Annotated in this window: 49 protein-coding genes, 8 tRNA genes and 1 pseudogene (2 of these 58 running past the window's edge); 18 read left to right on the forward strand and 40 right to left on the reverse strand. The window is 73.2% G+C overall.

Annotated features, from left to right (window positions below; translation table 11 throughout):
* From thrS to QWJ13_RS02830, 3 genes are all read right to left on the reverse strand, one after another.
* Positions 1-1,799 carry the 5' portion of a threonine--tRNA ligase gene (gene thrS, locus QWJ13_RS02820; protein WP_316520249.1) on the reverse strand. The gene continues 181 nt to the left of window position 1, outside the view, so the window shows 1,799 of its 1,980 coding nt (coding positions 1-1,799); its start codon is at positions 1,797-1,799; its stop codon lies off the left edge, out of view.
* Between the two features lie 88 nt (positions 1,800-1,887).
* Positions 1,888-3,051, reverse strand: coding sequence for a hypothetical protein (locus tag QWJ13_RS02825; RefSeq protein ID WP_316520250.1), 1,164 nt, complete (start codon positions 3,049-3,051; stop codon positions 1,888-1,890).
* A 32-nt stretch (positions 3,052-3,083) separates the two neighbouring features.
* On the reverse strand, positions 3,084-3,638 hold the full coding sequence (locus QWJ13_RS02830) for a DUF4365 domain-containing protein (RefSeq protein WP_316520251.1): 555 nt from the start codon (positions 3,636-3,638) through the stop codon (positions 3,084-3,086).
* A gap of 167 nt (positions 3,639-3,805) precedes the next feature.
* Between QWJ13_RS02830 and QWJ13_RS02835 the strand changes: the two genes are divergently transcribed.
* Positions 3,806-4,573 carry an exonuclease domain-containing protein gene (locus QWJ13_RS02835; RefSeq protein WP_316520252.1) on the forward strand — a complete coding sequence of 256 codons (768 nt, stop codon included), beginning with the start codon at positions 3,806-3,808 and terminating at the stop codon, positions 4,571-4,573.
* A gap of 80 nt (positions 4,574-4,653) precedes the next feature.
* Here QWJ13_RS02835 and QWJ13_RS02840 read toward each other — a convergent pair.
* Together QWJ13_RS02840 and QWJ13_RS02845 are read right to left on the reverse strand one after the other, a co-directional pair.
* Positions 4,654-4,725: transfer RNA gene (locus QWJ13_RS02840), tRNA-Val, on the reverse strand.
* Between the two features lie 209 nt (positions 4,726-4,934).
* Positions 4,935-5,006 (reverse strand) — tRNA-Val (locus tag QWJ13_RS02845).
* 574 nt (positions 5,007-5,580) lie between these two features.
* On the opposite strand from QWJ13_RS02845, the gene QWJ13_RS02850 reads away from it, so the two are divergent.
* Both QWJ13_RS02850 and QWJ13_RS02855 read left to right on the forward strand, forming a co-directional pair.
* Complete coding sequence (locus QWJ13_RS02850) at positions 5,581-5,994, forward strand: SsgA family sporulation/cell division regulator (protein ID WP_030056266.1); 414 nt, start codon at positions 5,581-5,583, stop codon at positions 5,992-5,994.
* 364 nt (positions 5,995-6,358) lie between these two features.
* Entirely contained in the window at positions 6,359-6,928 is a 570-nt protein-coding gene (locus QWJ13_RS02855; protein WP_316520253.1) for a CGNR zinc finger domain-containing protein, read from the forward strand.
* Positions 6,929-6,952: 24 nt separating this feature from the next.
* On the opposite strand, the gene QWJ13_RS02860 is transcribed toward QWJ13_RS02855, so the two are convergent.
* Entirely contained in the window at positions 6,953-7,414 is a 462-nt protein-coding gene (locus tag QWJ13_RS02860; RefSeq protein ID WP_316520254.1) for a hypothetical protein, read from the reverse strand.
* A 109-nt stretch (positions 7,415-7,523) separates the two neighbouring features.
* On the opposite strand from QWJ13_RS02860, the gene QWJ13_RS02865 reads away from it, so the two are divergent.
* Positions 7,524-8,024 (forward strand): DsbA family protein, encoded by a 501-nt coding sequence (locus QWJ13_RS02865; RefSeq protein WP_316520255.1) that lies wholly within the window; start codon positions 7,524-7,526, stop codon positions 8,022-8,024.
* Positions 8,025-8,036: 12 nt separating this feature from the next.
* Here QWJ13_RS02865 and QWJ13_RS02870 read toward each other — a convergent pair whose 3' ends face one another.
* Genes QWJ13_RS02870 through QWJ13_RS02880 form a run of 3 tightly spaced genes read right to left on the reverse strand, consistent with a single transcriptional unit; the run spans position 8,037 to position 10,883 of the window.
* Positions 8,037-8,885 (reverse strand): GNAT family N-acetyltransferase, encoded by an 849-nt coding sequence (locus tag QWJ13_RS02870; RefSeq protein ID WP_316520256.1) that lies wholly within the window; start codon positions 8,883-8,885, stop codon positions 8,037-8,039.
* Positions 8,886-8,934: 49 nt separating this feature from the next.
* Complete coding sequence (locus QWJ13_RS02875) at positions 8,935-9,765, reverse strand: aminotransferase class IV (RefSeq protein ID WP_316520257.1); 831 nt, start codon at positions 9,763-9,765, stop codon at positions 8,935-8,937.
* A gap of 44 nt (positions 9,766-9,809) precedes the next feature.
* Positions 9,810-10,883: a chorismate-binding protein gene (locus QWJ13_RS02880; RefSeq protein WP_316520258.1), complete on the reverse strand. Its 1,074-nt coding sequence runs from the start codon at positions 10,881-10,883 to the stop codon at positions 9,810-9,812.
* A 321-nt stretch (positions 10,884-11,204) separates the two neighbouring features.
* On the opposite strand from QWJ13_RS02880, the gene QWJ13_RS02885 reads away from it, so the two are divergent.
* From QWJ13_RS02885 to QWJ13_RS02910, 6 genes are all read left to right on the forward strand, one after another.
* Positions 11,205-11,277, forward strand: a tRNA-Gly gene (locus QWJ13_RS02885).
* 40 nt (positions 11,278-11,317) lie between these two features.
* Positions 11,318-11,391 (forward strand) — tRNA-Cys (locus QWJ13_RS02890).
* Positions 11,392-11,425: 34 nt separating this feature from the next.
* Positions 11,426-11,497 (forward strand) — tRNA-Val (locus QWJ13_RS02895).
* 41 nt (positions 11,498-11,538) lie between these two features.
* Positions 11,539-11,610: transfer RNA gene (locus QWJ13_RS02900), tRNA-Val, on the forward strand.
* 44 nt (positions 11,611-11,654) lie between these two features.
* A tRNA-Val gene (locus QWJ13_RS02905) sits at positions 11,655-11,726 on the forward strand.
* A 41-nt stretch (positions 11,727-11,767) separates the two neighbouring features.
* A tRNA-Val gene (locus QWJ13_RS02910) sits at positions 11,768-11,839 on the forward strand.
* A gap of 328 nt (positions 11,840-12,167) precedes the next feature.
* On the opposite strand, the gene QWJ13_RS02915 is transcribed toward QWJ13_RS02910, so the two are convergent.
* Positions 12,168-12,368 carry a hypothetical protein gene (locus QWJ13_RS02915; RefSeq protein WP_316520259.1) on the reverse strand — a complete coding sequence of 67 codons (201 nt, stop codon included), beginning with the start codon at positions 12,366-12,368 and terminating at the stop codon, positions 12,168-12,170.
* Between the two features lie 405 nt (positions 12,369-12,773).
* On the opposite strand from QWJ13_RS02915, the pseudogene QWJ13_RS02920 reads away from it, so the two are divergent.
* Positions 12,774-14,030 (forward strand): annotated as a pseudogene (locus QWJ13_RS02920) (serine/threonine-protein kinase); the annotation flags it as partial.
* Positions 14,031-14,955: 925 nt separating this feature from the next.
* Here QWJ13_RS02920 and QWJ13_RS02925 read toward each other — a convergent pair.
* A complete protein-coding gene (locus QWJ13_RS02925) occupies positions 14,956-15,762 on the reverse strand; it encodes a TrmH family RNA methyltransferase (RefSeq protein ID WP_316520260.1) in 807 nt (268 codons plus the stop codon).
* Between the two features lie 89 nt (positions 15,763-15,851).
* On the opposite strand from QWJ13_RS02925, the gene QWJ13_RS02930 reads away from it, so the two are divergent.
* Positions 15,852-18,593, forward strand: coding sequence for a SpoIIE family protein phosphatase (locus QWJ13_RS02930; RefSeq protein WP_316520261.1), 2,742 nt, complete (start codon positions 15,852-15,854; stop codon positions 18,591-18,593).
* A 50-nt stretch (positions 18,594-18,643) separates the two neighbouring features.
* Here QWJ13_RS02930 and cobA read toward each other — a convergent pair whose 3' ends face one another.
* The 16 genes from cobA to QWJ13_RS03010 form a co-directional block, all read right to left on the reverse strand.
* Positions 18,644-19,891 carry a uroporphyrinogen-III C-methyltransferase gene (gene cobA, locus QWJ13_RS02935; protein ID WP_316520262.1) on the reverse strand — a complete coding sequence of 416 codons (1,248 nt, stop codon included), beginning with the start codon at positions 19,889-19,891 and terminating at the stop codon, positions 18,644-18,646.
* Between the two features lie 108 nt (positions 19,892-19,999).
* Positions 20,000-23,983, reverse strand: coding sequence for a nicotinate-nucleotide--dimethylbenzimidazole phosphoribosyltransferase (gene cobT, locus QWJ13_RS02940; protein ID WP_316520263.1), 3,984 nt, complete (start codon positions 23,981-23,983; stop codon positions 20,000-20,002).
* Positions 23,984-24,465: 482 nt separating this feature from the next.
* Positions 24,466-25,719 (reverse strand): precorrin-6y C5,15-methyltransferase (decarboxylating) subunit CbiE, encoded by a 1,254-nt coding sequence (gene cbiE / locus QWJ13_RS02945; RefSeq protein WP_316520264.1) that lies wholly within the window; start codon positions 25,717-25,719, stop codon positions 24,466-24,468.
* 151 nt (positions 25,720-25,870) lie between these two features.
* Positions 25,871-26,506 (reverse strand): GNAT family N-acetyltransferase, encoded by a 636-nt coding sequence (locus QWJ13_RS02950; RefSeq protein WP_316520265.1) that lies wholly within the window; start codon positions 26,504-26,506, stop codon positions 25,871-25,873.
* 201 nt (positions 26,507-26,707) lie between these two features.
* Complete coding sequence (locus QWJ13_RS02955) at positions 26,708-27,532, reverse strand: MetQ/NlpA family ABC transporter substrate-binding protein (RefSeq protein ID WP_316520266.1); 825 nt, start codon at positions 27,530-27,532, stop codon at positions 26,708-26,710.
* A gap of 57 nt (positions 27,533-27,589) precedes the next feature.
* Positions 27,590-28,327, reverse strand: a complete 738-nt coding sequence (locus tag QWJ13_RS02960; RefSeq protein WP_316520267.1) for a methionine ABC transporter permease — start codon at positions 28,325-28,327, stop codon at positions 27,590-27,592.
* On the reverse strand, positions 28,324-29,364 hold the full coding sequence (locus tag QWJ13_RS02965) for a methionine ABC transporter ATP-binding protein (RefSeq protein WP_316520268.1): 1,041 nt from the start codon (positions 29,362-29,364) through the stop codon (positions 28,324-28,326). The genes QWJ13_RS02960 and QWJ13_RS02965 overlap by 4 nt, the downstream gene beginning before the upstream one ends.
* A 548-nt stretch (positions 29,365-29,912) precedes the next feature.
* Positions 29,913-30,413 carry a GNAT family N-acetyltransferase gene (locus tag QWJ13_RS02970; protein WP_316520269.1) on the reverse strand — a complete coding sequence of 167 codons (501 nt, stop codon included), beginning with the start codon at positions 30,411-30,413 and terminating at the stop codon, positions 29,913-29,915.
* A 195-nt stretch (positions 30,414-30,608) separates the two neighbouring features.
* Positions 30,609-30,866 (reverse strand): winged helix-turn-helix domain-containing protein, encoded by a 258-nt coding sequence (locus tag QWJ13_RS02975; protein ID WP_316520270.1) that lies wholly within the window; start codon positions 30,864-30,866, stop codon positions 30,609-30,611.
* A gap of 108 nt (positions 30,867-30,974) precedes the next feature.
* A complete protein-coding gene (gene argH / locus QWJ13_RS02980) occupies positions 30,975-32,402 on the reverse strand; it encodes an argininosuccinate lyase (protein ID WP_316520271.1) in 1,428 nt (475 codons plus the stop codon).
* 127 nt (positions 32,403-32,529) lie between these two features.
* Entirely contained in the window at positions 32,530-33,078 is a 549-nt protein-coding gene (locus QWJ13_RS02985; RefSeq protein ID WP_316520272.1) for an arginine repressor, read from the reverse strand.
* 23 nt (positions 33,079-33,101) lie between these two features.
* Entirely contained in the window at positions 33,102-34,307 is a 1,206-nt protein-coding gene (locus QWJ13_RS02990; RefSeq protein ID WP_316520273.1) for an acetylornithine transaminase, read from the reverse strand.
* Entirely contained in the window at positions 34,304-35,236 is a 933-nt protein-coding gene (argB, locus tag QWJ13_RS02995; RefSeq protein WP_316520274.1) for an acetylglutamate kinase, read from the reverse strand. Before argB ends, QWJ13_RS02990 begins: the two co-directional genes overlap by 4 nt.
* A gap of 30 nt (positions 35,237-35,266) precedes the next feature.
* Positions 35,267-36,439, reverse strand: coding sequence for a bifunctional glutamate N-acetyltransferase/amino-acid acetyltransferase ArgJ (gene argJ, locus QWJ13_RS03000; RefSeq protein ID WP_316520275.1), 1,173 nt, complete (start codon positions 36,437-36,439; stop codon positions 35,267-35,269).
* Positions 36,436-37,464: an N-acetyl-gamma-glutamyl-phosphate reductase gene (argC, locus tag QWJ13_RS03005; RefSeq protein WP_316520276.1), complete on the reverse strand. Its 1,029-nt coding sequence runs from the start codon at positions 37,462-37,464 to the stop codon at positions 36,436-36,438. The genes argJ and argC overlap by 4 nt, the downstream gene beginning before the upstream one ends.
* A 140-nt stretch (positions 37,465-37,604) precedes the next feature.
* On the reverse strand, positions 37,605-38,804 hold the full coding sequence (locus QWJ13_RS03010) for a methyltransferase (RefSeq protein ID WP_316520277.1): 1,200 nt from the start codon (positions 38,802-38,804) through the stop codon (positions 37,605-37,607).
* An 81-nt stretch (positions 38,805-38,885) separates the two neighbouring features.
* Here QWJ13_RS03010 and QWJ13_RS03015 point away from each other — a divergent pair, with 81 nt between their 5' ends.
* On the forward strand, positions 38,886-39,311 hold the full coding sequence (locus tag QWJ13_RS03015; RefSeq protein WP_316520278.1) for a VOC family protein: 426 nt from the start codon (positions 38,886-38,888) through the stop codon (positions 39,309-39,311).
* Positions 39,304-39,678, forward strand: a complete 375-nt coding sequence (locus QWJ13_RS03020) for an RNA-binding S4 domain-containing protein (protein WP_316520279.1) — start codon at positions 39,304-39,306, stop codon at positions 39,676-39,678. The genes QWJ13_RS03015 and QWJ13_RS03020 overlap by 8 nt, the downstream gene beginning before the upstream one ends.
* A 14-nt stretch (positions 39,679-39,692) precedes the next feature.
* Here QWJ13_RS03020 and QWJ13_RS03025 read toward each other — a convergent pair whose 3' ends face one another.
* The 3 genes from QWJ13_RS03025 to QWJ13_RS03035 are packed head-to-tail and all read right to left on the reverse strand — an operon-like array spanning position 39,693 to position 41,741.
* Complete coding sequence (locus QWJ13_RS03025; RefSeq protein ID WP_316520280.1) at positions 39,693-40,199, reverse strand: FBP domain-containing protein; 507 nt, start codon at positions 40,197-40,199, stop codon at positions 39,693-39,695.
* A gap of 54 nt (positions 40,200-40,253) precedes the next feature.
* Positions 40,254-40,805, reverse strand: a complete 552-nt coding sequence (locus QWJ13_RS03030) for an HDIG domain-containing metalloprotein (protein ID WP_316520281.1) — start codon at positions 40,803-40,805, stop codon at positions 40,254-40,256.
* A 54-nt stretch (positions 40,806-40,859) separates the two neighbouring features.
* Positions 40,860-41,741 (reverse strand): SAM-dependent methyltransferase, encoded by an 882-nt coding sequence (locus tag QWJ13_RS03035; RefSeq protein WP_316520282.1) that lies wholly within the window; start codon positions 41,739-41,741, stop codon positions 40,860-40,862.
* Positions 41,742-41,952: 211 nt separating this feature from the next.
* Here QWJ13_RS03035 and QWJ13_RS03040 point away from each other — a divergent pair, with 211 nt between their 5' ends.
* Positions 41,953-42,849, forward strand: a complete 897-nt coding sequence (locus QWJ13_RS03040; RefSeq protein WP_316520283.1) for a polysaccharide deacetylase family protein — start codon at positions 41,953-41,955, stop codon at positions 42,847-42,849.
* A gap of 18 nt (positions 42,850-42,867) precedes the next feature.
* Here the strand turns inward: QWJ13_RS03040 and QWJ13_RS03045 are convergent, their stop codons facing one another.
* A complete protein-coding gene (locus tag QWJ13_RS03045; RefSeq protein ID WP_316520284.1) occupies positions 42,868-43,686 on the reverse strand; it encodes an SDR family NAD(P)-dependent oxidoreductase in 819 nt (272 codons plus the stop codon).
* Positions 43,687-43,979: 293 nt separating this feature from the next.
* Between QWJ13_RS03045 and QWJ13_RS03050 the strand changes: the two genes are divergently transcribed.
* Positions 43,980-44,849: a 3-hydroxybutyryl-CoA dehydrogenase gene (locus QWJ13_RS03050; RefSeq protein ID WP_316520285.1), complete on the forward strand. Its 870-nt coding sequence runs from the start codon at positions 43,980-43,982 to the stop codon at positions 44,847-44,849.
* 61 nt (positions 44,850-44,910) lie between these two features.
* Here QWJ13_RS03050 and QWJ13_RS03055 read toward each other — a convergent pair whose 3' ends face one another.
* The 8 genes from QWJ13_RS03055 to infC form a co-directional block, all read right to left on the reverse strand.
* On the reverse strand, positions 44,911-45,750 hold the full coding sequence (locus tag QWJ13_RS03055; RefSeq protein WP_316520286.1) for a chitosanase: 840 nt from the start codon (positions 45,748-45,750) through the stop codon (positions 44,911-44,913).
* A 265-nt stretch (positions 45,751-46,015) separates the two neighbouring features.
* The gene (gene pheT / locus QWJ13_RS03060; protein WP_316520287.1) at positions 46,016-48,517 is read right to left on the reverse strand and encodes a phenylalanine--tRNA ligase subunit beta; all 2,502 of its coding nucleotides are present in this window, start codon (positions 48,515-48,517) and stop codon (positions 46,016-46,018) included.
* Complete coding sequence (gene pheS / locus QWJ13_RS03065; protein ID WP_316520288.1) at positions 48,517-49,638, reverse strand: phenylalanine--tRNA ligase subunit alpha; 1,122 nt, start codon at positions 49,636-49,638, stop codon at positions 48,517-48,519. Before pheS ends, pheT begins: the two co-directional genes overlap by 1 nt.
* 183 nt (positions 49,639-49,821) lie before the next feature.
* Positions 49,822-50,925 carry a sensor histidine kinase gene (locus tag QWJ13_RS03070; protein ID WP_316520289.1) on the reverse strand — a complete coding sequence of 368 codons (1,104 nt, stop codon included), beginning with the start codon at positions 50,923-50,925 and terminating at the stop codon, positions 49,822-49,824.
* A 115-nt stretch (positions 50,926-51,040) separates the two neighbouring features.
* The gene (locus QWJ13_RS03075; RefSeq protein ID WP_316520290.1) at positions 51,041-51,907 is read right to left on the reverse strand and encodes a TrmH family RNA methyltransferase; all 867 of its coding nucleotides are present in this window, start codon (positions 51,905-51,907) and stop codon (positions 51,041-51,043) included.
* Positions 51,908-52,005: 98 nt separating this feature from the next.
* Complete coding sequence (gene rplT, locus QWJ13_RS03080; RefSeq protein WP_030055649.1) at positions 52,006-52,401, reverse strand: 50S ribosomal protein L20; 396 nt, start codon at positions 52,399-52,401, stop codon at positions 52,006-52,008.
* Positions 52,402-52,510: 109 nt separating this feature from the next.
* Positions 52,511-52,705 carry a 50S ribosomal protein L35 gene (gene rpmI / locus QWJ13_RS03085; RefSeq protein WP_045701618.1) on the reverse strand — a complete coding sequence of 65 codons (195 nt, stop codon included), beginning with the start codon at positions 52,703-52,705 and terminating at the stop codon, positions 52,511-52,513.
* Positions 52,706-52,847: 142 nt separating this feature from the next.
* Entirely contained in the window at positions 52,848-53,606 is a 759-nt protein-coding gene (infC, locus tag QWJ13_RS03090) for a translation initiation factor IF-3 (RefSeq protein ID WP_316521616.1), read from the reverse strand.
* Between the two features lie 445 nt (positions 53,607-54,051).
* Between infC and QWJ13_RS03095 the strand changes: the two genes are divergently transcribed.
* Entirely contained in the window at positions 54,052-54,429 is a 378-nt protein-coding gene (locus QWJ13_RS03095; RefSeq protein ID WP_316520291.1) for a DUF1844 domain-containing protein, read from the forward strand.
* Positions 54,430-54,494: 65 nt separating this feature from the next.
* Here the strand turns inward: QWJ13_RS03095 and QWJ13_RS03100 are convergent, their stop codons facing one another.
* Positions 54,495-55,268, reverse strand: a complete 774-nt coding sequence (locus QWJ13_RS03100) for an SseB family protein (RefSeq protein WP_316520292.1) — start codon at positions 55,266-55,268, stop codon at positions 54,495-54,497.
* 91 nt (positions 55,269-55,359) lie between these two features.
* Here QWJ13_RS03100 and QWJ13_RS03105 point away from each other — a divergent pair, with 91 nt between their 5' ends.
* Positions 55,360-55,975: the 5' portion of an amino acid deaminase/aldolase gene (locus QWJ13_RS03105; RefSeq protein WP_316520293.1), read on the forward strand. The gene runs 608 nt beyond the window's last position; 616 of the gene's 1,224 nt are visible here — the first part of the coding sequence; it begins with the start codon at positions 55,360-55,362; its stop codon lies off the right edge, out of view.

The raw sequence follows: 55,975 nt of genomic DNA on the forward strand, positions 1-55,975 counted from the left end.
TGCATCCGGTCGTCCGAGGTGTCCACCTCGACCCGGATCCCGTGCTTCTTCAGCTTGGCCGCGACCTCCAGCAGGTACGGCACGTGCTCGTCGGTGATCGGGATGCCGGTGACGGTGACCGGGGCCAGCCACGGCGGCATGGCACCGGCGTAGTGCTCCAGCAGCACCGCGAAGAACCGCTCGATGCTGCCGAAGAGCGCACGGTGGATCATGACCGGCCGCTGACGCGAGCCGTCCGCCGCGGTGTACTCCAGGTCGAAGCGCTCGGGCAGGTTGAAGTCGAGCTGAATGGTGCTCATCTGCCAGGTCCGGCCGATGGCGTCCTTCGCCTGCACCGAGATCTTCGGGCCGTAGAAGGCCGCGCCGCCCGGGTCCGGCACCAGCGGCAGGCCCTGCTTCTCGGCCACGCCCGCCAGGACGCGGGTGGCCTCCTCCCAGGTCTCGTCGCTTCCGACGAACTTCTCCGGGTCCTTGGTCGACAGCTCCAGGTAGAAGTCGGTCAGACCGTAGTCACGAAGGAGGTTGAGCACGAAGGTCAGCGTGGAGTCGAGCTCCTCCGCCATCTGCTCGCGGGTGCAGTAGATGTGCGCGTCGTCCTGCGTGAAGCCGCGGGCGCGGGTCAGGCCGTGCACCACGCCGGACTTCTCGTAGCGGTACACCGTCCCGAACTCGAAGAGGCGCAGCGGCAGTTCACGGTACGAGCGGCCGCGCGCGTCGAAGATCAGGTTGTGCATCGGGCAGTTCATCGGCTTGAGGTAGTAGTCCACGCCCTCGTCGAGCTGCATGGGCGGGTACATACCGTCCGCGTACCAGTCGAGGTGACCGCTCTTCTCGAAGAGCTTCCCCTTGGTGGCGTGCGGGGTGTAGACGAACTCGTAGCCCTCTTCCTCGTGCCGCTTGCGCGAGTAGTCCTCCATCGCGCGGCGGATGATGCCGCCCTTGGGGTGGAAGACCGCGAGGCCGGAGCCGATCTCCTCGGGGATGGAGAAGAGGTCGAGCTCGTTGCCGAGCTTGCGGTGGTCGCGCTTCTCGGCCTCGACCAGGAAGTCGAGGTGGGCCTTGAGCTCGTCCTTGGTCGGCCAGGCGGTGCCGTAGATGCGCTGGAGCATGGGGTTGCGCTCGCTGCCGCGCCAGTAGGCGGCCGCGTTGCGCATCAGCTTGAACGCCGGGATGTGCCGGGTGCTGGGCAGGTGCGGGCCGCGGCAGAGGTCGCCCCAGCACTGGTCGCCGGTCTTGGCGTCCAGGTTGTCGTAGATGGTGAGCTCGCCGGCGCCGACCTCGACGTCGGCGCCCTCGCCGGCGGTGGCGGCGGAGCCCTTGAGGCCGATCAGTTCGAGCTTGTACGGCTCGGCGGCCAGCTCCTCGCGGGCGGACTCGTCGGTGACCACACGGCGGGAGAACTTCTGCCCGCGCTTGATGATCTCCTGCATCTTCTTCTCGATGGCCTTGAGGTCATCGGGGTGGAAGGGCTTCTCGACGTCGAAGTCGTAGTAGAAGCCGTCCTTGACCGGCGGGCCGATGCCGAGCTTGGCCTCGGGGTAGAGCTGCTGCACGGCCTGGGCCATGACGTGCGCGGTGGAGTGGCGCAGGATGTCGAGGCCGTCCTTGCTGTCGATCGCGACCGGCTCGACCTCCTCGCCGTCCTGGAGGACGTAGGCGAGGTCCTTGAGCTGGCCGCCGACGCGGGCGGCGATGATCGAGCGGTCGTCGGCGAAGAGCTCGGCGGCCGTGGTGCCCGTCGTCACCACGCGCTCTTCCCGATCGGGTTCGCGGCTGATGATTACCCGGACGTCCGTCACCGGTCTCTCCTGACGTGCTGGATTTCAGAGGACGCAACACTGCGCTGCGCGTGACGATGGTACCGAGAGCGCCGCCCCTACCGTCCACCTACGCCCCTTCTCCCCCTCCCTCCGTCTTCCCGCCGAGCGCTTTCAGCAGGCGTTCGCGGTCTCCTTCCTCCCAGCCGCAGAGTTCCAGACCGTGCGGGCGGGTCAGCCGGCGGAAGCCGCCCTGGCGGTCCAGGCGGCCGGAGACCCGCACCGGCAGGCCCGCGAGGTGGGCCTCGGCGGCGAGCCGGTAGTCGGGCTCGGGCAGGCGCAGTTTGAGCTCGCGGACCTCGGCGCCGGCCAGTACCCGCAGCCGTACCGAGCCCGGTCCGGCCGGGTCGGCGCGCTTGAGCCGGGTGACCACGCCGATCACGGTGACGGCGACGGCGGGCTCGGCGCGTTCCAGCAGGTCGGCGGCCTCCGCCAGGGCGGGCAGGTCGCCGGGTGAGAAGTCGAGGTCGATCCGGCGATCCCCGAAGCCGCCCGGTGTCCCGGCGGCGGGCGACCAGGCGACGCTGAGCCGGGCGGCCGTCGCGTCGCGCACCAGCTCCTGGACGGACTGGACCAGCTCCCGGCTGACCCCGGCCTGGACGGCGCTCCCGAAGGCCTCGGGCCCGTCGCTGATCCGGCGGTAGTCGACCGCGTCGCGCAGTGCCTCCAGCGCGCGGACCAGGGTGGTGACGGCGGCCCGCCCCTCGGGGGCGGGGGTGTAGGCGGTGAGCGCGGCGCCCTGTTCGACCAGCAGGACGCGGTCCAGCAGGTCCCCGGCGAGGCCGTCCAGCCGGGCGCCGAAGTAGCCGGCCCTGGTCCGGGCGGCCTTGGCTCCGGCGGCGAGCATCCCGCGCGCCGCCTGCCGGAGCCGCTCGGCCTCGTCCCAGGGGGTGGCCCCGGCCGGGCCGGGCGGTTCGCGGTGCCAGCTCAGCTCGTCGCCGGGGACGGCGAGGGCCAGGAGAATCGAGCGGGCGGAGGGGGTGCGGGAGCGGGAGAGCGCGGTGACGGCGTCGGTGAGGAGTTCGACGGCGTCGTCGAAGCCGTCCCCGGCCGGGACGAGCAGGCTGGTGCCGGGCTCGTCGTCGGGCGGGGTCCAGCGTCCGTAGCGGGCGGCCGGGCCGCCGCGGCGGATCCAGCCGTGCCGGGCGAGCAGGGTGGCCAGCACCGCCGGGTCGACGGCGGCCGGGTCGGGCAGGGGGCGGGCCGGCTCGTCCGGTCCGTGCGGCGGTGTCATGGGTCCGGTTCCTCCCTGCCGGGGCCGGGCCGTCACGGGCTGCCGCCCGCACCGATCCGGGCCATGATGTCGCAGAGCGCGCGGTCGTCGAAGACCTTGTCGGTGGGCACCCGGACGTTGGTGCGCCGCTGCCCGGTGACGGGGTGGCCGGCCAGGTTGACCCAGTAGCAGCAGTGCCGCAGCTCCAGAGCGTCCGGGCGGGCCCGCAGCCAGTGGTCGACCCGGCGCGGCAGCAGCATCACGACCAGCAGCCTCGGCACGGCGACCCGCGGCCGGGCGAGCTTGCGCAGGTGGTCGTTGTCCAGGGTGAAGCTGAAGAACGGCCCGGCCGGGTCGGGGGCGACCTGCTGGGTGGCCTTGAGCTGGATCTTGACGGTGACCTCGTCGTCCACCCGGTGCGTCCGGGAGCCGTGACTGACGTGCCAGTCGATGCCGTTGTCCGGGAACGGCTGGGAGAGCGAGCAGCCGGCCGCCGCGGCGACCGCGTGCAGATAACCGACCTGCAGGGTCTCCATGCAGGCGGTGACCGCGAGGTTCCCCCGCAGGACGGCCGCCGCTTCCTCGGGCTGCGGCTGGGTCAGTGCCATCGCCCCGTGCCCTCCCCCGGTTCCGGGCCCGTTCCGGTGCGGGACGGGCCAGTCGATTCGAACGGGACGGTCATGGGCAGGATCCCCGGTCGGGCTTGGGCCAAACGGGTTGAAGGGGCGTCAGAACCGGGTATCACCCGGGCGCAACGCTCGTCTGAGGGGCAGTCATGCAGCAGCACTGGTACACCGGCCCGCTCGCCTCCTTCGACACCGAGACGACCGGCGTGGACGTCGAGAACGACCGGATCGTCTCGGCCGCCCTGGTCGTCCAGCTCGCGCCGGACGCACCCGCCCTGACGACCACGTGGCTCGCCGATCCGGGCGTGCCGATCCCGGACGGCGCCCGCGCGGTGCACGGCATCACCGACGAGCGGGTGCGCGCCCACGGCCGCCCGGCCGGCACGGTGGTGGCGGAGGTCGCCCACGCGCTGGCGGCCGAGGCGCTGGCCGGGCACCCGGTGGTGGTGATGAACGCGCCGTACGACCTGACGCTGCTGGACCGGGAGCTGCGCCGCCATCACGGGCTGACGCTGGCCGGCGGGCTGGCCGCGAGCGGGCTGGTGGTGCTGGATCCGCGGGTGCTGGACAAGCACGTGGACCGCTACCGCAAGGGCCGCCGGACGCTGACCGATCTGTGCGCCCATTACGGCGTGGAGTTGGCCGGGGCGCACGAGGCGGCGGCGGACGCGACGGCGGCGCTGGCGCTGACCCGGCGGATCGGTGCCCGCTACCCGGCGGCGCTCGGCGGGCTGACGGCGGCCGAGCTGCACCTGCGGCAGGCGGTCTGGCACGCGGCGCAGGCGCGGGGGCTCCAGAGCTGGTTCGACCGCTCGGGGACGCGGGAGCGGGTGGACCTGTCCTGGCCGCTGCGGCCGGCCCGGTGCGGCTGCGGGCGCCGGTTGGAGCCCGAGCACGGCTGCGAGGCGGCGGCGTAGCGAGCGACTTCGGCGTACCGGCCCTGAACATGCCGCAGGCCCTGACCGGTTTCCTGGTCAGGGCCTGCGTGCTGTCCGGGTGGGCGATACTGGGATCGAACCAGTGACCCCTTCGGTGTGAACGAAGTGCTCTCCCGCTGAGCTAATCGCCCGGGCAACGAGATGAACTCTAGCACCATTCCGGCCCGGTCGTACAACTCGGCTGTTCGGGAGTCGCCCGACGCCTTCACAGAACTCGCGCTCCGCATGGAAGGTGACTGTGCCTCAGCCGATTACCAACGGCCCTTCAGGGCGATTCCGGAAATACACGTGAGGCCCAGCCGATAATCGGCTGGGCCTCACGTATCACAATGCATTCCGGTGGGCGATACTGGGATCGAACCAGTGACCCCTTCGGTGTGAACGAAGTGCTCTCCCGCTGAGCTAATCGCCCGGGTGCAGAGAAAACATTACCGCATCCCGAGGGGTGCTCCGACCACCCTCCCGGCCGAGGCCCCCGTCACCCGGCCGGCTCAGCCGCCGTCCGGCCGCCTGCCGACCGGCCGCCCGTCGACCGAGCGGACGGCTCCGCGCCGGGCCCGGACGGACCTGGCGGTCCGGGCCCCGAGGGCCAGGGAAGATCGCCGGCCGTCCGCGCCTGACCGCGGCGAGGCCGGTCGGGAGGATCGCCACCCCCTGGGCCCGGCGCGACCGCGGACGAGGGCCGGGGCCCGTGAGCCGATCACCCGACCACCGTCAACGGGCGTGTCAACCGCCACGCCGGATTCACCCGTTCCCGTGTTCCCGGCCGCCTTGTCGTTTCGCACAGTCCCGCCGGGAAACTAACCAAGAAGCGCCCGGGTATTGCCCGGCCCGGCCGCCGCGAAGCGATTCCGCAATGCGCCGTAAGGGGTACGACTCGCGCCCGAATCGGGACAGAGGGGTTTACATCGGTCTTGGGGGTGGGATGGTCCGTTCGCCGACGTGCGATTCCCCGAGCGCACACTGAGCGAAAGGCCATGGCGCTTATGAACACCACGGTCAGCTGCGAGCTGCACCTGCGCCTCATCGTGTCCAGCGAGTCCTCACTGCCCGTCCCCGCGGGCCTGCGCTACGACACTGCCGACCCCTACGCCGTGCACGCCACGTTCCACACGGGCGCCGACGAGACCGTGGAGTGGGTGTTCGCCCGAGATCTCCTCGCGGAGGGGCTGCACCGACCCACCGGTACCGGCGACGTCCGGGTGTGGCCGTCGCGCAGCCACGGGCAAGGGGTGGTCTGCATCGCGCTGAGCTCTCCGGAAGGAGAAGCCCTGCTGGAGGCCCCGGCCCGGGCGCTTGAGTCGTTCCTCAAGCGGACGGACGCCGCGGTGCCCCCCGGCACCGAACACCGCCACTTCGACCTCGACCGGGAGCTGTCCCACATCCTCGCCGAAAGCTGACCCCGACCGCAGGCGGTCATGCCCCGCTGTCGGCGGGGCCCTGGCTCCTGCTGTCATCGCAGCCGTCCTACTCGGGGGCACGGCAGCGGACTCAGCCGCGTACGACGCGGCCTCGGGGCCGGTGGGCGGTCCGTTCCCACCGGAGCGGGTCCACAGCACCGCAGGCGCCCGGCAGCGGGGCCGGCCATCCGATCGGGTGGCCGGCCCCGTTGCCGGGCGCTGACGTCTGCCCCTCCGGAACACCCTTTCGAAGTACGCACTCATCTTCGAAAGAAGGCACCGCCCCACCGGCACGAGGCCCGGTATGGTCTGGGGTAACCGTGGACGCGGGGTATCGGAGTCCCCTGCGCGAGGAGCCCCCAACGTGCTGATCACCCATGACACCGAGTGCGCGCTGAGCCTCCTCGTGGAGCTGCTCAACACCGCACCCGAGGTGTGCGGTGCCGAACGGCTGCCGGACGTCGCCGCGCTGGACGCCTTCGTGGTCCGCCAGGAGATCAGTGAGATCGACTCGCTGACCGAGGACGACCTGCGCCGGGTGCACGAACTGCGCACCCGGCTGCGCGAGGTGTTCGGGACGGAGTCCACCGCGGAGGCCGCCGAGCTGGTCAACTCGATGGTCGCGGCCGCCGGGACGACGCCCCGGCTGACCAACCACGACGGCCACGACTGGCACATCCACTACTTCGCGCCGCACGCCGCGCTCGGCGACCACCTTGCGGCCGAGCTGGGCATGGCGCTGGCCCTCATCCTGATGGCGGGCGAGCGGGAGCGGCTGCGCCGCTGCGAGGCGCCGGACTGCGCGCGGGTGTTCGTGGACCTCTCCCGGAACCGCTCGCGGCGCTACTGCGACAGCCGTACCTGCGGCAACCGGCTGCACGTCGCCGCCTACCGGGCGCGGCAGCGGTCGGCGGAGGCCGTCCCCTCCGCCTGAGCCGCCCGGCCCGGGCGGGGACGCTCAGATGCCCCGCTTGCGGAGGATCTCCTCGATGTCGGCGAAGTCGCCGAGGCCGTCGTCCCGCTTGCCCCCGGCCGGCTTCTTCGGGGCCTTGGGCGCCGACGCCACCGCCGGGCGTTCGGGGGCCGGCCCTGCCGCGGCCGGGCGGTCCGGGGCGCCCTCCATCGGTGCGGCGCCGCGTCGGCCCACCCAGCGGGTAGTGGCCAGCAGGGCCGCGGAGACCCCGAGCAGCGCGATGCCCGTCCAGACCCGGGGGTCGAAGACCAGCTTGGTCGCCCAGTCGGCGAACTCCCGGCCGATCGTGCTCGCCAGCGGGAACAGGCCGGTCAGGTAGAGCCCGGCGGGCAGCAGGGCCACCGCGAACCAGCGGGTGGCCGACAGGAAGCGCCGCCGGTAGGCCCGCAGCCCGGCGAAGGCCACCCCGCCGGCCGTAAGGATGAAGCTGATCACCGCGCTCAGCACAGGACCACCCCTTCGTTTCCGGTCGTCCTGGTCATCGCTGCCTTCCTCTCGGTCCGCCCGGGGCGCACCTCCGGCCGGAGCGGGCGCCCACTAGTGGAACACTGAGGGAATGATCGATGGTTCCCTCCCCCGCCTTGAGTTCTGGTGCGACCTCCAGTGCCCGGACTGCCACACCGCGCTGGACGACGTACGGGCGCTGCGCGCGCAGTACGGCGACGCGCTGTCCGTGGAGCTGCGGCACTTCCCGCTGGAGAAGCACAAGCACGCCTACGCCGCCGCGGAGGCGGCCGAGGAGGCCTTCGCGCAGGGGCTGGGCTGGCCGTTCGTGGAGGCGCTGCTGGCCCGCACCGCGGCGCTGGCCTCGGGCGGGCAGCAGGTGCTGCTGGACGTGGCCCGGGAGGTCGGGGTCGACGTCGAGGAGCTGGACACCGCGCTGATCGACGGGCGGCACATGCTGACCGTCGACGCCGACCAGGCCGAGGGCAAGGCGATCGGCGTCCAGGGCACGCCGACGTACGTGATCGGCGGCGAGCGCCTCGACGGCGGCCAGAGCCAGGACGGGCTGCGGGCCCGGATCGTGGCCGTCATCGAGGCGGCGAAGGCTTCCTGACGGAGCGTCAGATCACAGGTGCTTGCCGTAGAGGCGCTCGGTGACCTGGTACCCCAGCGATTCGTAGAGCCGGACGGCGGCCTCGTTGTGGGTGAAGACGTTGAGGCCGAGGTGACGCACTCCGGCGGCCAGGCACTCGCGTTCGGCGAGCAGCATCAGCGCGCGTCCGTGTCCCCGGCCCCGGTGGGCCGGGGACACCTCGACGCTCATCACCCAGGCGAGCGGCTCGCCGTCCGGCAGGTCGCGCAGGCGCAGCTGGACCCAGATCGAGCCGTACGGGCCCTCCGCGCCGTCGGCGCCGTACAGCCTGCGCAGGACGACGCCGGGGGTCTCGACGCCCTGGGGGAACGGGTTCGGGGGGTCGTCGCCGCCGGCCCTGGCGTGGGCCTGCTCCTCGGTGAGGCCGGACGCGACGATGTCCTGCCGGTAGCCCTCCGCGGAGCGGGCGAGCCAGCCGTCGAGGTCGGCCGGGTCGAACGGGCGCGCGCTCACCCCGGCGGGCAGGGCGGGGGAGGTGGCGAGCTGCTTGGCCATGGTCAGCGCCCGCTCGGTGTAGCCGAGGGTGCCGGCGAGCCCGCGGGCCGTCGTGGCCGTCGCGGGGATCGCGACGTCGACCCGGGTGCAGCCCCAGGCGCGCAGCACCTCCTCGGCGGCCAGCCCGCCGAATGTGCCGCGGCCCCGGCCGCGACTCTCGGTGATCTCCAACTCCGATATCTTGCCCCAGAGTTGACTGCCCATCGGGTCGGCGGTGGTGCGCAGCGCACCGACCGGTCGGCCGTTCGCGAGGATCAGCCAGCGCCTGGTGCGGCCGCCGGCCGCGGTGGGTGTCTCCGGGCCCTCGGGGCGCAGCGTGGTGGTCATGTGGAGCTCCCTTCCCCCTGTCCGGAAGCTTAGACACCCGCCCCGGGGCTCACGGGTCGAGGTCGTCGCCGCTGCGCTCGGTGAAGACGGCCATGGCCTTGGCGGTGACGGGGCCGATGCCGGGCAGTTCGCGGTCGTCGACGCGGGTGACGGCCTGGACGTCGCGGGTGGTGGAGGTCAGGAAGACCTCCTCGGCGTCCCGGAGGGCGCTGAGCGGGAGGTCGGTCTCCTCGGCGCCGCACCAGTCGATGACGAGCTGCCGGGTGATGCCGGCCAGGCAGCCGGAGGCGAGGGCGGGGGTGAGCAGGCGGCCGTCGAGGACCACGAAGACGTTGGAGCCGGTGCCCTCGCAGAGCAGGCCGGCGGTGTTGGCGAACAGGGCCTCGGAGGCGCCGGCGCGGTGGGCGGCGGCCAGGGCGACGACGTTCTCGGCGTACGAGGTGGTCTTGAGGCCGGCGACGGCGCTGTGCTCGTTGCGGCGCCAGGGGACGACGGCGACGGCGGTCTCGTCGGGGCGGCGGCCGATCTCGTTGAGGGCGACGACCAGGGTGGGCCCGGTGGTGCCGCGTTCGGAGCTGAGCGGCCCGTTGCCGCCGGTGTAGGTGACGCGCAGGCGGCCGAGCGGCGCGGGGTTGGCGGCGAGGACCTGGGCACAGGCCTCGCGGACCAGGTCGTGGTCGGGGTCTGGCAGGCCGAGGCCGCGGGCGGAGCGGGTGAGCCGGTCGAGGTGGCGGGTGACCGCGAAGGCCCGGCCGTCGACCGTCTTCATGGTCTCGAAGACGCCGTCGCCGGTGGTGAGGCCGTGATCGAGGACGGAGACGGCCGCGTCGGTGGAGTCGACGAGTGCGCCGTTGACCCAGCTCGTGGTGCGGTTGTGCATCGGGTGCTGCTCCTCAGGCCTGTCTGACGATGGGAGGTGGCGGCTCAGACCCCGGTCGGGTCGGGTTCGCTGCCGGATTCGCTGCCCGACGCTATCGCGACCAGACGGGCGGCCTTCAGCTCGGTTTCGGCCCATTCGCGCTCGGGGTCGGAGCCCCAGGTGATGCCGGCTCCGGTGCCGAAGCGCAGGATCGGCGCGCCCGGGTCCTGCCGGTCGATCCAGAACGTGCGGATGCCGACGGCGAGTTCGGCCTCGCCGCGGTCGGCGTCGACCCAGCCGATGGCGCCGCAGTACGGGCCTCGCGGGGCGGTCTCCAGAGCTTCGATGATCCGCAGGGCGCTGGTCTTGGGGGCGCCGGTGACGGAGCCGGGCGGGAAGGTGGCGTCGAGGAGTTCGGGCCAGCCGGCGCCCTCGCGCAGGGTGCCCTCGACGGTGGAGACCAGGTGGACCAGGCCGGGGTGCTTCTCGACGGCGCAGAGGTCGGGGACGGTGACGCTGCCGGTCTCGCAGACCCGGCCGAGGTCGTTGCGGACCAGGTCGACGATCATCACGTTCTCGGCGTGGTCCTTGTCGAGCAGGTCGTGCTCGGTGCGGCCGGTGCCCTTGATCGGGCCGGAGGAGACGGTCCGGCCGGTGCGGCGCAGGTAGAGCTCGGGTGAGGCGGTGGCGATCTCGACGCCGTGCTCGGGCAGGCGGATGGTGCCGGCGTAGGGGGCGGGGTTGCCGTGGGCGAGGAGGCCGGTGAGGGCGTCGACGTCGCTGTGGTCCGGGTCGGGCAGCGGCGCGGACAGGACGCGGCAGAGGTTGGCCTGGTAGACCTCGCCGGCGGCTATGTGCTCGCGGATGCGGCGGACGCCCGCGATGTAGGCGGCGCGGTCGAGGGAGCTGTGCCAGCTGCCGGCCTCCGGTCCGCGCCAGCCGGCGCCGGAGGGCGGGGCGGGGGCGGGGCGGACGTCGTCGAAGCGGGCACAGGTGAGGCGGCCCTCGAAGTCGTAGGCGACGGCCCAGTGGCCGGTGGAGTCGAGGGCGGCCGGGTCCGAGGTGACGTCGCGCAGTCCGGTGGCCAGGCGGCCGGCGAAGCGGGCGAGCGGGGTGCGGGGGTCGGGGTGGCCGGACACGGTTCTCCTGCGCGGGGGGTGCTGAGGGCGGTGCCTGAAGTGTAGGTCGGGGGGCGTGGGCCGGTCGGGCTCACGCCCCCCGCGTACGAGCACCCACGCGCGTCGCCCGGGTGTGCGCTGGGTGACCTGCGGATGATCGTCCGGGAGCGCCGCAGGTGGCGGCCGGTGACCGGCCGGGAGGGCTGACGGGACGGCACTCCACGGCCACCCCCTCGGCACGCTGCGGGAACGGATTTTTAGCTGGCCCGGGAATCCGCTAGAGTTCAACACGTCGCCAGGGAGCGCAGCCGAAGAAAAGCGGTGAAGGTCCCCGGGAGACAGGCGGACGTGGCTCAGTTGGTAGAGCATCACCTTGCCAAGGTGAGGGTCGCGAGTTCGAATCTCGTCGTCCGCTCGATGGAGAACGGTGTAAGGTCGTTCTTCATGTGTTGCCTGGTGGAGTGGCCGAGAGGCGAGGCAACGGCCTGCAAAGCCGTGTACACGGGTTCAAATCCCGTCTCCACCTCCAAGAGGTCCTCCCGGTTCGTCCGGGGGGCCTCCCCGCGCGATTAGCTCAGCGGGAGAGCACTACCTTGACACGGTAGGGGTCACTGGTTCAATCCCAGTATCGCGCACGTCGGATCCTCCGGGATCTGCTGCAGGACCGCCACATCAGGCGCGATTAGCTCAGCGGGAGAGCACTACCTTGACACGGTAGGGGTCACTGGTTCAATCCCAGTATCGCGCACAGTAACGGGCCCTTCGGGGCCTGCTGCAACACCGCCTCATCAGGCGCGATTAGCTCAGCGGGAGAGCACTACCTTGACACGGTAGGGGTCACTGGTTCAATCCCAGTATCGCGCACGTCGGATCCTCCGGGATCTGCTGCAGGACCGCCACATCAGGCGCGATTAGCTCAGCGGGAGAGCACTACCTTGACACGGTAGGGGTCACTGGTTCAATCCCAGTATCGCGCACAGTAACGGCCGGGGGCCGCGATCCGTGAGGGTCGCGGCCCCCGGTCGTTTTGTCGTCCCTGAGGACCTTCGGGCCTTCGGCCGTCTTCGGCCGTCTTCAGGCGTCTTCGGGTGTCTTCGCGGGTGTCGGGAAAGGGAAGAGCCGCGTACGGACGCCCTCACCGACGTCCGTACGCGGCATCTCCGCCTGCCAGGGCGCTCTGCGCACCGCTCTCGCCCGTCCGCGTGTCATCGCGGCCGCGGCCTCCCCGGCGGCACCGCTCCCCGTCCCCAGGGGATCGGTGCCCGTCTTCGGCCGGCCCCTGAGGGCCGGTGTCCTTCCCTCCGCTCAGCGGGTGATCAGATCGGCGACGGCCTGGGCCTGGTCCGCCATCTGATCCCACCCGCCGAAGAGCAGCATCAGGAGCACGGCACACGGCAGGGCCATGGCCAGTGCCACGGCAGGGTGCCGTGTGGGCTGCTCGGTTGACCGGGACTGGACGAAGGCCTGCCGGCGGCGGCGGGGGGTGCCCGTGAGCTGCGGTGGCATTCCTTGCTCCTGATCCGGTCGAGTCGGCGCGGTGGACGGCTTACCTCGGGGGACGAGCTCCCCGTCCACCGCTGAGCACAACGCTATTGGCCGAGGGGTCCTCCGGGCGTCATGCCGTCGTACTGTTCCTCGGACGTCCCGGAGGATGACGCTCGGCCTCAGGGCCTACTACCGCAGGGGGACGGAAGTCTCATCCGACCCCCGGGGGAACCCTGAGGGGCAACCCCGAGAGACCCGCTGACGGGCCTGTGACCTGCACGTCAGTGCAAGATCGGACAATCGCACGGCGGCTTGAGGTGTTGCGTATCAGCACACCGCAGCGGGCAGTCCGTAAGCTGTGCCAGACAGGAACTGACGATGGCCCAACCGACGGGGCCTCACCCACCGGCTGACGGGGAACGAAACATGGCGATGATGCGGCTGAGGCGTGAGGACCCCCGCATCGTCGGGCCGTACCGCCTGCACCGGCGACTGGGCGCCGGCGGCATGGGCGTGGTGTACCTCGGATCCGACCGCCGCGGGCAGCGCGTCGCCCTCAAGCTGATCCGCGCCGAACTCGCCGAGGACCAGGAGTTCCGCACCCGCTTCGCCCGCGAGATCGCCGCGGCCTCCCGGATCCGGGGCGGCTGCACCGCGCGCGTGGTCGGCTCGGACATCGAGACCGAGCGGCCCTGGCTGGCCACCGCGTACGTGCCCGGGCCCTCGCTCTACAAGCGGGTCGGCGACGAAGGGCCGCTGAACTGGCCCGAGGCGGCCCGGATCGGGGCCGCGCTGGCCGACGGGCTGGTCAAGGTGCACGAGGCGGGGGTGGTCCACCGGGACCTCAAGCCCTCCAACATCCTGCTCTCGCCCCGTGGTCCGCGGATCATCGACTTCGGCATCGCGTGGTCCCGCGGTGCCAGCACCCTCACCCACGTCGGCACCGCGGTCGGCTCCCCCGGCTTCCTCGCGCCCGAGCAGGTGCGCGGCGCCGCCGTCACCCCCGCCACGGACGTCTTCGCCTTCGGGGCCACGCTCGCGTACGCGCTCACCGGGGACACCCCGTTCGGGTCCGGGGCGTCCTCCGAAGTGATGCTCTACCGGGTCGTCCACGAGGAGCCCGACCTCTCGGCGGTGCCGCCGCAGCTGGCGCCGCTGATCCGGGCCTGCCTGGCCAAGGAGCCCGCCGAGCGCCCCGGGGCGGCCGCGCTGCACGAGCGGCTCAGCGAGCTGGCCGCGCGCGGCACGGCCGCGGGGTCGGCCGGCGGCGCCCGCGCGACGCGGCACGGGAGGGGGGCGGCTCCGGCGCCCGCGCCTTCGCCGGCTCCCGCGGCGGGCCAGCAGGAAGGCGGCCGACCGGGTGTCCCGGCTCCGGGGCGCTCGCCCGAACCGCCCGCCGCGGCGCGGGCCCGGGCGGCGGCGGGACGTCCCGGCGCACAGGCGCCCGGGGCCGCCGGACGGCGCCCCCAGGGGCCGGCCGCGCCCCTCCCCCGGCCCGAGGCGACGCCGGTCACCCGTCCGCTGAGGCAGCGTCCGGACCGTCCCCAGACCCCGCCCCCGAACCGTCCCGCCCCCCGCGACCGGGTCCGTCCCCGGGACCGCCAGCACACCCCCGCCCCCGGCGGGCGGCCCGGCACCGCACGGCAGCGGCTGCTGCGGCAGCGGCTGGTGGTCTTCGTCACGGTGACGATCGGGGTGGCGCTGGCCATCGCGGCGGCCCAGGGGTGCGAGAACCGGGGCAACCAGAGCGTGCGGCAGCCGACCACCGTGGTGGCGAAGCCGGGATCCGGTACGGGCGGCGGCGAGCAGGCGGTGCCAGGGACGTCCGTCGACGTCGTACCGCAGTCCTCGGCCACGCCGCTCCCCGCGGCCGCGCGCAGCGGTGCGGACGCCGGGCTGACGCCCCCGCAGGCGCCGGTGCCGGCGGTGGACTGGCCGAACCGCAGCTACCCCGACGGGGCCGGCGGGCAGACCATCGCGCTCCAGAACGGGCACTCGGTCGGCGGCGGGCCGCAGGTCGCGCTGAGCGCGGTGCTGCCGGCCCGGTACAAGGGCCAGCCGGCCGCGGTGGTCGTCCTGCGACGGGCGGAGGGCTCGGCGCCGGTCGACCTCGTCCAGCTCTACACCTTCACCGGGGACTCCCCCGTCGCCACCGCCTCCCGCACCTCGGTGGCGGACCCGCAGGCGACGGCCACCTGGCGGCTGGACGGCAGCACGGTCGTCCGCGAGGAGCGCATGGCCGTCACCGGCGCGGTCGCCTCCACCCGCTACGCCGTCCGCCCCGACGGCACCCTCGACGAATCCTGGCCCGGCGCCACCACCCCGCCCCCCGCCGCCGCCCCCGCCCCACCCACCGCCCCCACCGGCTGACCCGGCGAAGGCACCGGACGTCGGACCGGCCGACTTGCGGTGTGCGGCCATGACGTCTGCGCAAGCCGGCGGCGCCGGTGGAGAGTGCGGGCAGAGCGGCGCGCGAGAAGTCGGGCCCGCCGACTTCTCGCGCAACGGTGGCCCATGCGAAGCGGGCAGGGCCTGGCGGCGCTGGCGAGGAACCCCCGTAGCGGAGCGCCAGAAGTCGGGCCCGCCGGCTGTTGGTGTGTGTGGTGGGTCAGGGGGTGGTGACGGCGTAGAAGGCTACGGCGGCGGCAGCGCCCACGTTGAGGGAGTCGATGCCGTGGGCCATGGGGATGCGGACGGGATGGTGGGCGGCGGCGATGGCGTGGGGGGTGAGGCCGTCACCTTCGGCGCCGAGCATGAGGGCGGCCTTGGGAAGGTGGTGCGGGGTGAGGGTGTGGAGGTCGACGGCGGTGGCGGCGGGGGTGAGGGCGAGGAGGGTGAAGCCGGCGTCGCGGACGGTGTCCAGGGCGGCGGGCCAGGGGTCCAGGCGGGCGTACGGGACGGCGAAGACGGCGCCCATGGAGACCTTGACGGCGCGCCGGTAGAGCGGGTCGGCGCAGTCGGGCGAGAGCAGGACGGCGTCCATGCCGAGCGCGGCGGCGCTGCGGAAGATGGCCCCGAGGTTGGTGTGGTCGACCAGGCCCTCCAGGACGGCGACCCGGCGGGCCCCGGCAAGCACCTCGGAGGCGGCGGGGAGGGGCTTGCGCTCCATCGAGGCGAGGGCGCCGCGGTGCACGTGGTAGCCGGTGACGGCTTCGGCGAGGGCGGGCTCGACCACGTGGACGGGGGCGTCGGCCTCGGCGATGACGTCGCCCATCACCTCCAGCCACCTGGGGGTGAGCAGCATCGACCGCATCCGGTAGCCGGCGGCGATGGCCCGGCGGATGACCTTCTCCCCCTCGGCGATGAAGAGGCCTTCGGCGGGTTCGCGGCGGCGGCGCAGCTCGACGTCGGTGAGACCGGTGTAGTCGGCGAGGCGGGGATCGGCCGGGTCGGTGATGGTGCGGGGTTCGGACACCCTGCGATCTTGCCAAGCCGGGGCGGGGAAGGCCAAACGGCGGAGGGGGCTGGGTGGTCCCCGGCTGGCCGTGGTGCAAATATGACCGTATGGCCCGAAATCCGGGCCGATCCCGGGCTCCGTCGGCCTCTGGCGCCACTGGCTCCACCGGCTCCGCCGGTGGGCGCCCACGCGGTCGGCCACAGCTGCCACGTGCGAAGCGCCCGTGGCCGGTGTGGCACCGGTCGGTGGCCGGGCAGGTGTTCGCGCTCCAGATCCTGGTCGTCCTGCTACTGGTGGTGGCGGCCGCGGTGGCGCTGGTGGTGCAGGCACGCACCGATGCCGAGCACGAGGCGCGCAACCGGTCCGTGGCGGTGGCCCAGGCCTTCGCCAACTCCCCGGGCATCGTCGAGGCGCTGCGCTCCCCCGATCCGACCGCCGTCCTCCAGCCGAGGGCCGAGGCCGCGCGGATCGCCTCGGGCGTGGACTTCATCGTCGTGCTGAACGACCAGGGCATCCGCTACACCCATCCGGACCCGTCGCGGATCGGGCAGAAGATCGTCGGCGACTACCAGCCCGCCCTGCACGGGCAGGTGGTGACGCAGCAGGTCACGGGCACCTTCGGCCCGTTGGTGCAGGCGGTGGTCCCGGTGCGCGCGCCGGACGGCTCGGTGCCGGGATTGGTCTCGGCGGGCGTGACGCTGCGGAACGTGAGCAGCGCGAGCGAGCGCCAGCTGCCGGTGGTGCTGGGCACCGCGGCGGGCGCGGTCGGGCTGGCCACCCTGGGGACGGCGCTGATCAGCCGGCGGCTGCGGCGCCAGACGCACGGGCTGGGCCCGGTCGAGATGACCAGGATGTACGAGCACCACGCGGCGGTGCTGCACGCGGTGCGCGAGGGCGTAATGATCGTCGGCGGGGACGGGCTGCTACTGCTCTGCAACGACGAGGCGCGCCGGCTGCTGGACCTGCCGCCGGACGCCGAGGGCCGGCCGGTGGCCGAGCTGGGCCTGGAGCAGGCGCCGCTGGAGCTGCTGACCGCCGGCCGCCGGGTGACCGACGAGGTGGTGCTGTCCGGGGAGCGGCTGCTGGCGGTGAACGTCCGGCTGATCGACCAGCCGCTCGGCACGCCCGGCTGCGTCGCCACGCTGCGCGACTCCACCGAGCTGGCAACGCTGTCCGGCCGGGCCGAGCGCGCGCAGCGGCGGCTGCGGCTGCTGTACGACGCCGGGGTGACGGTGGGCAGCACGCTGGACGTGACGCGGACGGCGGAAGAGCTGGCGCAGGTCGCGGTGCCGCGGTTCGCGGACTTCGTCACGGTGGACCTGGCGGACCAGGTGCTGACCGGCGGGGAGCCGCCGCCGGGCCCGTCGCTGGGGCGGATGCGCCGCGTCGCGATGACGGGCGTACGGGAGGACGCGCCGTTCTACCCCGTCGGCACGGTGCTGGACGTGGTGCCCACGACCCCGCTGGCCGGGGCGCTGCACAACGGGGAGCCGAACATCGAACCGCGCCTGGCGGAGGCCACCGGGTGGCGCGAGCAGGACCCGGAGCAGTCGGCGCAGGTGCTGGCGCACGGGGTGCACTCACTCGTTCGGGTACCGCTGCGAGCGCGCGGGGTGCTGCTGGGGGTGGCCCGGTTCTGGCGGGCGCAGCGGGCGGAGCCGTTCGAGGCGGACGACCTGGCGCTGGCCGAGGAGCTGGTGTCGCACGCGGCGGTGTGCATCGACAATGCCCGCCGCTACACCCGGGAGCACACCATGGCGGTGACGCTCCAGCACAGCCTGCTGCCGAGCAACCTGCCGGACCAGACCGCGCTGGAGGTGGCGCACCGCTACCTGCCGGCCCAGGCCGGGGTGGGCGGGGACTGGTTCGACGTGATCCCGCTGCCGGGCGCGCGGGTGGCGCTGGTGGTCGGGGACGTGGTGGGGCAGGGGCTGCACGCGGCGGCGACGATGGGCCGACTGCGCACGGCGATCCACAACTTCTCGACCCTGGACCTGCCGCCGGACGAGCTGCTGGGGCACCTGGACGAGCTGGTGAACCGGATCGACCAGGACGAGGCGGCGAGCGGCGAGCGCGCCGAGCTGGCCGGGGCGACCTGCCTGTACGCGATCTACGACCCGGTGTCACGGCGCTGCACGCTGGCCACCGCCGGGCACCCGCCGCCGGCCGTGGTGGACCCGCAGGGCCGGGTGGTGTTCCCCGAGCTGCCGACCGGGCCGCCGCTGGGGCTGGCGGTGCTGCCGTTCGAGACGGCCGAGCTGGAGCTGGCCGAGGGCAGCCGACTGGTGCTGTACACGGACGGCCTGGTGATGGACCGCGCGCGGGACCTCGACGAGGGGCTGGAGCTGCTGCGCACGGTGCTGAGCGGGGCGCCGCGCACACCCGAGCAGACCTGTGCGGACGTGCTCGGGGCGATGCTGCCGGGGCACCAGCAGGACGACATCGCGCTGCTGGTGGCGCGGACCAAGGTGCTGTCGCCGGACCAGGTGGCGCAGTGGGAGGTGCCCTCCGACCCGGCGGCGGTGGGCGGGGTCCGGGCCGCGGTGGCGGAGCGGCTGACGGCCTGGGGGCTGGAGGAGGCCGCGTTCGTCACCGAGCTGATCCTGAGCGAGCTGGTGACGAACGCGATCCGGTACGGCTCCGGGCCGATCCGGGTGCGGCTGCTGCGGGACCGGTCGCTGATCTGCGAGGTGTCGGACGGCAGCAGCACCTCGCCGCACCTGCGGTACGCGGCGACGGAGGACGAGGGCGGGCGCGGGCTGTTCCTGGTCGCGCAGTTCGCGGACCGCTGGGGGACGCGTTACACGGCGACCGGGAAGGTCATCTGGACGGAGCAGCCGCTGGAGTAGGAAGTCGGCCGGGCCGACTTCCCACTCCGCATGAGCGCACGACCGTACGGTCAGTGCCGGAAGGCCGCGGCCAGCACGTTGACGACGTCGCCGACGACGATGACCGCCGGCGGCTTGATCCCCTCGGCCTCGACCACCGCGGCGACGGTGCCCAGGGTGGCGTCCACCCGGCGCTGGGCGGCGGTGGTGCCCTCCTGGACGATGGCGACCGGGGTGTCGGCCGACCGGCCGTGCTCGACCAGCCGGGCGGCGATCGCGCCGATCTTGTCCACCGCCATCAGCAGCACCAGGGTGCCGCTCATCTTGGCGGCGGCCGCCCAGTCGGTGAGCGAGCGCTCGTCGTCCGGGCCGACATGGCCGGAGATCACGGTGAACTCGTGCGTCATGCCGCGATGGGTGACCGGGATGCCGGCCGCGGCGGGCACGCTGATCGAGCTGGAGATCCCGGGGACGACGGTGACCGGGAGGCCCGCCTCGGCGCAGGCCAGCAGTTCCTCGCCGCCGCGGCCGAAGACGTACGGGTCGCCGCCCTTGAGCCGGACCACGAACTTGCCCGCCTTGGCGTGCTCGACCAGGGTGCGGTTGATCGCCTCCTGGGCCATGAACCGGCCGTACGGGATCTTGGAGGCGTCGATCACCTCGACGTGCTCGGGCAGTTCGGCGAGCAGTTCGCGCGGGGCGAGGCGGTCGGTGACCACCACGTCGGCGTCGGCGAGCAGCCGGCGGCCGCGCACGGTGATCAGGTCCGGGTCGCCGGGGCCGCCGCCGACCAGGGCCACCCCGGCACCGTGCGAGCGGTACTGGCGGGCGGCCAGCGAGCCGTCCCGCAGGCCGTCCACGATGGCGTCGCGCAGGGCGGCGGAGTGGCGCGGGTCGCCGGTGAGGACGGCCACGGTGGCGCCGGCGTCGCGGCCGCTGGCCGGGGTCCAGGCGGTGGCCGCGGCGGCGTCGTCGCTGCGGGAGCAGAACACCCGCTCGCGCTCGGCCTCGGCGCTGACGGCCGCGTTGACGGCCGGGTCGTCCGTGGCGACCAGCGCGTACCAGGTGTCGGCCAGGTCGCCGTCCCGGTACGGGCGGGCGTGCCAGGTGAGCTCGCCGGCGTCGGCCATGGCCTGGACGGCCGGGATGGTGGCCGGCGATATCAGGTGCAGATCGGCGCCGGAGGCGATCAGGGCGGGCAGCCGCCGCTGGGCGACCTGGCCGCCGCCGACCACGACGACGCGGCGGCCGGCCAGCAGCAGGCCGACCGGGTACGGGGTGCGGCCCTCGGTGCTCGGGTGCGGGGTGGGCGCGGTCATCGGTGGTGCTCCTGATCAAGGGGGGAGGGTGTGGGGAGGGGACGGAGCGACACCGCTCCGCGGTCCGGCGCGCCCTCGGGCCGGTCCGCGGAGCGGTGTCGGAACGCGTCAGGCCTTCTCGGTGACCCCGGCGGAGTCGAAGGTGGCTACCTCGTGCATCGCGCGGGCAGCGCTCTGCACCAGCGGCAGCGCCAGCAGGGCACCAGTGCCCTCGCCGAGCCGCAGGTCCAGGTCGATCAGCGGGCGCAGGCCGAGCTTCGCCAGCGCGGCCTGGTGGCCGGGCTCGGCGGAGCGGTGGCCCGCGATGCAGGCGGCCAGCACCTCGGGGGCGATGGCCTTGGCGGCCAGCGCGGCCGAACCGGCGATGACGCCGTCCAGGATCACCGGGGTGCGCAGCGAGGCGGCGCCCAGCAGGAACCCGGCCAGGGCGGCGTGCTCCAGACCGCCGACCGCGGCGAGGACGCCGACCGGGTCGCTCGGGTCGGGCTGGTGCAGGGCCAGCGCGGCGCGGACGACCTCGACCTTGCGGGCGTGGGTCTCGTCGTCGATGCCGGTGCCGCGGCCGGTGACCTCGGCCGGGTCGAGACCGGTGAACACCGAGATCAGGGCGGCCGAGGCAGTGGTGTTGGCGATGCCCATGTCGCCGGTGACCAGCGCCTTGTTGCCCGCCGCGACCAGGTCGCGGGCGGTCTCGATGCCGACCTCGATGGCCTGGAGGGCCTCCTCGCGGGTCATCGCCGGGCCCTGGGTCATGTCGGCGGTGCCGGGGCGGACCTTGCGCGGCAGCAGGCCGGTCGCGCGGCCCTGCTGGACGGCGTCCGGCAGCTCGGCGGCGACGCCGACGTCGACCACGCAGACCTCGGTGCCGATCTGCTTGGCGAAGGAGTTGATCACCGCTCCCCCGGCCAGGAAGTTCCCGACCATCTGGGCGGTGACCTCCTGCGGCCAGGGGCTGACGCCCTGGGCGTGCACGCCGTGGTCACCGGCGAAGACCGCCACGCAGGCGGGCTCCGGGATCGGCGGCGGGCACTTGCGGGACAGGCCGCACAGCTGGGCGGAGATGATCTCCAGCATGCCGAGCGAACCGGCCGGCTTGGTCATCCGCTTCTGCCGGTCCCAGGCCTCGCCGAGCGCCTTGGCGTCCAGCGGGCGGATGCCGCGCAGGGTGTCGGCGAGCAGGCTCTGCGGCTCCTCGCCGGGCAGCGCGCGGTTGCCGTACTGCTCCTCGTGGACGACCCAGGACAGCGGGCGCTTCTTCGCCCAGCCCTGCTGCTCCAGCTCGGGCTCGTCCGGGAACTCGTCGACGAAGCCGACACACAGGTAGGCGACGACCTCCAGGTGCTCGGGCAGGCCGAGCTCGCGGACCAGCTCCTCGTCGTCGAAGAAGCTCACCCAGCCGACGCCCAGGCCCTCGGCACGGGCGGCCAGCCAGAGGTTCTCGACGGCCAGGGCGGCCGAGTACGGGGCCATCTGCGGCTGGGTGTGGCGGCCCAGGGTGTGCCGGCCGCCGCGGGTGCGGTCGGCGGTCACCACGATGTTGACCGGGGTTTCGAGGATGGCCTCGATCTTGATTTCCTTGAACTGCTTGGCCCGGCCCTTGGGCAGCGAGTCCGCGTACGCCTCGCGCTGGCGCTCGGCCAGGGCGTGCATCCGCTTGCGGGTCTTCGCCGAGCGGATCACCACGAAGTCCCAGGGCTGCGAGTAGCCGACGCTGGGCGCGGTGTGGGCGGCCTCCAGGACGCGGATCAGCACCTCGTGCGGGATCGGGTCCGGGCGGAAGCCGTTGCGGATGTCGCGGCGCTCGCGGATCACCTGGTGGACGGCTTCGCGGCCGACCTCGTCGTAGCCGGGGGCGGCCGGGCCGCGCGGCTCGGCGGGCTCCTCGGGCTGCTGCTCGGACTGCTCCTCGGGCTGCTCCTCGGGCTGCTCCTGCTGCTCCGGCGCCTCCGCGGCGGCGGGCTGCTCCTCGGTGGGCTGCGCGTCGGTGGGCTGCACGTCGGCAACCTCGGCGGGCTGCTCCTCGGTGGCCTCGACGGCCTCGGGGGCGGGCTGGGCGGCCTGCGGCTCCTCGGCGGTCTCCACGGCCTCGGCAGCTTCGACGGCCTCGGCCGGGACCTCGGCAGCCGGCTCCTGGACGGGCTCGGCTTCGGCGGCGACGGGCTCCACGACGGCGGCCGGCTCGGCCTCGGCCGGGGCCTGCTCGACGGGGGCCTCGGCCTCCGGGGCGGCGACGGGCTGCTCGACGGCACCCTCGGCGACCGCACCCTCGACAGGGGCAGCCTCGACGGTGGCGGGCTGCTCGGCGACGGGCTGCTCGGCGTGCGGCTCCTCGACAACCTCGGCCGTGGCCTCGACGGCCTGCTCGACCGGCTCGGCCTGCTGGACCTGCTCGGCCTCGGCAGCGGCGTCGGCGGTCACCTCGGCGGGCACCTCCACACCCTGCTCCGCGACCGGCTCGGCCTGCTCGGCGGGCGCCTGGGCCGGGACCTCGGCCTGCTGCTGCGGCTGCTCGGCCTCGGCTGCGGCCTCGGCGACCACCTGGCCGGACGGCATCTCACCGGTGCCCGCGGCGGTCTCGGCAACCGCCTCGGCAACCGCTTCGACGACCGGCTCCACGACGGCTTCCGGCGCGGCCTCAACCGGCTGGGCCTGCTCGACGGCCTGCTCGGCCGGAGCGGACTCGGCGACCTCGACGACCTCGGCAACCTGGGCCGTCTCGGCAACCTCAACGACCTCGGCGACCTCAACGACCTCAACGACCTCGGCAACCGCGACGGCCTGCGGCTCGGCGGCGGCCGCTATGGGCGCGGGCTGCTGCGGGGCCGCCTCCGCGACGGCCGGGGCCTGCTCGGCCGCCGCGACCTTGGGCAGGCCGTGCGAGGTGGGAGCGGCGAGGAAGGCGGAGATCCGGCGCGGCTGACCGGCCGGGGCCGCGGCCTCGGGCTGCTCGGCGGCAACGCCCTCGACGGCGACCTGCTCGGCGACAGCGCCCTCGGCCACGGCAGGCTCGGCGACGGGCACGGCCACCGCCTCGGCCACCGGCTGGGCGGCGGTCTCGGCCGGGACCGGCTGGGCCACGACGGCCTCCGCGACGGCCTCAGGCGCCGTCACGACCTGCTCGGCCTGGGCGACCTGCGCCTGCTGGACGGCCTCCGGCATCTCGATGACCTCGATCACCTCGATCGCCCCGACCATCTCGACGGCCGGTACGACCTGGACCGGCGGCCCGGCCAGCGGCACCTGCTGGACCAGGTGGGCCTGCTCGGCCTGCTGAGCCGGCTCGATGAACTGGACCTGCGGTACCTGCGGCAGCTGCTGCCCGTCCACCGCCGGAACGCCCTGGACGCCCGGAACCCCCGGGGCCACCGGAGGAGCGACCGGGACGCCCTGCGGCGCGACGGCCGGAGCCGGCGCGACGGCCTCGGCCACCGGCGGGCGGCCGACCACCGGGATGCCGTGCGCGGGCGTGCCGCCCTGCGACGGCCCGCGGTCGGCGAGCGAGCGGACCGGCACCTGGCCGGTCATCAGCGACGGGTCCGGGATCGGCGGACCGGCGTGCAGCGGGCGGCGCGGCTGCTGAGCCTGCGTCACCGGCTGCTGGACCTGCGGCTGCATCTGGACGGGCTGCTGCTGGACGCCGTGCTCGGCGCCGAGCCCCGGCGGGTCCACCGGCGGCCAGGACGGCTCGACCGGCATGCCGTCCGGCTGCGGCGCGGCCGCCATCGGCTCGCCCCAGGAGCCCTGCGGACCCGGCATCAGCAGCACGTCGTCATCGTCGTCCAGGCCGTCCGGCGCGTCGGGCTGGTCGAGGAAGTGGAAGGCCGGGCGCGGGGCGCCCTGGTCGACGGCCCAGCCCTCGCCGGGAACGCCGTAGCCGTGCTGGCCCTGCGGCGGGATGACGCCCGCACCCGGGGGCATCGCCCCGGGGACGCCGCCGATCGGGGCCGCCGGGTTCGGGATCATCCCGCCGTCCGTCGCGACGCCCTGGAGGGGTGCAACGCCCGCGACGCCCTCCGGTCCGCCGAGCGGGTCCGGCCCGGCGTTCAGGTGCTCCGGCAGTCCCTCGCCCGGGACGTGGCCGCCATCGGTCATTGTCAAAGCTCCTTCCAGGCCGCTGCCGCGCCCTCGGCGACGCGATCACCGATCGCAACGCCCATCCGCGCGGGCCGAACCTGCACCGACCCGCCCCTAACCACATGCGGCCGCCGCGCCGTGGCGCTGCGGCCCAAGTCCATCCGGCGCGCTGTGGCACCCCGGCCCGGCGCACCGCCCACGCGGGGCGGCACATCGTCTGAAACAACGACAACCCGGAGCAACCGGCACGACCGCACCGGACCCTACGGCATTCTCCAGGTCCGGCACGAGGCCCGTCGAATTGCCCACACTCCGAGCAGAAGCGGGTTGCACCACGTCAAAAAGGTGACAAACCGACTGAATCGGGTGGGGCACCGACCGACGCGGCCACCCAGGACGTCACACTACCGGCACCGCACGGTCACCTCTCGAATCGGTGTCCGGATGCGACCTGGATCACCGTCACCGCCATCGACGCTCCCCGGGCACGCCCAAGGCCTTCACCCGATCTGCTCACCCCAGAGCACCAGCACGCCGGCCCCGCCCGCCCCCAGTGCCAGCCCTTCGTCCTCCCCCGCCGTACGCAGCGGGGTCGACTGGAGCAGCGCGCCGTCCGCCCGGTAGCCGGCCCCGGCGATGGCCCGGCGGACCTCCTCCGCCTCGGCGAGGGTCCTGGGCAGCGCGACGAAGCGCTCCGGGCGGCGGTCCAGCACCGCGCGCACCACGTCGAGTCCGCCGGACTCCACCACCGCCGCGTCCGGCTCCGGCAGACCGCCGAGCACCTCGGGGCCGCTGCCGTACACCGCCTCCACCTCGACGCCGAAACGGCGGGCGTTGACGGTCAGCCGGGCGCAGGCCGAGCGGGAGCCCTCGACCGCGACCACGGCGGCGCCGAACCGGGCCGCCTCCACCGCGAGGGCGCCGCTGCCGGCGCCGACCGACCAGACCAGGTCCCCGGGGCGGGCACCCAGACGGGCCAGCACCAGGGCGCGTACGTGGGCGGGGAGCGCCTCCGGTGCGCCCGGCTCGCCCGCCGTGCGCCCGGCGCCCGCATAGGCATCACCGGGGAGCGCCCAGCCGCGTTCCGCGCCGGGGTAGCCGACCGGGCGCCCGGCGAGCCAGCCGGCCGCCTCGTCCACCCCGGGCCGGGCCGCGCCGCCGATCACCAGCACCACGTTGGGGTCGCGCCACACGTGGTCGGCGATCCGGTCGGAGGTGAGGACGGTGACGTCCTCGTCGGGGGTGCCGAGGGCCTCGCAGACCACGAAGGTCCGGTGCACCCCGCGCAGCATCAGGGCGAGTTCGGTGGGCCCGGCGCCCGGCGCGGTGAGCACCGCGACCTTGGGGTGGGCCCGGCAGATGTTGGCCGCGCGGCGCAGCCGGCCGCCGTGGGCGCTGACCACCTGGGCGTCCTCCCAGGGCATGCCGGCTCGCGCGAAGGCGGCGGCCACCGAGGAGACGGCGGGCAGCACCTCCAGTTCGAGGCCGTACTCGGGGCGGCGCAGGGTGCGCACCACGCCGAAGAAGCCCGGGTCGCCCTCGGCGACCACGACGGCCGCGCCGCGGTGCTCGGCGATCCGGCGGGCGGCCTGGCGGATGTTGCCGAGGGTGATCCGCTCGGCGGACTCCGGCACCGGGAGGGCGCCGAGTTGGTAGGGGGCGCCGGCCACCAGGGTCGCCGCGGCGAGGGCCGCGCCGGCGGCCTCGGTCAGCGGTGTGCCGTCCCACCCGATGACCGTGATCCGGTCAGCCATCTGCGGCCGCTCTCCCTCGACTCGGTGCGCCACTCGATCCGCCGTCGTGCGGTGCCGGTGCCGAGGCTACCGGGTGTGATCCCCCGGAACCCGACATCTCGCACACATGTCCGCCCCGGGTGAACAAGGCGACGGTGGTGCGCGCCGTACCTCAGTCGCGCAGCACGTAGCGGTGGTCGCCGTGCCAGCCGGCGCGGTCGGGCTCGGGCGACTCCAGGTCCTCCGGGAGCAGGCTCCACAGGATCAGGTCGCTGCGGCTCTCCTGGACCACCTCGCCGGACTCCCCCCGGACTATCCAGGCGCTGCGCAGCACGCCCTCGCTGATCCCGCCGATCTTCTGGGCGACCTGCTGGGCGGCGGTGTTCCCCGCGGCGGTGCGCAGCTCCATCCGCAGGAAGCCGCGGTCCTCGAACAGCCACTGGGCGACGCCGAGGACGGCCTCCGGGGCGTAGCCCTCGCCGCGCGCCCAGACGGCGGTGACGTAGGAGATCTCGGTGCTGCGCAGCCGCCAGTCGGTGTTGCGCAGCTCGACCAGGCCGACCAGGCGCTGGGTCAGGTGCTCGGTGACGGCGAAGACGATGCCGCGCCCGGCGGCCCGGTGGGCGGGGGCGAGGGTGCGGGCGAGCTCGCTCGCGTACTCCTCGGTGAAGGGGTGCGGCAGGTCCGTCCAGGCGAGGACGAGGTCATCGGCCATCATCGTGGCCAGACCGGGGGCGTCGTCCTCCGCAAGGGGTCGCAGCAGCAGCCGTTCGGTGCTGATGGCGGTCTCGGGGAAGCTCGCTGCCATGCCGTCTCTCCTCGCCGGGTCGTGAACACAACACCGTACGCCTCCGTCGTGCCCCAGGTGCCACACGGTGCGCCCGCCCGCACGACGGTACGTCAGATCGCGGCCGGTCGGAGCCGTCCCTGGTGCATACTGCCCGACCGGGCCCCCGCTCGTGTTCGGCGGGGGCCCGGTCGGGGGTCGGGCTGTGGTGCGGGGAGCGCCTCAGGAGGCCGGGATGACCGCGCCGTCGAAGGTGTCGGCGATGTACTTCTTGACCTCGTCGGAGTGCAGCAGCTCCTCCAGCTTCTTCACCCGCGGGTCGTTCTCCTTGCCCTTCTTCACGACCAGGATGTTGGCGTACGGGTTGTTCTCGGCCTTCTCCAGCACCAGGGCGTCGCTGGTCGGCTTCAGGTTGGCCTGGATCGCGAAGTTGCTGTTGATGACGGCGGCGTCCAGGTCGGCGTAGGAGCGGGGCAGCTGGGCAGCCTCCAGCTCCTTCCACTTGAGGTTCTTCGGGTTGGACGTGACGTCGGCCGGGGTGGCGGCGGTGCCGGCGCCGTCCTTGAGGGTGATGAGCTTGTTGTCGGCGAGCAGCTTGAGCGCGCGGCCCTCGTTGGTGGCGTCGTTGGGCAGGCCGACGGTGGCGCCGTCCGGCAGGTCGGCGAGCGACTTGACCTTCTTGGAGTAGGCGCCCAGCGGCTCCAGGTGGACGTTCTCGACCGAGACGAGGTCGGTGCCGTTCTTCTTGTTGAAGTCCTCCAGGTACGGCAGGTGCTGGAAGTAGTTGGCGTCGGCCGAACCGTCCTGCACCGCCGTGTTGGGGGTCACGTAGTCGGTGACCTCCTTGATGTCGAGCTTGAGGCCCGCCTTCTCCGCGAGGTTGTCCTTGACGAACTTCAGGATCTGCGCGTGCGGCGTGGGGGTCGCCGCGATCTTGAGCGGCGCGTTCGGGTCCGAGGAGGAGGACCCGGAGCTGCCGCAGGCGGCGAGCGAGAGGGCGACGCCGGCGGTGGCGAGGATGCTGGTGAACTTCAGAACGTTGCGCACGAAAAGTGCCTTTCTGCGTGGAACGGGGAGCCGCGTCCGGGGTCGGACGAGGGAGGTCTAGGGGGCGACGAGTTCCTTGTCGCCGGTGGCGGTGGCGGCGGGGCGCGGGCGCAGCAGGCGGGTGCGTCCGCCGCCGAGGCCGCGGCCGGCCAGTCGGCGCACGGCGTAGTCGCCGGCCAGCTGGATCACGGTGACGATGACCGCGATCTCCGCCACGATGATCCACATGAAGGTGGTCTCGAACCGCAGGTAGCCGTACCGGTAGGCGAGGTCGCCGAGGCCGCCGCCGCCGACCGTGCCGGCCATCGCGGAGTAGCCGATCAGGGCGATGACCGTGGTGGTGACGGAGGCCACGATGCCGGGGAGGGCCTCGGGGACGAGCACCTTGCGCACCAGCGTCCAGGTGCCGCCGCCCATCGCGTGGACGGCCTCGACCAGGCCGCGGTCGACCTCACGGATGGAGGTCTCGACCAGCCGGGCGAAGAACGGGATCGCGCCGACGGTCAGCGGGACGGTGGCCGCCTGCCAGCCGAGGGAGTTGCCGGTCACCCAGCGAGTGAAGGAGATCAGCGCGATCATCAGGATGATGAACGGCATCGAGCGCGTGAGGTTCACGATCGCGCCGAGCACCTTGTTCACCGGCTGGTTCTGGAGCACTCCGCCCTTGGCGGTGAGCACCAGCAGCACGCCGAGGGGCAGTCCGAGGAGGACGGTGCACAGGGTCGACAGGCCGACCATCTGGAGCGTCTCCTGGGTGGCGGGCCACATCAGCTCCTGCATCTGGTCCCAGGTCATGCCACCGCTCCGTTCGTCGCGCCGATGCCGTTGGTGTCGAGGACGTCCACCTGGAGGCCCTGTTCGCGCAGGAAGCCGATCGGCACCACGTTGTCCTGGTGGCTGCCGGGCAGCTCGACCCGCATCCGGCCGACCTGGCGGCCGGCGATGGTCTCCACCGCGGCGCCGAGGATGTTGATGTCGACCTGGTAGGTGCGGGCGAGCTGGGAGACGAAGGGCTGGGCCGAGGTGTCGCCCTGGAAGGTGATCTCCAGCACGGTGGAGCCGCTGCGGCCGGTGCCGAACTCGCCGAGCGGGAACAGCTCGTGGGCCAGTTCCGAGCCGGTCCGGGACAGCAGGTCGGTGAGCTCGCCGGACTCGACCACCCGGCCCCCGCGCATCAGGGCGGCGGAGTCGCAGACGGACTTGATGACGTCCATCTCGTGGGTGATCAGCAGGACGGTGAGGCCCAGCTGCTGGTTGAGCTCGCGCAGCAGCTTGAGGATCGAGCGGGTGGTCTCCGGGTCGAGCGCCGAGGTGGCCTCGTCGGAGAGCAGCACCTTGGGGTCGCCGGCCAGCGCCCGGGCGATGCCGACGCGCTGCTTCTGGCCGCCGGAGAGCTGCTGGGGGTAGCTGCGGGCCTTGTCGCCGAGGCCGACCAGGTCGAGCAGTTCGGCGGCCTTGCGGCGGCGCTCGGTGCGGTCCAGTCCGATGATCTCCAGCGGGAGTTCGACGTTCTGCTGGACGGTCCGCGAGGAGAGCAGGTTGAAGTGCTGGAAGACCATGCCGATCCGGCGGCGGGCCTCGCGCAGCTCCTTGCCGGCCCGGTTCTCGCCGCCGGGCAGCGCGGTCAGCTCGACGCCGTCCACGGTGACCGTGCCGGAGGTCGGGCGCTCCAGCATGTTCACGCAGCGGATGAGGGTGGACTTGCCGGCACCGCTGGTGCCGACGACTCCGTAGACCTCGCCCGGGCGGACGTGCAGGTCGACGCCGGCGAGGGCGGTCACCTCGCGGCCTCGGGAACGGTAGACCTTTGTCAGGTCCGTGGTGGTGATCACAGCGGCTTTCCGTAAGTCGGGGGCGCGCGGCATGGGTCGACCGTCCGACCGGTGTTCGCGGCCGGCGGCGACGTCATGGCGCTGCGCCAGGGGGGATCCGGACCTGTCGTCCCTCGGTCACGGCCGTGGCCCGGTGGGGCCGCGCGGCGGCGTGGCCCTGTGGAGGCACGGCGCCCACGGGTGGGCGGGCACGTCAAGGGAACGGGTACGGGAGGAGGGGCACGCTCACACGGGCGGGAGCGGCACCGGAGTCTCGCTTCGGGGCGCGAGGAGGAGGCACCCTCGAAGGGGCGCCGGGGGCGATGACCCTCAGCAGTGACACATTCGACGACACATGGCACGCTCACCTGCCGGCAGGGTGCCGGTGGGGGTCCAGTTCGTCGTCGCAGTCATGTGAGCCAGTAAAACAGATCGGCCCAACTCCGCCCAACTCTTTTGCCGGATCTGTCCGCAATGCGGACGTCCGACGCTCTGACCAGCATGGATATGACTCGGCGCCGCCACCGTCCGTCCGGATGGTGGCGGCGCCGCGAAACGCGCGGGGGAGCTCAGGCCGTCGCGGCGAGCGGCGTCTCGGCGTCCTTCTCCAGGTGGACGACGCTCAGCCGGCTGCTGATCTGCTCGACCCGGGTCTGGTGGTACCCCTGTCGAGCGTACAGGCGCAGGTTGCCGAGGCTGCGGTGGCCGGTGAACAGCTGGTAGGCGTGGACCGGGCCGTCCTGGGCCAGCCGGAGCTCCAGGGCGTCCAGCAGCCGCCCGCCGAGGCCGTGGCGCTGCATCCGCGGATGGACGACCAGGCGCCCTATCCGGCCGACGCCGTCGGCGCCGATGTGGCCGCGGACGGTGCCGACCACCTCGTCGCCCAGCCGGGCGACCAGGAAGTGCTGCTCGGACAGTTCGGCGCGCAAGCTCTCCAGGCTCTGCGTCAGGGGCTCGATCGCCCAGTCGCCGTACAGCTCGGCCTCGGGCTGGTAGCCGAGGTACTGGAGCTTGAGGATCTGCTCCGCGTCCTCGGCCTCAGCGGCCGAGATGATCACGCTCATGCCCATGTGGAGGGGCCTCCCCAGTCGTCGTGCTCGGCGCGCAGAGGGTGGCGCGCGCTCACGCTCAGTATCCGAGCGATCGCGCCACCGTCAAGAGCCGCGTTCGCCAGCGCTCTACCCGGGTGTCAGCTCCGCTCAACCTTCGGGGGCGCAGACGTGAGGAGGGTCACCCCGTGATCCGGCGGGCCGTACGGGCTCCGCTCAGGGGTAGCGCTCCGAGTGGAGCAGCATCCGCAGGCAGGCCAGGCAGCGGGAGCGGGTGGGGCCGATCGAGCCACGCGGTATGCCGAGCCGCTCGGAGAGCTCGCGGTAGGTGGGCGGCGGGTCCTCGGCGAGGGCGGCGATCAGCTGCGGGCAGCGGCCGGGCAGGGCGGCGACGGTCTCGCGGACCACGCGGCGGCGGCGTTCGGCGAGGTAGACGTCCTCGGCGGAGGGGACGGGCGGGAGGGTGGCGCACACACCGTGGATGACGGTCCGGGGCGGGGCCGGTTACGCCCGGGCCGGGGCGCGGACACCGCAGGGGCGCGACGGTCGGACCGCCGCGCCCCTCTCACGCCGCACCAGGGGTCAGCGCTTATCGGCCCACTCCTGCTGCCGCGCCAGGTCCGCCTTCACCTCGGCGAGCTGGACCGCGACCGCCGAGGGGGCGGTGCCGCCGCGCCCGTTGCGGGAGGCGATGGCGCCGTGGACGCTGAGCACCGAACGCACCTCGGGCGTCAGGTGTCCGGAGATCGCGGCGAACTGCTCGTCCGTCAGGTCGGACAGCTCGATGCCCTGCGCCTCGCAGACCTTGACGCAGGCTCCGGCGACCTCGTGCGCGACCCGGAACGGCACGCCCTGCTTGACCAGCCACTCGGCGATGTCGGTGGCGAGCGAGAACCCGGCCGGGGCCAGCTCCTCCAGCCGCTCCCGGTGCACGGTGAGGGTGGCCATCATCCCGGTGAACGCGGGCAGCAGCACCTCCAGGGTGTCGCAGGAGTCGAACACCGGCTCCTTGTCCTCCTGGAGGTCCCGGTTGTACGCGAGCGGCAGTGCCTTGAGGGTGGCGAGCAGGCCGGTCAGGTTGCCGATCAGCCGGCCGGACTTGCCGCGGGCCAGCTCGGCGATGTCCGGGTTCTTCTTCTGCGGCATGATCGAGGAGCCGGTGGAGAAGGCGTCGTGCAGCGTGATGAAGCCGAACTCCTTGGTGTTCCAGATGATCACCTCCTCCGCGATCCGGGAGAGGTTGATCCCGATCATCGCCGTCACGAAGGCGAACTCGGCGACGAAGTCGCGCGAGGCGGTGCCGTCGATGGAGTTGCCGACCGAGCCGCCCTCGAAGCCGAGGTCGGCGGCGACGGCCCGCGGGTCGAGGCCGAGCGAGGAGCCGGCCAGCGCCCCGGAGCCGTACGGCGAGACGGCGGTGCGGGCGTCCCACTGGCGCAGCCGCTCGGCGTCCCGGCCGAGGGCCTGCACGTGCGCGAGGACGTGGTGGGCGAAGAGCACCGGCTGGGCGTGCTGGAGGTGGGTGCGGCCCGGCATCGCGGTGTCCGGGTGCGCCTCGGCGAGGCCGACCAGGGCCTGCTGGAGGTCGACCAGCAGGCTGCCGATGATCTTCGCGTGGTCCCGCAGGTACATCCGGAACAGGGTGGCGATCTGGTCGTTGCGCGAGCGCCCGGCCCGCAGCTTGCCGCCGAGGTCGGGGCCGAGGCGCTCCAGCAGACCGCGCTCCAGGGCGGTGTGCACGTCCTCGTCGGCGACGGTGCCGGTGAAGGTGCCCGCCTCGACGTCGGCGAGCAGCTGGTCCAGGCCGGCCAGCATCCCGGCCAGCTCCTCGTCGGAGAGCAGTCCGGCCTTGTGCAGGACCCGGGCGTGGGCCTTGGAGCCGGCGATGTCGTACGGCGCGAGGCGCCAGTCGAAGTGGACCGAGGCCGAGAGCTTGGCCAGCGCCTCGGACGGGCCGTCGGCGAAGCGCGCGCCCCAGAGGCGGACGTCGGCGGACTGCTGGGCGGTCATCGCTGGCTCCTTCACACATGTGCAGTAGGTGGCATAAGTATGCACTACTCCGTATGGAACACAAAACCCCGGCCGACGGGGAATCCGTCGGCCGGGGTCGGGGCCTGTCGTGAAGCGGGTTCGGGTCCTACTGCGCCTTGGCCTGGGCCAGTTGCATCAGGTGGTCGGCGAGCGCCTGGCCGCCGGCCGGGTCGCGGCTGATCAGCAGGACCGTGTCGTCGCCGGCGATGGTGCCGATGATCTCGAACACCTCGGCCTGGTCGATCGAGGAGGCCAGGAACTGGGCGGCGCCCGGCGGGGTGCGCAGCACCACCAGGTTGCCGGAGGCCGTCGCGGAGACCATCAGCTCGCCGGCCAGCCGGGCCATCCGGCCCTCGCTGGCCGACTCCCCCATCGGCGCCCGGGGGGTGCGGTCGCCGCCCTCGGCCGGGACGGCGTAGATCAGCGCGCCGTCCCGGTTGCGGATCTTGACCGCGCCCAGCTCGTCCAGATCCCGGGAGAGGGTGGCCTGGGTGACCACGAGTCCGTCGTCGGCGAGCAGCTTGGCGAGCTGGCTCTGCGAACGCACGGGCTGGCGGGTGAGCAGGTCCACGATCCGCCGATGGCGCGCGGTGCGGGTCTGCGGGACCTGCGGCGTCGGGCCGGTGGCGGATACGTCGGGGTTGGATGCGGTCATGTGATTATTCTCCCGGACAACGGTCAGCTCGCATCGGCCGGGGCGCTTTCGCGCACCGTCCGGAGGATGCCCGGCAGCGCGGCCAGGAAGGCGTCCGCCTCCTGCTCGGTCAGCACCAGCGGCGGGGTCAGCCGGACGGCGTCCGCGACGGCCGCGTTGACCAGGAAGCCCGCCTCCTGGGCGGCGGCCTGGACCTTGCCCGCGACCGGCTGGGTGAGCACGATGCCGAGCAGCAGGCCGGCGCCGCGCACATGCGAGACCAGCGGGTCGCCGAGCGCCTCGACGCCGCCGCGCAGCCGCTCGCCGATCTTCTGGGCGTGCTCCAGCAGGCCCTCGGACTCGATGGTGTCCAGCACCGCGAGGCCGGCCGCGGCGGCCACCGGGTTGCCGCCGAAGGTGGTGCCGTGCTGGCCCGGGGTGAGCAGCTCGGCGGCCTCGCCGAAGGCCAGGACGGCGCCCATCGGCAGGCCGCCGCCGAGCGCCTTGGCCAGGGTGACGACGTCCGGCTCGACGCCCTCCTCGGCCTGGTGGGCGAACCAGTGGCCGGTGCGGCCGACGCCGGTCTGGATCTCGTCCAGGACCAGCAGGGTGCCGGTGGCCCGGGTGATCTCGCGGGCGGCCTTCAGGTAGCCGGCGGGCAGCGGGACGGCGCCGTTCTCGCCCTGGATCGGCTCCAGGAAGACGGCGGCGGTCTCCGTGGTGACGGCCGCGCGCAGTGCCTCGACGTCGCCGAACGGGACGTGGGTGACGTCGCCGGGCAGCGGCTGGAACGGGTCCCGCTTGCCGGGCTGGCCGGTGAGCGCCAGGGCGCCCATGGTCCGGCCGTGGAAGCCGCCCTGGAGGGCGACCAGGTGGGTACGGCCGGTGCGCCGGCTGATCTTGAAGGCGGCCTCGTTGGCCTCGGCGCCGGAGTTGCAGAAGAACACCCGGCCGCCGGTGCGGCCGTCCAGCTTCAGCAGCCGTTCGGCGAGGGCGATGGTGGGCTCGGCCATGAAGAGGTTGGAGACGTGGCCGAGGGTGGCGATCTGCTTGCCGACCGCCTCGACGACGGCCGGGTGGGCGGTGCCCAGGGCGTTGACCGCGATGCCGCCCAGCAGGTCGGTGTACTCCTTGCCGTCGGCGTCCCAGAGCTTGCAGCCCTCCCCGCGCACCAGCGGGATGCGGGGGGTGCCGTAGTTGTCGGTGAAGGAGTGCTGCCAGCGCTCGGCGAACTGCTCGTTGTGGGTCATGCCAGTCCCCCTGTCACGGTCGATTCGTCGCCCGGCACGACCATCGTGCCGATGCCCTCGTCGGTGAAGATCTCCAGCAGCAGGCTGTGCTGGACCCGGCCGTCCAGCACGCGGGCGGTACCCACGCCGGAGCGGACGGCGCGCAGGCAGCCCTCCATCTTGGGGAGCATGCCGCTGGCCAGATCGGGCAGCAGCTCTTCCAGCTCGTTCGCGGTGAGCTGGCTGATCACGTCGTCGGAGTTCGGCCAGTCCTTGTAGAGGCCCTCGACGTCGGTGAGGACGACGAGCATCTCGGCGCCGAGCGCGACCGCCAGCGCGGCGGCGGCGGTGTCGGCGTTGATGTTGTAGACGTGGCCGTCGGCGCCGCGGGCGATCGAGGAGATGACGGGGATGCGGCCGTCGGCGATCAGCGCCTTCACCGCGCCGGCCTCGATGTTGACGATGTCACCGACCAGACCGATGTCGACCTGCTCGCCGTCCACCACCGCGTAGCGCTTGACCGCCGTCATGGTGTGGGCGTCCTCGCCGGTCATGCCGACCGCGAAAGGCCCGTGCTCGTTGAGCAGGCCGACCAGTTCGCGCTGCACCTGGCCGGCCAGCACCATCCGGACCACGTCCATGGTCTCCGGGGTGGTCACCCGCAGGCCGTTGGTGAAGCTCGACTCCAGCCCCAGCTTTTCGAGTTGGGCGCTGATCTGGGGGCCGCCGCCGTGCACCACGACGGGGTGCAGACCGGCGTAGCGCAGGAAGACGACGTCCTGGGCGAACGCGGACTTGAGGCTCTCGTCGACCATGGCGTTGCCGCCGAACTTGATGACGACGGTCTTGCCGTGGAAGCGCTCCAGCCACGGCAGGGCCTCGATCAGCGTCAGGGCCTTGGGCAGCGCGGTGTTGTTGCGGGCCTGTTCGCCCTTGGGTGCGATCTGCACGGTTTCCGGTGTCCTTGTCGGATCGTCGGCTCAGGTGGAGTAGGCGCTGTTCTCGTGAACGTAGTCGGCCGTCAGGTCGTTGGTCCACAGCGTGGCGCTCGCCGTACCGGCGTTGAGGTGCGCGGTGATGACCACCTCGCGGCCCTTCATGTCCACCAGGTCGCGGTCCTCGCCGACGCCACCGGCCTTGCAGACCCAGACGCCGTTGATGGCGACGTCCAGCTCGTTCGGGTCGAAGGCGGCGGAGGTGGTGCCGATCGCGGCCAGCACCCGGCCCCAGTTGGGGTCCTCCCCGTGGATGGCGCACTTGAGCAGGTTGTTGCGGCTGATCGTCCGGGCGACCTCGACCGCCTCGTCCTCGGTGGCGGCACCGGTGACGTCGATCCGGATCTCCTTGCCGGCGCCCTCTGCGTCGCCGATCAGCTGGCGGGCCAGGTCGGCGCTGACCGTGCGGACGGCCTCGGCGAACTCGTCCCGCTCCGGGGCGATGCCGGAGGCGGCGGAGGCGAGCAGCAGCACGGTGTCGTTGGTCGACATGCAGCCGTCGGAGTCGATCCGGTCGAAGGTGGTGCGGGTGGCGCCGCGCAGCGCGGCGTCCAGGGCGGCGGCGTCCAGGTCCGCGTCGGTGGTGAGGACGACCAGCATGGTGGCGAGGCTGGGGGCGAGCATGCCCGCGCCCTTGGCCATGCCGCCGACCGTCCAGCCGGCCGGGCTGGTGTACTGGGCGGTCTTGTGCACGGTGTCGGTGGTCTTGATGGCGATCGCGGCGGCCTCGCCGCCGGCCTCGCCGAGCTCGCCCGCGGCCGCGGTGATCCCGGGCAGCAGCAGGTCCATCGGCAGCCGTACGCCGATCAGGCCGGTGGAGGCGACGGCGACCTCACCCGCGTTCAGGCCCAGCTCCGCGGCGGCCTTCTCCGCGGTGGCGTGGGTGTCCTGGAAGCCGAGCGGGCCGGTGCAGGCGTTGGCGCCACCGGAGTTGAGGACGACGGCGGAGACCCGGCCGCCCTTGAGCACCTGCTCGGACCAGAGCACCGGCGCGGCCTTGACCCGGTTCGCGGTGAACACGCCGGCGGCGGCGAGCGAGGGGCCGTCGTTGACCACCAGGGCCAGGTCGGGGGTGCCGGAGGCCTTGATGCCGGCGGTCACCCCGGCGGCGCGGAAGCCCTTGGCGGCGGTCACTCCGACGTTGGTGGGCTGGCTCACGGTGCGACTCCGTTCAGGGGCAGGCCGAGCTCCTCGGGCAGGCCCAGTGCGATGTTCATGCTCTGCACCGCGCCACCGGCGGTGCCCTTGACCAGGTTGTCGATCGCGCTGATCGCGATGATCCGCCCGACGGCGGGGTCCAGGGCGACCTGGACCAGGGCGGTGTTGGCGCCGTAGACGCTGCTGGTCTGCGGCCACTGCCCCTCGGGCAGCAGGTGGACGAAGGGCTCGTCCGCGTACGCCTCGGTGTAGGCGGCGCGCAGGCTCTGGGCCGTCACCCCGGGCTTGGCCTTGGCCGAGCAGGTGGCGAGGATGCCGCGCGGCATCGGGACGAGGGTGGGGGTGAAGGAGACGCTGACCGGCTCGCCCGCGAGCGGGCTGAGGTTCTGCGCCATCTCCGGGGTGTGCCGGTGGACGCCGCCGACGCCGTACGGGCTGACGCTGCCCATCACCTCGCTGCCCAGCAGGTGCGGCTTGGCGGCCTTGCCGGCGCCGGAGGTGCCGGAGGCGGCGACCACGACGGCCTCCGGCTCGGCGAGCCGCGCGGCGTACGCGGGGAACAGCGCCAGGGAGACGGCCGTCGGGTAGCAGCCCGGTACGGCGATCCGGTTGCTGCCCTTCAACGCGTTGCGGTGGCCGGGGAGTTCGGGCAGGCCGTAGGGCCAGGTGCCGGCGTGCGCGGAACCGTAGAACTGCTCCCAGTCGGCGGCGGCCTTGAGCCGGAAGTCGGCCCCGCAGTCGATCACCAGGACGTTCGGGCCGAGCTCCTCGGCGACGGCGGCGGACTGGCCGTGCGGCAGCGCCAGGAACACCACGTCGTGGTCGGCCAGCACCTCGGGGGTGGTGGGCTCCAGGACGCGGTCGGCGAGCGGCAGGAGGTGCGGCTGGAGCGCGCCCAACCTGGTGCCCGCGTTCGAGCCGCCGGTCAGCGCCCCGATCTCCACCTCCGGGTGGCCGAGCAGCAGGCGCAGCACCTCGCCGCCCGCGTATCCGCTTGCGCCGGCGACGGCGACTCGCAATGCCATGGCGTTCCTCCTTGGTCTCGGCATGAATATACGCGCGACAGAAAATTCATGCAAGGAGTTTGTGTCGGACCCGGTCGGGGCGAGGGGCCTCCCCGGCCGGGGCGAGGGACCTCCCGGGCCGGGGGCGGGGGCCTCCCCGGTCAGCGCTTGACGGCCCGCAGCACCACGAACTTGGGGTTCCCGGCCACGAGTCGGCAGTTGCCGAAGAGGCGGCGCAGCTTGACGTGGTACCCGAGGTGGCGGTTGCCGACCACCCAGAGTTCCCCGCCGGGCCGCAGCGCCCGCTTGGCGCCGGTGAACATCCGCCAGGAGGTGGCGTCGGTGGTCGCCTGGTGGGAGTGGAACGGCGGGTTGTTGAGCACCAGGTCCACCGAGCCGGGCGCGACCGTGTCCGCGGCCAGGGCGTCGGCGGTCAGGAACTCGGCCGGGGCGTCCGGGCCCAGGTTGAGGCGGAAGGTCTCCTCGGCGGAGGCCACCGCCTGATGCGACTCGTCCACGAACACCAGCTCGGCGCCGGGCCCGGCCAGCGCGGCGGCCGTACCGACCACGCCGTTGCCGCAGCCGAGGTCCACCACCCGGGCGCCGGGGGCGGGGGTGGGCAGGTGGGCCAGGAAGAAGCGGGTGCCGATGTCGAGCCGGTCGGCGCAGAAGGTGCCCGCGTGGTTGACCACCGTACGGCCGGAGGCGGGGCCGATGTCCGACGGCAGCGCGTAGCGGTGCGGCCACGGGTTGGGGCCGGGGGTGAGCGCCGGGTCGGGGGTGCAGAACACCAGCCGGGCCTTGCGGACGGCCAGCGAGGTGCGGGTCGGACCGAGGATGCGCTCGAACAGCCGGAGGGTGGAGGTGTGGATCTCGGTGACCATGCCGGTGCCGACCACCACGGTGCCGGCGTGGACGGCCGGGGCGAGCCGGTGCAGCTGGTCCTCCAGCAGGGCCAGGCTCTTGGGGATGCGCACCAGCAGGACGTCGATCCGCTCCGGCGGGGCGTCCCGGGTGGTGCGCAGCCGGGCCTCGTCGACCTCGGCGCCGGCCCGGGCCAGGTTGGCCAGGGTCGCCTGCCGACCGAGGTGGGAGTCGGTGATCTGCACCGGGCGGAACTCGGCGAGCGCGGTGGTCAGCGCGCCCCAGCGGTCGCCGAGGACGGCCACCGTACGGCCGGCCAGCTCCGTCGCGGCTCCGGCCGCGCTGTCCGTCTCCCCGGCGAGGTGTCGCAGCAGGTACTCGTCGGCGGCGTCCCAGGCCCGCAGCCGCTCGCGCGGGTCGGCGGGGAAGCGGGTGAGGTCGAAGGTGCCCCACGGGGTGGAGAAGTGGGGCGCGGCGGGCGTGGTCTGGGGATTCATCGTCTTCTCAGGCTATCCGACGGCTCCCTGCGGCGATTACGGACGGATACTGGAAGAGCCCGACCGAGAGGGGTGAGGGCGATGGAGTGGAAACTCGAAGTCGTGGTGGTCCCGGTATCGGACGTGGACCGCGCGAAGCTCTTCTACGAGGAGCAGGTCGGGTTCACCGTCGACCACGACACCCGGCTGCGCGACGGGATCCGCGTTGTCCAGCTGACTCCCCCGGGTTCGCCCTGTTCGATCGTGGTCGGCAAGGGCGTGATCGACGCGCCGCCGGGCTCGGTCAAGGGGCTCCAACTGGTGGTGCCCGACATCGAGAAGGCGCACGCCGAACTGAAGGCGCGGGGCGTGCAGGTCAGCCCGGTCCAGCACTTCGTGGCGGGGGGCCGGGTGGACGGGCACGGCGAGGCGTGGAACAACTTCGTCTTCTTCAACGACCCGGACGGCAACGGCTGGGCGGTCCAGGAGGTGCCGTCCGCCGTTTCGGTAGGCTCCGGGAATGGCTGAACACGAGGGAAGCGTACGGGTGGACAGCTGGATCTGGTCGGTCCGGCTGGTCAAGACGCGGGCGCTGGCGGCGGCCGCCTGCCGCGCCGGGCACGTCCGGGTGAACGGCGAACGGGCCAAGCCCGCCCAGGCGCTGAAGCCCGGGGACGAGGTCCGGATCCGCGAGGAGGGGTACGAGCGGATCGTGGTGGTGCGGCAGCTGATCCGCAAGCGGGTCGGCGCCGTGGCGGCGGCGGAGTGCCTGGTCGACAACAGCCCGCCGCGGCCGGCGCGCGAGTTCGTCGCGGCGGCCGGGGTGCGCGACCGCGGGGCCGGGCGCCCCACCAAGCGGGAGCGCCGCGACCTGGACCAGCTGCGCGGGCACTGAGAGCCGCCGGGCCGTTACACCCCGGCGGTGGCGAGCACCTTGGCGAGGAAGCCGCCGAGGTTGCCCACCGTCCGGTCGATCTGCTGCTCCAGCGGCAGGGACTCGTCGGGCCGGGTGACCAGGGTGGACTTCTTCAGCCCCCGCACGTAGAGCGAGCAGGCCAGGTCGGCGCAGATGTACGTCCCGACCGTGTTGCCCTCGCGCCCGGCCGCCCCGGCCCGGCGGGCGGCGAGCAGCGCGACCCCCGACCCGGCGTGCGCGGTGATGCACAGCGAGCACACGTTGGTCTTGGTCAGGCTGCGCCGGATCACCGACGAGCGCAGCGTCACGCCGACCGGCTCGCCCCCGTACGGCGCCACCAGGTACGCCCGGTCGGGTGCGCCCTGGTCCCGCCAGCCGAGGAAGTCCAGGCTCTCCCAGGGCAGTTCGGCCAGGCCCCGGGGCAGGTTGAGCCGGCGGGCCTCGCCCTTGGAGCAGTTGACGAAGGACGCGCGGATCTCGTTCTCGCTCAGGGGTTCCATGCTGCGGAAGCTAGCACTGGGGCGCCCGCCGTGTCGCGCCGTTTTCGCCCGGTCTCAGCCCGTACGGACCGGGTGGGCGGCCTGGACGGCGAGCCGGCGCGGGGCGTCCTCGCCGATGGCGGTGAGCAGGTCGTCCAGGGCGAGGAAGGCCTCCCAGCGCTCCCGTCCGGTGGCGGCGGCGAGCCGGTCGACCACGAGGTCCTCCAGGTCCCGGACCCGCTTGTTCTTCCAGGCCTTGTCGGCGAGGCTGACCAGCAGTTCCTCCACGGTGACACCGGGTTCGCCCCAGCTCGCGTGACTGCGGGCGAAGCGGGCGAGGTGCTCGGGGACGCCGTGGGAGCGCAGCAGGGCGTGGCCGGCCGCCTCGTGCCGGGAGCCCGGCCCGGAGAGCTCCTCGGGGTGGGCGGTCTTGCCGATGTCGTGGGTGGCGGCGCCGTACCGGACGGCCTCGCGGTCGAAGGCCAGGCCCTCGCCGGCGCAGAACTCGGCTATCCGCTCGGCCACTTCACCCACCAGCGCGAGGTGGGCGACGAGCCGGGGCGGGGCGTCCAGGGCGCGCAGCAGGTCGGCGACGTCGGGGGGCAGCGGCGGCAGGGTGGTGGTCACGCCGCAGGCTACCCGCGGTCCGGTCCCGGCGGCACCGGGACCGGACCTGAAGGTCTAGTTCTTGAAGGCGACGCCGGCGTACGCCGAGACGTCCTGCCAGCCCTCGGGGAGCGCGGCGGTCGGGACGTGGCCCGCGGTGGGGCGCCAGAGCGGGAGCTGGACGAGCCCGGGGCCGACGAACTCGAAGTCACCGAAGAACGGCTCGACGCCGGCCCGGGGGCGCAGCACCAGCGGGGCGCTGGCGCCGCGGTAGATGCGGGTGCCCTCGGCGGCGCTCTCCCGGGAGGCGAAGTCGGGGCTGCCGTGGGAGAGGATCAGCGCGCTGCCCGGGGCGAGCGCGTCGCGCAGGGTGCGGACGATCTGCTGCGCGCCGTCCTCGTCGCGGATGAAGTGGAGGACGGCGACCAGCATCAGCGCGACCGGTTGGCCGAGGTCGATGGCTCCGGCCAGCCCCGGGTGGGCGAGGATCGCGGCCGGGTCGCGCAGGTCGGCCTCGATCACCGAGGTGTGCCCGGCCGGGTGGCTCCCCAGCAGGGCGCGGGCGTGGGTGGCGACGATCGGGTCGTTGTCCACGTACACCACCCGGGCGTCCGGGGCGACCCGCTGGGCGACCTCGTTGGTGGAGCCGACCGCCGGGATGCCGGTGCCGATGTCGACGAACTGGCGCACGCCGCGGCTCGCCACGAACTCGACGGCGCGGCCGAGGAACTGCCGGTTGGTGCGGGCCAGCAGCGGCAGCGCGGGGTAGGCGGTTATCGCGGCCTGGGCGGCCATGCGGTCGGCCTCGAAGTGGTCCTTGCCGCCGAGGTAGTAGTCGTACATCCGGGCGGTGTGCGGGACGCCGGTGTCCAGTTCCTTCGGCGGCTGCCAGTCGTCGGTTCCGGGCCAGTCCCACTCCATGTCCGTCCCCCCGATGGCCTCGCTGTCCTCGTACATCCGTCCGCCCCCCATGCGCGAATGCCGGAGGAATCCGGCGATTGCCTGTCAACTCTCGGTGCGCGGCGATCGTATCCAAGGACACACGGGGGAAACAGCGGAAGTTCGGGTTTACGCAACAAACCGGTGGCGGAGTGTGTGCACGTCAAGAAAGGTGCGGACGGCCGTTCCGGATCGCCCGCCGGGACCGTCCTCTCTATGCTGGCTGCCGATGACTGCCGACCGCCGCACCGTACTGCGCGCCACCGCCCGACTCGCCGCCCTCGCCGCCACCGGCGGCCTGCTCACCGCCTGCGGCACCGGCACCCCCCGCCGGGCCGACCCGGGGGCGTTCGCCGCGCACCCCGGCACCGTGGACCCGCAGCACACCACGGACCCGGCGTGGAGCGGCGGCGAGGGCCCGGCCTCCGCCGCGCCCGCCACCCCGGCGGAGCCCCAGCCCGACGCGGAGGCGACCGCGGCCACCGCGCCGCCGACCCCGCCGGCGCTGCCGCCGCTCGCGCCCGGCACCCCGGTCGAGGTCGCGTACGGGCCGCGCACCGGCAAGAACGTGGCACTCACCGTCCACGGCAGCGGGGACCCGAAGCTGGCCACCGCCCTGCTGGAGATCGCCGAGCAGCGCGGCGCCAAGCTGACCGTGATGGCCGTCGGCAGCTGGCTCGACCAGCAGCCGCAGATGGCCCGGCGGATCCTGGACGGCGGCCACGAGCTGGGCAACCACACCCAGAACCACCTCAACATCTCCGCCATGACGCCGGACCAGGCGCGCGCCGAGATCGCCCAGTGCGCGGAGCGCCTCCAGCGGCTCACCGGCTCGATCGGCCGCTGGTTCCGGCCGTCCGCCGCCCAGTACGCCACGCCGATGGTGCGCGAGCAGGCCAAGGCGGTCGGATACGAGCACGTGCTGTCCTTCGACGTCGACCCGCGCGACTACAACGACCCGTCGGCGGCCGAGCTGCAACGCCGGGTGCTGAACTCGGTGCGCGGCGGCTCGGTGGTGGCGCTGCACATGGGCCACCAGTGCACGGTGGACGCGCTGCCCGCCATCCTGGACGGCCTGGCCAAGGCGGGGCTGAAGCCGGTGACCGCCAGCCAGCTCTGCGCCTGAACGGCCCGGACGGTCCGGTCAGACCATCGGGTCGTCGTCCTTGTACGGCCGCAGCCGCAGCGTCCGGGCGTCCGCGGCGCGGATCGCGTCGGCCCGGTTGACCAGCTCCTCCAGGTCGTCCCGGCCGGCGTGGATGAACCGCCCGTGCAGCGCGTCGAAGCGGCCGCGGGCGGCGTCCACGGTGACCGCGACCACGTACGCCATCGAACCCCAGCTCTTGGTGTCCCGGAACCTCGGCATCCCGGCGGTCATGTCGGTGGCCACCGCGCCCGGACTGATGTCCAGGACGACGACGCCGTTGCGGGCGAGCGAGTCCGCCATGTTGTCGGAGAGCTTGAGCAGCGCGGCCTTGGACGTGGCGTACGCGGTGTAGTTGCCCTCCGGGCGCAGCGCGAAGCCGGAGTTGAGGTTGATCACCCGGCCGCGCCGCCGGGCGACCATGCCGGGCAGTACGCAGCGCAGCAGGTTGTAGGGGCCGCGCAGGTTGGTCTCGATCACCTGCCACCACTGGTTGGCGTCGGTCTCCCAGAGCGGCACCTCCGCGCGGTCGACCAGGCCGGCGTTGTTGACCAGCAGATCGATCGCCCCGAGGTCGCGCTCGACCACCCGGACCGCCTCGCGCACCGAGCCGGGGCGGGTGACGTCGGCGGTGACGGCGACGCCGCGAGAGCCGCGTTTGACGCACTCCTTGAGGGTGTCGGTCAGCGTCTCGTGGGTGCGGCCGACCAGGCCGACGGCCATCCCCTCGGCGGCCAGGCCGATGGCGATCTCCCGGCCGATGCCCCGGCCGGCGCCGGTGACCAGGGCGGCCTGTCCCGCCAGCGATCCCGTCGACACCCTGTGCTCCCTTCCGCGCCCCCTGCCGCCCCCGGCCCTGTCTGCGGCATTCTGTCCGCCGCCGGGCGACACCGGGCCCCGGGCACACGGGTGGTGGTCGTCGCCTCACTCGTTCGGGTGAGGCCGAGCACTGGCACCCTGCCGGGGAGGGGGTGACCTACTGGCCAGTACGGAGTAGTAACGTCGTCGGGACGGTGTCCGGTGCACCCATTCCGGTACACCGGCCCGTTGACCAGCAGCTCGCTGGGCCACCAGTAGCTGGGCGATCCCCAGCACCACCGAAGGGCAACTGAGTGAGTGACATCGCGCGCGTCGGAGTGATCGGCTGCGGCCTGATGGGGTCGGGCATCGCCGAGGTCTTCGCCCGGGCCGGGCTGGACGTCCTGGTGGCGGAGGCCAGCGGTGAGGCGCTGGAGTTCGGCCGCACCCGGCTGACCAACTCCCTGGACACGGCGGTCAAGCGGGGCAAGCTGACCCCCGAGCAGCGGGACGAGGCGCTGGGCCGGCTGTCCTTCACCGTCGAGCTGTCCGACTTCGCCGACCGCGACCTGGTGGTCGAGGCCGTGGCCGAGCGCGAGGACATCAAGGTCAAGATCTTCGAGACCCTGGACCGGGTGGTCGAGCGCCGTGACGCGATCCTGGCCTCCAACACCTCCTCGATCCCGATCGTGAAGCTGGCCGCCGCCACCAGCCGCCCGGAGCAGGTCATCGGCCTGCACTTCTTCAACCCGGCGCCGGTGCAGAAGCTGGTCGAGGTCATCCCGACCCTGACCACCTCGGCGACCACCACCGAGCGGGTCGAGGCCTTCGCCTCCCAGGTGCTCGGCAAGGAGCCGATCCGCGCCCGCGACCGGGCCGGCTTCGTGGTGAACGCGCTGCTGGTGCCGTACCTGCTGTCCGCGGTGCGGATGTTCGAGTCGGGCGTGGCCACCGCCTCCGACATCGACAAGGGCATGGAGGCCGGCTGCGCCCACCCGATGGGCCCGCTGCGGCTGTGCGACCTGATCGGCCTGGACACCATCGTCTCGATCGCCGAGTCGATGTACGACGAGTACAAGGAGCCGCTGTACGCCGCTCCCCCGCTGCTCTCCCGGATGGTCGACGCCGGCCTGCTGGGCCGCAAGTCCGGCCGCGGCTTCTACGACTACACCGCGAGCGCCTGACACCGACGGCGGGGCCCGGCGGCTGTGAACCAGCCACCGGGCCCCGCTTTTTGACGTCGCGTCAGCTGTTGATGGCGTAGCTGTCGCCGTAGACCTTCCACTTCAGCGGCGGGTTGAGGTCGAAGTTCTTGGCGTTGAGGAAGACCAGCTGCTCGGTGTCCACCCGGCTGGTGTCGGAGTGGGCCTCCTCCTTCTTCATGACCACCTTGCGGGCGTCCAGGAAGGCCTTGAGGTAGGTGACCTCGTCGCCGCCCTGGGCCGGGGTCTTGGCCTTCTTCATGGCCGCCGCGCGGATGCCGCCGAAGCTGTCCGAGCTGGTGCCCGGGCCGTGCATGACGATGGCGTCGTAGTAGGCGAACTGGCCGAGCGCGCGCAGGCCGTCGGCCTTGGCCTGGTTGACGGCGGGGTTGAAGTACACCCGGTCGCGCTCGTCGTTCTGGGCCTTCTGGAAGACGGTGTCCTGGGCGGCGGTGGCCCAGTCCTTCTCGAACGCGGAGCCGAGGCCGGAGTGCGACTCGGTGCCGTTGACCTTCTTCAGGGCCGGCAGGTACTTGGCCAGGACGTTGCCGGGCTTGAGGTCGGTGTAGTGCTGGACGAGGTCCAGCATGTCACCGGTGCCGGAGCAGAAGCCGATGATGCCGGCCGTGTAGCCCCGGCCGTCCTTGATGTCCTCGATGTACTTGTACTGGGCCTTCCAGTCCAGCGACGAGTTCTCCGCGCTGGACACCAGCTGCATCGCGATGTCCTTCTTGTGCGGGTCGTCCAGCCCGACTCCCTGGAGCTGGACGGCGGCCGTCGACGGGGCGGCCTGGGCCGCCGAGGTGGCCGCGACGGTCAGGGGCGCGGCCACCAGGGCGGCGGCGAGGGCGATGCGGAGGGCACGACGGGGCTGAGGGCGCATGGGACGCTCCGATTCCTCGATGGGTTAGGAAACTTTCCTAACAAGAAGAAGGAAAGCCCGCCCGCCCGCACTCCCGCAAGGGTTTTGACAGAACCTCTTCAAGAAAACTTCGAAACCGCAGGTCACCGCAGCCGAATTGACGCTCCGTCAGTTCACCCGGCGACGCGCCCGCCGGCCACCGTGCGACGCGGCACCACCCCGGCCACGGAAAGGGCCCCGCCCCGGACACGTGGTCCGGGGCGGGGCCCTCTCAGGCGCTGCCGGGTCAGGCGCCGCGCAGCACCGCGCCGGTGCGGGCGACGGCCTCGGCGACGGCCGCCTCACGGGCGGCGGTGGCCTCGTCGGCGGTCAGCGTGCGGTCGACGGCGCGGAAGCGCAGCGCGTACGCCAGCGACTTCTTGCCCTCGCCGACCTGCTCGCCGGTGAACACGTCGAACAGCCGGATGGCCTCCAGCAGTTCGCCCGCGCCGGCCCGCAGCGCGGCCTCGACGTCGGCGGCCGGGACGGCGGTGTCGACGATCAGCGCGACGTCCTGGGTCGCCACCGGGAAGCCGGAGACGGTCGGGCCGCTGACCCGCTCGGCGCCGTCGGCGGTGAGCAGGTCGACGTCGATCTCCATCGCGGCGGTGCGGGCCGGCAGCCCGAGCGCCTTGACCACCCGCGGGTGCAGCTCACCGGCGTGGCCGACCACCCGGTCGGTGCCGGCCACCAGCAGCTCGGCGCAGCGGCCCGGGTGCCAGGGGGCCAGCTGCCCCTGGCGCACGGTCAGCTCGATGCCGGCCGCGCGGGCCACCGTACGGGCCGCCTCGACGGCGTCCGCCCAGGAGGCCTGGGCGCCCTTGCCCCACCAGCCCGACGGCAGCCGCTCGCCCGCGAGGGCGACGGCGATCCGGCGCGGCTGGTCCGGCAGCGCGGCGTCCAGCTCGGCCAGCTCCTCGGCGCTGGGCCGGTGGTCGACGGCCGGACGCGGAGCCACGCTCAGCTCGTCCTTGGGCAGGAAGACGGTGCCGGTCTCGAAGACCGCCAGGTCGGTGTTGCCCCGGCCGACGTTGCGGCGCAGCGCGCCGAGCAGGCCCGGCAGCAGCGTGGTGCGCAGCGCCGGCTCCTCGTCGTTCAGCGGGTTGACCAGCTTCACCGTGCGGCGACGCCGGTCGTCCGCCTCCAGGCCGAGCGCCTCGAAGGCGGGCTCGCCGAGGAACGGGTAGTTGTTGACCTCGACGTAGCCGGCCGCGGCCAGCGCGACGCCGATCCGGCGGTTCACCCGCTGGGCCTCGGTCAGGCCCTTGCCCGGGGGAACGTTGGGCATCCGGGCGGGGACGTTGTCGTAGCCCTCCAGCCGGATGACCTCCTCGGCGAGGTCGTACGGGTCGGTGAGGTCGGGGCGCCAGGTCGGCGGGGTGACCTCCAGGATGTCGGCGCCGGAGACCGAGCAGCCGACCTCCTGGAGGCGCCGGGTGACGGTCTCGCGGCCGTACACCGTGCCGGCCACCCGGTCGGGCAGGTCGGCGGCGATGGTGATGGTGCGCAGCGGGTGCGGGGCCGCGATGTCGGTGACCCCGGCCTCGGCGGTGCCGCCGGCGATCAGGACCAGCAGGTCGACGGCGCGCTGCGCGGCGGCGCGGGTGGCCTCCGGGTCGACGCCGCGCTCGAAGCGCTTGGACGCCTCGGAGGGCAGCTTGTGCCGCTTGGCGGCGCGGGCGATGGCGACGGCCTCGAAGTGCGCCGCCTCGATGATCACCTCGGTGGTGCCCGGACCGGCGGCCGGGTCGAGGATCTCGGTGGAGGCGCCGCCCATCACGCCGGCCAGGCCGATCGGGCCGCTGTTGTCGCAGATCAGCAGGTCCTCGGCGGAGAGCTTGCGCTCGACGCCGTCCAGGGTGGTGAGGGTCTCGCCCTGCTCGGCCCGGCGGACCGAGATCGGGCCGTCCACGCGCTGCTTGTCGTAGGCGTGCAGCGGCTGGCCGACCTCCAGCATCACGTAGTTGGTGATGTCGACGGTCAGCGAGATCGGGCGGATGCCCGACTTCTGGAGCCGGCGCTGGAGCCAGATCGGCGACTTGGCGTTCGGGTCGACGCCGACGACCGTACGGGCCACGAAGCGGTCGCAGCCGGTCGGGTCGTTGACCTTCACCAGGTAGCCGAAGGAGTTCGCCGGCGGCACGTCGAGCAGCGCCGGGTCGGCCAGCGGCAGCCCGTACGCGGCGGCGGCCTCGCGGGCCACACCGCGCATGGACAGGCAGTAGCCGCGGTCCGGGGTGACGGCGATGTCGAGCACCTCGTCGACCAGCTGGAGCAGCTCGATGGCGTCGGTGCCGGCCTCGTACTCCGGCGGGAGCACGATGATGCCGGCGTGGTCGTCGCCCATGCCCAGCTCGCGGGCGGAGCAGATCATGCCGGCCGAGGTGTGGCCGTAGGTCTTGCGGGCCGCGATCGGGAACGGGCCGGGCAGCACGGCGCCCGGGAGCACGACCACGACCTTGTCGCCGACGGCGAAGTTGGTCGCGCCGCAGACGATCTCCTGCGGCTCGCCGGTGCCGTTGGCGTCGCCGACGTTGACGAAGCAGTGCCGGATCGGCTTCTTGAAGCCGGACAGCTCCTCGATGGAGAGCACCTCGCCGACCACCAGCGGGCCCTTGAGGTCCGCGCCGAGCTGCTCGACGGTCTCGACCTCCAGGCCGGCCCGGACCAGGCGCTCGGCGACGTCACGACCGGTCTCGCCGGCCGGCAGGTCGACGTACTCGCGCAGCCAGGAAAGCGGGACGCGCATCAGATCTCCATCCCGAACGGGAGGGTGAAGCGGACGTCACCCTCGACCATGTCGCGCATGTCGGCGACGTTGTGGCGGTTCATCAGGATTCGCTCCAGGCCCAGGCCGAAGGCGAACCCGCTGTAGCGGTTGGGGTCGACACCGCAGGCGACCAGCACCCGCGGGTTGACCACGCCGCAGCCGCCGAGCTCGATCCAGCCCTCGGAGGAGCAGGTGCGGCACGGCCGGTCGGGGTTGCCGACGCTCTCGCCGCGGCACACGAAGCACTGGAGGTCGATCTCCGCGCTCGGCTCGGTGAACGGGAAGTACGACGGACGCCAGCGCAGCTCCAGGCCGCCGCCGATCAGCTTCTCGACCAGCACCTCGATGGTGCCCTTGAGGTCGGCGAAGGTGATGCCCTCGTCCACCGCGAGGCCCTCGACCTGGCGGAAGACCGGGGTGTGGGTGGCGTCCAGCTCGTCGGTCCGGTAGACCCGGCCGGGGCAGACCACGTAGATGGGGGGCTCGCGGTCGAGCATGGTGCGGGCCTGGACCGGGGAGGTCTGGGTGCGCAGCACCACGCCGGAGTCGGCGGAGCCGTCCGGGGCCTGGACGAAGAAGGTGTCCTGCATCGACCGGGCCGGGTGGTCCGGGCCCAGGTTGAGGGCGTCGAAGTTGAGCCACTCGGCCTCGACCTCGGGGCCCTCGGCGACCTGGTAGCCCATCGCGACGAAGGTGTCCTCGATGCGCTCGGCCATGGTGGTCAGCGGGTGCCGGGCGCCGCGCGGAGCGCGGTCGTACGGCAGCGTGACGTCCACCGCCTCCTCGACCAGCACGCGGGCGTCCCGCTCCGCCTCCAGCTCGGCCTGCCGCTTGGCGAGGGCCTGGTTGACGGCCCCGCGGGCCTGGCCGATCAGCTTTCCGGCGGCCGCCTTGGCGTGCGGGGGCAGGGCGCCGATCTCGCGGTTGGCGAGCGAGAGCGCGGAGCGGTCGCCGGTGTGGGCGACCTTGGCCTGCTTCAGCTCGTCCAGGGAACCGGCGGCGGCGAAGGCGGCGATCGCCTCGTCCCGCGCCTGCTCCACCACCTCGGGCTTCAGGGCCTCGACCTCGACCGGGTCGTACGACTTGTTGGGTGCCGACATCTCTATCTTTCCCGTGCTCCTGCTCGTCCGTGCTCAAGGTCTTTGGGCCATCGCCAAAGGTCGAGTGTAGTCGCAGCCTGTAGCGCCGCTCGGCGCCGCTTCCCCGCAGCCCGCCCGGGCAGGTGCCCCACAGCGCCCTGCAGGCGCCCCACGGCATGCTGTGCCGATCGCTTCGTGCCTCTTTCAGAGCATGAAGTCGGGCACCCCGGCGGGCAGGACGAATCGGAACCGGGCGCCGCCGCCGGGCGCGCGGTCGACGCGGATCGAGCCGCCGTGGGCTTCCACGATGCCCTTGACGATGTAGAGGCCCAGGCCGGTGCCACCGCGCTTGGAACCGCGCCAGAAGCGGGTGAAGACGCGCGGCATCGAGTCCTCGGGGATGCCACTGCCTTCATCGCTCACGGTGACCGCGGTGCCTTCCACGATGCGGGGCGGGGTGCCGGAGCGCTCCCAGACGGGCGCCTCGACGACCTCCTTGGCCGGTGCCACCTCGATCGTGACAGTTCCCTCACCGTGCCGCACCGCGTTTTCCAGCAGGTTGGCGAGCACCTGGTCGACCTTGTCCGGGTCCGCCCACAGCACCGTCAGCGGCTCGCTGACCCGGACGTCGAAGCGCTCCTCGGGGATGCCGGTGGCGACCTTGCGCTCCACGTGCCGGCGCACCGCCGCGGCCAGGTCGACCACCTGCTTGCGCAGCTCCAGCCGGCCGGCGTCGATCCGGGAGATGTCCAGCAGCTCGGCGATCAGCCGGGTGACCCGGTCGGCGTCGGCGTCCACGGTCTCCAGCATCAGCCGCTTCTGCCCGTCGGTGAACCGCTCCCACTTGGCCAGCAGCGTCGCGGTGAAGCCCTTGACGCTGGTCAGCGGGGAGCGCAGCTCGTGCGCCACGGTGGCGATCAGCTCGGCGTGGCTGCGCTCGGTGCGGCGCCGGGCCTCGGTGCCGCGCAGGGCGATCACCAGGCGCTCCAGCCGCCCGCCCGGCGCGCCGCGCACGTACCGGGCGGAGACCAGCACCTCGCGCCCCCCGGGCAGCAGCAGGTTGCGCTCCGGCTGGCGGGTGCGGATGGCCAGGCCGCCGTACGGGTCGGTCAGCTGCCACCAGCGGCGGCCGTCCAGGTCCTCCAGCGGCAGGACGTCCTCCAGGGCGCTGCCGAGCGCGGCCTGCGGGAGCACGCCGGTGAGCCGGGCCGCGGCCCGGTTGAAGCAGACCACCCGGCCCAGCGCGTCGGCGACCACCAGGCCGTCCGGTAGGTCATCCGGGTCCAGTTCGGGTCCGCTGCCGACCATGGGTTGCCTCCCCGATTACCCACCGTGCCGTTCCCCCCACCGAGGCAGACCCTAGCGCCTCCCAGGCCCGCGCAGTAGGGCTTGCAGTGGGTGATCCCGGTGCGCCCCCGGGGAGTCAGGCCTTCGAGCGGCAGCCGCCCGGCGAGCGCTGGGCGCGGGCCGAGGCGTACAGGCAGACGGCCGCCGCGGTGGCCAGGTTGAGGCTCTCGGCGTGGCCGTGGATCGGCACGCGCACGACCTCGTCGGTGAGCGCGCGGGTCTCCTCCGGAAGCCCCCACGCCTCGTTGCCGAACACCCATGCGCCGGGCGCGCCCAGGGTGCCCTCGTCCAGCTCCTGGTCCAGGTCGCGCTCCCCGGCGCCGTCCGCGGCGAGCACCCGGATCCCGGCCTCGCGCAGCTTGCCGACGGCCTCCTCGACCGGCACGCCGACCGCCACCGGCAGATGGAACAGGCTGCCCACGGAGGCCCGGACGGCCTTCGGGTTGTAGAGGTCCACCGAGGCGTCGGTGAGCACCACGGCGTCCGCGCCGGCCGCGTCGGCGGTGCGCAGCACCGTCCCGGCGTTCCCGGGGTCGCGCACGTGGGCGAGGATCGCGACGAGCTTGGGGCCGGCCTTGAGCACCTCGTCGAACGGGGTGTCGATGAAGCGGCAGAGCGCCACGATCCCCTGCGGGGTCACGGTGTCGCAGATGTCCGCGATCACCTCGTCGGTGGCGGTCAGCACCGGCAGCCCCTCGTCCAGGGCGGCCTCGACGATCCCGGCGTGCCGCTCGGCGGCCTCCGGCGTCACGTAGACCTCGACCACGGCGTGCTCACCGGTGCCCGGCAGCCTGCCGAAGGCGACGGCTTCCCGGACGGCCTGCGGGCCCTCGGCCAGGAAGCGGCGCTCCTTGGTGCGCTGGTTGCGCTTGGCCAGCCGACGGGCGGCGACGACGCGCGGCGAGCGCAGGGAGGTCAGCAGGGGGGTGTCGGTGCTCGGCATGGTCTCGATCTCTGGAGGCGCGAAGGAGGGGGTCAAAGCAGGACCGGACCCGCAGGAGAGCCTGCGGGTCCGGTCAGAGCTCAACCGATCTCGGAAGATCAGGCGGCGTCGGCGGCGGCCTTCGGGGCGTTCACGTCGGCCGGCAGCGCCTTCTGGGCGACCTCGACCAGGGAGGCGAACGCACCCGGGTCGTTGACGGCCAGGTCGGCCAGCATCTTGCGGTCGATCTCGACGCTGGCGGCCTTCAGGCCCTGCACGAAGCGGTTGTAGGTGATGCCGTTGGCACGGGCCGCAGCGTTGATGCGCTGGATCCACAGCTGACGGAAGTCGCCCTTGCGCTTCTTGCGGTCGTTGAAGTTGTAGACCAGCGAGTGGGTGACCTGCTCCTTGGCCTTGCGGTACAGGCGCGAACGCTGGCCACGGTAGCCGCTGGCGCGCTCCAGGATGACCCGGCGCTTCTTGTGGGCGTTGACTGCCCGCTTGACGCGTGCCACTTGATTACTCCTTGGGTTGGACCACGGACTACTTCACGTGGTCCGTCATTCGAATGGGTCGGGAAGGATCAGCTGCCCCGCTCACGGCTCGCGCCGGGCGGGAGGGCGATCACTTGCCGAGAAGCTTCTTGATCTTCTTGGCGTCAGCGGGGGCCAGCTCGATCGTCCCGGCCAGCTTGCGGGTCAGCGTCGAGGGCTTGTGCTCCAGGAGGTGGCGGCGGCCGGCGCGCTCGCGCAGCACCTTGCCAGAGCCACTGATCTTGAAGCGCTTGCTGGCGCCACTGTGCGTCTTCTGCTTCGGCATTTCGCCGTATCTCCTCGTCGGTCCCGTCCGCGCCCGCGCGGCGGCTGCCACGCGGGCGTGAACTGGATGGATCTGCGGTGACCGGGCGGGGCGCCCCGTCACCCTGTGGGCCGGTCTCCCGGGCCTCCTGGCCGGTGAAGGCTCAGGCGCCCTGGGAGGCGGCCGGCTGCTCGACCGGAGCGTCGGCCTCGACGGCCTGCGCCTCGGCCGGGGCGTCCTGCGCCTCGGTCACGTCGTCCTCGACCTCGGCCACGTCGACCTCGGTCACGTCGTCCTCGGTCACGTCGTCCTCGACGCTCTCCGCGGCGTCGTCGGAGCCGAGGGTGCGGCCCTGACGCTCGGCCTTGCGGGCGTCCGCGAGGGCGCGGGCCTCGGCCATCGCCTCGGTCTTCTTCTTGTGCGGGCCAAGGACCATGATCATGTTCCGGCCGTCCTGCTTCGGCGAGGACTCGACGAAGCCCAGGTCCTGGACGTCGTCGGCGAGCCGCTGGAGCAGACGGAAGCCCAGCTCGGGGCGGGACTGCTCACGACCACGGAACATGATCGTGATCTTGACCTTGTCGCCCTGCTTGAGGAACCGGACGACGTGACCCTTCTTGGTGTCATAGTCGTGCGGGTCGATCTTCGGCCGGAGCTTCATCTCCTTGATGACCGTGTGCGCCTGGTTCTTGCGCGCCTCACGGGCCTTCATGGCCGACTCGTACTTGAACTTGCCGTAGTCCATGAGCTTGCACACCGGCGGCCGGGCGGTCGCCGCGACCTCGACCAGGTCGAGGTCGTACTCCTGCGCGAGCTCCAGCGCCTTGGCAAGCGGCACGATGCCGACCTGCTCGCCGCTGGGACCGACGAGTCGCACCTCGGGGACGCGAATCCGGTCGTTGATGCGGGGCTCGGTGCTGATGGGGCCTCCTCGGTTGCACCTTCTGCGATGCGGCCGTCGGACGGCGGTCGCACGTAGTGGACTCGACCACTGGGCGGGGCTTCATTCGTGCTGCGCTGTCCGGTACGTACACCGCCACACGAAAAAAGCCCCGCTCGGTACAAGCGGGGCTCCACACAACCGGAGGCGACGCCCGGTGAGGGGCGTTGCGGCGACTCGGCGCCAAGGGCGCCCGTCGCGGACCGGGACCCGTCGACCCTGAGGCCGACCAGGTGGGAGACTTTCGCGGTTGCCCTCTCGGGCCTCCTCAGTGGAGCCTCCACTTGCTGGCCGAGCGCCCATACGGGATCCCGGCCGGTCAGTCTCGAAGCTTACAGCGTCACGGGGTCGAACGCTATTCCGCCCCGGCGTGGGGCCCCTTGTACGCTCCACGTGTACGCACACGGCACGAAGGAACGAGCCCCCCTTGAGCAGCGAGCCCACCCAGAACCCCGGCGCGGACGACGACGCGATCGGCTTCGACGACCTCACCCGCGACATCGCCGAGGTCCCGGCCGTCGAGGTGATCACCACCGTCGCGGTGCACCTGATGAGCGCCGCCGCCGTCAAGTGCGGTCTCGCCGAGGGCGGCGAGAAGGACAAGGACCTGGACGAGGCCCGCAAGCTGATCACCGCCCTGGCCGGGCTGGTCACCGCCGGCGCCCCGGAGATCAGCAACTTCCACGCCGCGCCGCTGCGGGACGGGCTGCGCTCGCTCCAGCTGGCCTTCCGCGAGGCGTCCATCGTGCCGGACGCCCCGGGCGCCGGGCCGGGCGAGAAGTTCACCGGGCCGGTCTACTCCTGATCCCGGAACGCGAAGCGGGAGAGAACCCACCGGACCAGTGGGTTCTCTCCCGCTTCGCGTTCTCCTCACCGCTGGTGGAGCGGCTCCCCCGGCAGCTCCGCACTGACCGGCAGCACCGCGAGCTCCAGCCCCAGGTCCAGCCGCACCCGCAGCACCGGGTCGGCGGCCACCGCCTGCCCGAGCCGTCCGACGGCCTCCACCATGCCCGGGTGGTCCAGCGCCGGGTCGAACACCACCACGACCACCCCGTCCGAGCCCTCCGAGGCCTCCAGCAGCCCGGTGACCACCTGCGGCTCGGCCGCCAGCAGCCCGCGCACCGCCTCGCGCACCTCCGGGTCGCGGACCGGCGGCAGGAACGGGCGGTTCTCCGCGAGCGCCCGCAGCCGGGCGCCGCTCAGCAGGAACGGCACCGGCCCGGCTGGGTCGATCAGCAGGGTGTCGGCACGCTCCGAGTAGGCGACCATCGCGGCCTGCGGGGCGGCCGTCGGCGCCGGACGGGCGTCGGCGCGCCAGCGGGTGAGCGAGTCGAGCGAGGTGAACGCCGGCAGCGCGCGGCGCCCGTCCGGGGCCTCCAGCACCGGGACGGCCATGTCGCTGGTCTTCTCGTGCCGGTGCCCGTCCGGGCTCACCTCGACCTCGCCGAGGATCGCGACGATCGGGACCATCAGCCGGGTGGGGGTCAGCGCCGCCAGCACCTCCGGCTCGGCCGCGCGGTCCTGCGACCAGCGGGCGAGGGCCTCGGTGAGTGCCGGATCGGCGGTGCCGTCGTCGTCGGAGAAGCCGGGATTCGGGATGCTCTTGCCGACGAACGCCGGGTTGGAGAAGTCTTTGCGGTCCACCCGCCCGACCCTATGCCACCGCGCGCGGGCGGCCCCATTTCCCTGCACGCGGCCCCTACCCCCCGGTAGCGCGCTGTGGCACCCTGCGCCCATGGTGATCCTCGACGCGCCCGCGACCGCGCCCGCCCCGGTCTCCGACCGCCTCCGGTACGACCGCGCCACCGCCCACCTGGACGGCCCGGTGGCCGTCGTGGACCTCGCCGCGTTCGACGCGAACGCCGCCGACCTGGTCCGCCGGGCGGGCGGCAAGCCGATCCGGCTGGCCAGCAAGTCGGTCCGCTGCCGGGCGCTGCTGGAACGGGCGCTGGCCGTGGACGGCTTCCTCGGGGTGATGAGCTTCACCCTGGGCGAGTCGCTCTGGCTGGCCCGTACCGGCATCCGCGACATCCTGCTCGCCTACCCCTCCGCCGACCGGGCCGGCTTCGCCGAGCTGACCGCCGACCCGCGGGCCGCCCGCGAAATCACCGTCGTCCTGGACGACCCGGCCCAGCTGGACCTGATCGACGCGGCCCGGGCCGGCGACGCCGAGGTGCGGGTCTGCCTGGAGCTGGACACCTCGCTGCACCTGCTCGGCGGCCGGGTCCGGGTGGGCGCCCGGCGCTCGCCGCTGCGCACCCCCGAGGACCTCGGCGCCTTCGCCGAGCTCGTCCAACGCCGCCGGGGCTTCCGGGTGGTCGGCCTGATGGCGTACGAGGGGCACGTCGCTG

Source organism: Kitasatospora brasiliensis, from assembly GCF_032654805.1.
Lineage (GTDB): Bacteria > Actinomycetota > Actinomycetes > Streptomycetales > Streptomycetaceae > Kitasatospora > Kitasatospora brasiliensis.

Bases quoted from the DNA above. Each gene is read 5' to 3' on its own strand.
- QWJ13_RS02825 (WP_316520250.1), bottom strand. From the start codon at position 3,051: ATGACACCGCCGCACGGACCGGACGAGCCGGCCCGCCCCCTGCCCGAC.
- QWJ13_RS02830 (WP_316520251.1), bottom strand. From the start codon at position 3,638: ATGGCACTGACCCAGCCGCAGCCCGAGGAAGCGGCGGCCGTCCTGCGG.
- QWJ13_RS02835 (WP_316520252.1), top strand. From the start codon at position 3,806: ATGCAGCAGCACTGGTACACCGGCCCGCTCGCCTCCTTCGACACCGAG.
- QWJ13_RS02850 (WP_030056266.1), top strand. From the start codon at position 5,581: ATGAACACCACGGTCAGCTGCGAGCTGCACCTGCGCCTCATCGTGTCC.
- QWJ13_RS02865 (WP_316520255.1), top strand. From the start codon at position 7,524: ATGATCGATGGTTCCCTCCCCCGCCTTGAGTTCTGGTGCGACCTCCAG.
- QWJ13_RS02870 (WP_316520256.1), bottom strand. From the start codon at position 8,885: ATGACCACCACGCTGCGCCCCGAGGGCCCGGAGACACCCACCGCGGCC.
- QWJ13_RS02875 (WP_316520257.1), bottom strand. From the start codon at position 9,765: ATGCACAACCGCACCACGAGCTGGGTCAACGGCGCACTCGTCGACTCC.
- QWJ13_RS02915 (WP_316520259.1), bottom strand. From the start codon at position 12,368: ATGCCACCGCAGCTCACGGGCACCCCCCGCCGCCGCCGGCAGGCCTTC.
- QWJ13_RS02930 (WP_316520261.1), top strand. From the start codon at position 15,852: ATGGCCCGAAATCCGGGCCGATCCCGGGCTCCGTCGGCCTCTGGCGCC.
- cobA (WP_316520262.1), bottom strand. From the start codon at position 19,891: ATGACCGCGCCCACCCCGCACCCGAGCACCGAGGGCCGCACCCCGTAC.
- cobT (WP_316520263.1), bottom strand. From the start codon at position 23,983: ATGACCGATGGCGGCCACGTCCCGGGCGAGGGACTGCCGGAGCACCTG.
- cbiE (WP_316520264.1), bottom strand. From the start codon at position 25,719: ATGGCTGACCGGATCACGGTCATCGGGTGGGACGGCACACCGCTGACC.
- QWJ13_RS02950 (WP_316520265.1), bottom strand. From the start codon at position 26,506: ATGGCAGCGAGCTTCCCCGAGACCGCCATCAGCACCGAACGGCTGCTG.
- QWJ13_RS02960 (WP_316520267.1), bottom strand. From the start codon at position 28,327: ATGACCTGGGACCAGATGCAGGAGCTGATGTGGCCCGCCACCCAGGAG.
- QWJ13_RS02970 (WP_316520269.1), bottom strand. From the start codon at position 30,413: ATGGGCATGAGCGTGATCATCTCGGCCGCTGAGGCCGAGGACGCGGAG.
- argH (WP_316520271.1), bottom strand. From the start codon at position 32,402: ATGACCGCCCAGCAGTCCGCCGACGTCCGCCTCTGGGGCGCGCGCTTC.
- QWJ13_RS02985 (WP_316520272.1), bottom strand. From the start codon at position 33,078: ATGACCGCATCCAACCCCGACGTATCCGCCACCGGCCCGACGCCGCAG.
- QWJ13_RS02990 (WP_316520273.1), bottom strand. From the start codon at position 34,307: ATGACCCACAACGAGCAGTTCGCCGAGCGCTGGCAGCACTCCTTCACC.
- argC (WP_316520276.1), bottom strand. From the start codon at position 37,464: ATGGCATTGCGAGTCGCCGTCGCCGGCGCAAGCGGATACGCGGGCGGC.
- QWJ13_RS03010 (WP_316520277.1), bottom strand. From the start codon at position 38,804: ATGAATCCCCAGACCACGCCCGCCGCGCCCCACTTCTCCACCCCGTGG.
- QWJ13_RS03015 (WP_316520278.1), top strand. From the start codon at position 38,886: ATGGAGTGGAAACTCGAAGTCGTGGTGGTCCCGGTATCGGACGTGGAC.
- QWJ13_RS03020 (WP_316520279.1), top strand. From the start codon at position 39,304: ATGGCTGAACACGAGGGAAGCGTACGGGTGGACAGCTGGATCTGGTCG.
- QWJ13_RS03025 (WP_316520280.1), bottom strand. From the start codon at position 40,199: ATGGAACCCCTGAGCGAGAACGAGATCCGCGCGTCCTTCGTCAACTGC.
- QWJ13_RS03035 (WP_316520282.1), bottom strand. From the start codon at position 41,741: ATGTACGAGGACAGCGAGGCCATCGGGGGGACGGACATGGAGTGGGAC.
- QWJ13_RS03040 (WP_316520283.1), top strand. From the start codon at position 41,953: ATGACTGCCGACCGCCGCACCGTACTGCGCGCCACCGCCCGACTCGCC.
- QWJ13_RS03055 (WP_316520286.1), bottom strand. From the start codon at position 45,750: ATGCGCCCTCAGCCCCGTCGTGCCCTCCGCATCGCCCTCGCCGCCGCC.
- pheT (WP_316520287.1), bottom strand. From the start codon at position 48,517: ATGCGCGTCCCGCTTTCCTGGCTGCGCGAGTACGTCGACCTGCCGGCC.
- pheS (WP_316520288.1), bottom strand. From the start codon at position 49,638: ATGTCGGCACCCAACAAGTCGTACGACCCGGTCGAGGTCGAGGCCCTG.
- QWJ13_RS03070 (WP_316520289.1), bottom strand. From the start codon at position 50,925: ATGGTCGGCAGCGGACCCGAACTGGACCCGGATGACCTACCGGACGGC.
- QWJ13_RS03075 (WP_316520290.1), bottom strand. From the start codon at position 51,907: ATGCCGAGCACCGACACCCCCCTGCTGACCTCCCTGCGCTCGCCGCGC.
- rpmI (WP_045701618.1), bottom strand. From the start codon at position 52,705: ATGCCGAAGCAGAAGACGCACAGTGGCGCCAGCAAGCGCTTCAAGATC.